Genomic DNA, 54,782 nt, shown 5'->3' with positions numbered 1-54,782 from the left:
GAGCTCCTTGGCGAGGTAGAGCGGGCCGTAGCCGACCCAGACGGTGTGGCCGATGGCGATCTTGCCGGCGGCGGCCGGCTGCGCCGCGGCGGCCGCCAGAACCGCTCCGGTGAGCGCGCCGGCGAGGCACCGGCGGAAGCGTTTGGTCATCATGCTGCGTCTCCCTGCGGTGCCGTCCGGGTAGGGCCGGCCCATCGTGCTGCGTGCCGTCGCCGATCGTTTCCCGCGGGTGGAAACGCGGCGCTCAAGGAGCTGTGCCCCTCTGGAAAGTGTCTATTCTTGGTACCGCGAAATTGCCTTTGTGACAGATAGTTAGCTCCGGTGTCCCGGTGCCTCGTCCCTGTCGGGAGGCGTGAAAAACGCTATACAAATTCGAAATGTCAGGCACGCCTGTTTTTTGAGCAGGTCTCGCCTTTTTCTTGGATCGCGACCGGGTCGCGCCGCGGGGCCGCGGGGTGCTGTCGCGCCTCGCTTTTTCGCCGCGAGGCCATGGCTTGCACGCGCGGCGCCCTCATGGCGGGTGCCCCCATTCCGCGCAGCTTCCGCGGGGCGAGGCCGGCGGACGGATCTCGGCGGCAGCGTCGGGAGGCGAAGCGGCGATCGCGACGCAAGACCCGCGAGGGAGAGATCCGCAGCGTCCCGGCGGCGGGTGCGCGCGGCGCGACATGGCGCCGGCCCTGTGCTTGCATGGGCGCGTCCCCCGGCCCCGGCTGCTGTCGGGCGCCGGTGTCTTCCCGCCTGGAGTGTTCCCCTATGTCCGCCCTCTTCCATATGATCGCCGGTGGCCCGAAGCCGGTGGCGCCCTTCAGCCATGCCGTCGAATGCGACGGCTTCGTCTTCGTCACCGGCCAGATGCCGGATACGCCGGCGGCGCCCGGCGTGCTGCCGGACGGCATCGCCGCGCAGACCCGCAACGTGATGGAGAATCTGCGTCTCGTGCTCGCCGGGCTCGGGCTCGGCTTCGAGCATGTGGTCTGCGCCCGCGCCTTCCTCACCGAATTCCACGCGGACTATCCCGTCTTCAACGAGACCTATCGCCGCTATTTCCCGGAGGGCCGGCTGCCGGCCCGCACCTGTGTCGGCGTCACCGGCCTCGCCTATGGCGCGCGGGTGGAGATCGACTTCATCGCCCATCGCGGCACTTGACCATTCGGTTTTGACGAACGGAACGATCCAAACAATGCGTTGGATCGATTGATTATCGCCTGCGATCAATGGCCATCGCCGGACCGCCCGGCATCGGGGAAATCCGGTCATGGCCGCTCGTTCGCATGCCACCTTCATCGCCCAGCCGGCGCCGCGGTCCGGCCTCGCCGCGCCGCTGCTGGCGCTGTGGCCCGGCCTCGCGCTCACCGCCGCCATCGCCGCCGCCGCCTTCGGCCTGCGCCAGCTTCCCTATCTCGGTGGCTTCAGCCCGATGATCCTCGCCATCGTCATCGGCATGGCCCTGCACAACGTCCTCGGCACGCCGGCGCGCGCCCGGCCCGGCGTCGCCTTCGCGATGCGCCGCATCCTGCGCGCCGCCATCGTGCTGCTCGGCCTGCAGCTCACCGCCGCCCAGGTGGCGGAGGTCGGCGGCACCGGCCTCGCGGTGATCACGCTGACGCTGGTCGCCACTTTCCTCTTCACCGTCTGGCTCGGCCGGCGGCTCGGCGTCGAGCGCGGCCTCGCCGAACTGATCGCTGCCGGCACCTCGATCTGCGGCGCCTCGGCGGTGATCGCCGCCAACACCGTCACCCGCGCACCGGACGAGGACGTCGCCTATGCGGTGGCCTGCGTCACCGTGTTCGGCTCCATCGCCATGCTCGGCTACCCGCTGCTGGTCGGCGCGCTCGACCTCTCGCCGCAGGCCTATGGCCTGTGGGCCGGCGCCTCGATCCACGAGATCGCCCAGGTGGTGGCTGCCGCCTATCAGGACGGCACCGCCGCCGGCGAGTTCGGCACCATCGCCAAGCTGTCGCGGGTGATGCTGCTGGCGCCGGTGATCATGTGCCTCGGCCTCGCCGCCGCCCGGCGTGCCCGCCGGCAGGGCGCCGACGCCGGCGGCGCCCGCCCGCCCATGCCGTGGTTCGTGCTCGGCTTTCTCGCCCTGGTGGGCGTCAACAGCGTCGTGAACATACCGGCCGAGCTGAAGGCGCACCTCGTCGTCGCCACCTCCTTCCTGCTGTCGATGGCGCTGGCGGCGATGGGGCTGGAGACCAGTTTCGCGAAATTGAAGGCCAAGGGGGCACGTCCTTTCGCGCTCGGCTTCGCGGCCTTTGCCTTCATCGCCGGTTTCAGTCTTATGCTGGTGAAGATCACCGCATGAGCCTCGCCGACGGACCGCAATGACCCTCGAACAGCTGCGCATCTTCGTCGCCGTCGCCGCGCGGCAGCATGTCACCAAGGGGGCGGCCGACCTCAACCTCACCCAGTCGGCGACCAGCGCCGCCATCGCGGCGCTGGAGGCGCGCTACGCGACGAAGCTGTTCGATCGCATCGGCCGCCGCATCGAACTCACCGAAGCCGGCCGCCTGTTCCTCGTCGAGGCTAGGGCGGTGCTGGCGCAGGCGGCGGCGGCCGAGAAGGTTCTGGCCGATCTCTCCGGCCTCGCCCATGGCGCGCTCTCTCTCGCCGCCAGCCAGACCATCGCCGGCTACTGGCTGCCGCGGCAGGTGGAGCGGTTCCGCGCCCGTCACCCTGGCATCTCCGTGCGGATCGCCATCGGCAACACCGATTTCGTCGCCGGGCAGGTGCGGCTCGGCGAGGCCGATCTCGGTTTTGCCGAGGGCGAGCTCGACGATCCGGCGCTCGCCGTCTGGCCGGTGGCGCAGGACGAGATGGTGCTGGTGACGCCGGTCACCCATCCCTGGGCCTGGCGCGCGCCCACCGGGCCGGAGCAACTGCTCGCCGGCCCCTGGGTGTTGCGCGAGCCGGGCTCGGGCACCCGCGCCGTGCTGGAAGCCCATCTCGCCGGGCTCGGCCTGCCGCCGGAGCGGCTGAACGTGGCGCTGGAATATCCCTCCAACGAAGCGGTGCGGGCGGCGGTGGAGGCCGGCAGCGGCGTCAGCGTGCTGTCCCGCCGGGTGGCCGCCGCCGCCATCCGCGCCGGCACGCTCGCCGAGATCGCCTTCCCGCTGCCGCCACGCCGTTTCCTCGCGCTACGGCACAAGGAGCGCTACCGCACCCGGGCGGCGCAGGCCTTCCTCGACCTCGTCGCCGAGACCGACGGCGATTAGCACCGCCGCGCCTCATTCCCCGACCGGCAGTCCCTGCGCGTGCTTCACCTGGCCGAGCGCGAAGCTCGATTCGATCGAGGCGACGCCCTCCAGCCTTGTCAGCGTGCGCTTGAGGAAGGCCTCATAGGCCGGCAGGTCCTTCACCACGATGCGCAAGAGGTAGTCGCGCTGCCCGGTCATCAGGTAGCACTCGACGATTTCCGGCCAGCGCATGATCGCCTTGGCGAAGCGGTCGAGCTCCTCCTCGCGCTGGCGCTCCAGCTTGATCGAGGCGAAGACGCTGATCGGCAGGCCGACCTTGTCCTGGTCGAGCACCGCGACATAGCGCCTGATCACCCCTGCGGCCTCCAATTGGCGCACCCGCCGCGCGCAGGGCGAGGGCGACAGCCCGACCCGCGCGCTCAGCTGCTCCATGGTGGCATGCGCGTCTTCCTGCAGCGCCGCGAGTATCCGGCGGTCGATGGTGTCGAGGGCGATCTCGGTCATATCCAGCCACATTCGAGGCAAAAATCAGCACATCCAGCCATTATGGCGTCCCCGCGCGCCAGGGAATAGCTGCAACCGCGTCTTGAGCGGGCGTACTCTCATTCATCGGCATGCCGGAGAGAAAGAATGGCCGCGCGACAGGTGGAAGGCCGGGAGATTCCCGGGGAACGGGCGGAAGCGGAACTCGCGGAGCTGGAGAGGAAGCTGCTGTGGCTGGCGACGTGGACCATCCACAACGCCAACCATGTGCGGCCGAACGTCGACGGGCTGAAGGTGGGCGGCCACCAGGCGTCCTCGGCCTCGCTCGCCACCATCATGGCGGCGCTCTATTTCAGGGCACTCCGGCCGCAGGACCGGGTGGCGGTGAAGCCGCATGCCAGCCCGGTGTTCCACGCCATCCAGTACCTGTTCGGCCATCAGAGCCGCGAGAAGCTGGAGAATTTCCGCGGCTACAAGGGCGCGCAGTCCTATCCCTCGCGCACCAAGGACGTGGACGACGTCGATTTCTCCACCGGCTCGGTCGGCCTCGGCGTCGCCCAGACGCTGTTCGCCTCGCTGGTGCAGGATTTCCTCACCGCCAAGGGCCTCGGCAAGCTGCCGGAGGGCAAGATGGTCGCCCTGGTCGGCGATGCCGAGATGGACGAGGGCAACATCTTCGAGGCCCTGCTCGAGGGCTGGAAGCACGGCCTGCGCAATTGCTGGTGGATCGTCGACTACAACCGCCAGAGCCTCGACGCTGTGGTGCGCGAGGGCTTGTGGGAGCGCGTCGAATCGATCTTCCGCAATTTCGGCTGGGACGTGGTGATCCTGAAATACGGCCGCCTGCTCGAGGCCGCCTTCGCCGAGCCGGGCGGCGAGGCGCTGCGGCGCTTCATCGATACCTGCCCGAACCAGCTCTATGCCGCGCTGACCTTCCAGGGCGGCAAGGCCTGGCGCAAGCGCCTCAACGACGAGATCGGCGACCAGGGCGCCGTCACCGCATTGATCGAGCGCCGCTCCGACGAGGAGCTGGCGCGGCTGATGACCAATCTCGGCGGCCATGACCTGCCCTCGCTCACCGCCGCCTTCGAGGCCGCGCGCCAGCACGACCGGCCGGTCTGCTTCATCGCCTACACCATCAAGGGCTACGGCCTGCCGCTGGCCGGCCACAAGGACAACCATGCCGGGCTGATGACCCCGGCACAGCTGGAGGATCTGCGCCAGCGGCACGCCATCCGCCCCGGCCACGAATGGGAGCCGTTCGAGGGCCTCGTCCTGCCGCCGGAGCGGCTCAGGGCCTTCCTCGACGCCGCCCCCTTCAACGCCAAGGGCACCCGCCGCCATGAGGCGCCGGCGCTGGCGCTGCCGCCGCGCCTCGACGTCGCCCTGCAGCCGGCAATGTCGACGCAGCAGGGCTTCGGCCTGTTGATGCACGAGATCGCCAAGCGCGACGACGCCTTCGCCGACCGCGTCGTCACCACCTCGCCGGATGTGACGGTCTCCACCAATCTCGGCGCCTTCGTGAACCGGCGCGGCCTGTTCGCTCGCGAGGAGATGGCCGACACTTTCCGCAAGGAGCGCATCCCCTCCACCTTCAACTGGGAGTTCTCGCCCAAGGGCCAGCACATGGAGCTTGGCATCGCCGAGATGAACCTGTTCCTCATGCTCTCGGCGCTCGGCCTGTCGCATTCGCTGTTCGGCGAGCGGCTGCTTCCCGTTGGCACGCTCTACGACCCGTTCATCGAGCGCGGCCTCGATGCGCTGAACTATGCCTGCTACCAGGACGCCCGCTTCCTCCTCGCCGCCACGCCGTCGGGGGTGGCGCTGGCGCCGGAGGGCGGCGCGCACCAGTCGATCGCCACGCCGCTGATCGGCATGGCGCAGGACGGGCTCGCCAGCTTCGAACCGGCCTTCGTCGACGAGCTGGCGGTGATCCTGCGCTTCGCCTTCGACTACATGCAGCGCACCGGCCCGGCGACGCCCGAGGCGAACGGCCTCATGGACGCGCAGGGCGGCGCCGCCTATCTGCGCCTGTCCACCCGCACCATCGAGCAGCCGCGCCGCGCCATGGACGAGGCGCTGGCCGCCGACATCGTCGCCGGCGGCTACTGGCTGCGCCGGCCGGGGCCGAACGCGCAGGTGGTCGTCGCCTATGCGGGCGCGCTGGCGCCGGAGGCGATCGAGGCGGTCGGGCTGATCGCCGAGGACCGCCGCGATGTCGGCCTGCTCGCCGTCACCTCCGCCGACCGGCTGCACGCCGCCTGGACCGGCGCCCAGCGCCTGCGCGAGCGCGGCGAAGCGGGGGAGGCGCATGTCGAGCGGCTCCTGGCCGAGGTGCCCGGCCACTGCGCCCTCGTCACCGTCATTGACGGCCACCCGGCGACGCTGGGCTGGCTCGGCGCCGTGCAGGGCCACCGGGTGCGGGCGCTGGGGGTGGAGCGCTTCGGCCAGACCGGCACGCTGGCCGATCTCTACCGCCATTACGGCATCGACGCGCAGGGCATCGTGCGCGCCGCGCAGGCGATGACCCCCGGCCGGCCGATCCGGCATCTGCGGGCGGTGGGCTGAGGCCTCTCAGCGCCGCCGCAGGACGATGGCGATGCTGGCCAGCACCACGGCGAGGCCCGCCAGCGATACCGGCGCGATCTCCTCGCCGAGCAGGATCCAGCCGAGCAGCACGCCGACGATCGGGTTCACATAGGCGAAGGTGGAGGCGATCACCGGGCTGAAGGCGGCGATCACCCTTATGTAGGAGGTCAGCCCGATCACCGAGGCGAACACGATCAGGAAGCCGAAGGCCAGCCATTGCGAGAGGCTCGGCGCGCCCGGCAGCGGCGCGTGCTCGCCGGCCGCGATCACCGACAGCACCAGCGCGGCGGCGAGAAGTTGCAGCGTCGCCGCCCATTCCGGCCGCATGCTCTTCATCAGCGGCCGCTGCACGATGGTGCCGAGCGACCAGCTCAGTCCGGCGCCGACGACGAGCAGCACGGTGAAGCCGGCATAGCCCGGCTCGATGATCGTCGCATGGGTGCCGAGCAGCGTCGGCGCCACCACCAGGAACAGCCCGGCGAGCCCCAGCGCCAGCCCCAGCATCACCTGGCGCGCCGGCAGCGTGCGGGCGATGATCAGCTCGATGAGGCAGCTCCACAGCGGAATGGCGCCCATCGCCATGACGATGAAGCTGGAGGTGGCGTGGCGCGAGGCGAGGGTGGCGAGGCCGTTGCCGCCGACCCACATCAGCACGCCGCTGGCGGCGCAGAGGCCGAGGTCGCGCCAGGTCAGCCGCGGCACCCTCCGGCTGCGGACCAGCGCCACCAGGCCGATCAGCAGCGCCGCCCCCCACATGCGGGTGGATTGCAGCTGCGGCACGGTGATCGCCGCCGGGCCGGAGATGCAGATCTTCACCGCCAGATAGGACGCGCCCCAGACGAGATAGATGGTGAGGAGATGCCCATAGGCGGAGAGCGGGATGGCGGCAGCGTCGGGGCGGCCGGCCGCATTGGAGGCCATGATGCGCAAGGAACCTGTCGAAGGAGGGCACGACGGCCGTCCCGCCCGCCTGCGGCCACCGGCGCAAGCCACCCGCCGGCAGGCGGAGGCCATGCGGGGCGCATCGCGCGGCATGGCGGCTTCGGGACGGTGACGCCAGCCGGGAAGGACTGTCGGACGCACCGAGCCATCCCACACCTTGGCCGCGCCGGCAAATGCGACCTTCGCCGGTCGGAGCGCTTTATCGCCTCGCCCGCACAGGGCCGCGAACCGCCGTGGATTGGCGGCACGACACGGATTCGAGCTGGTGGGGCAATCGCGATCCATCTATTTTGCTGATGACCGACCGGAAAATTATTCGTTTCTATCGCCCGCGACAGGGCTGTAATTTGCGCCTTCCCCTTCATCGCCGGGATGATCGCATGTCCGCCTCCCCGTCTCCCGCTGCCGGCATGACGCATCGCGCGCCGCTCATCATCGTGCTGTGCGGCTGCCTGATCGCCATGCTCACCTTCGGGCCGCGCGCGTCTTCCGGCATCTTCCTGCTGCCGATGACGCATGAATTCGGCTGGGGGCGCGACACGTTCGGCCTCGCCATCGCCATCCAGAACCTGCTCTGGGGCCTCGGCACCCCCTTCGCCGGCGCCATCGCCGACCGCTTCGGCGTCGCCCGCGTGCTGTGCGCCGGCGCGCTGCTCTATGCCGCCGGCCTCGCGCTGATGGCCTATGCCTCGACGCCGGGTCTGCTGCATCTCTCCGCCGGCGTCATCGTCGGCTTCGGCCTGTCGGGCTGCTCCTTCAACATCGTGCTCGCCGCCTTCGGCAAGATGCTGCCGGATCGCTGGCGGCCCATGGCTTTCGGCGCCGGCACGGCGGCGGGCTCCTTCGGCCAGTTCCTGTTCCCGCCGCTCGCCGCCGGGCTGATCGGCAGCGTCGGCTGGCAGGAGACGCTGATCGTCTTCGGCGGCGCCATGCTGATGGTGATGCCGCTGGCCGTGGCGCTGATGAGCCCCGCGCGGGTGGCGGTCGCCAGCGCCGAGCCGAAGCAGACTATTCGAGCCGCGCTCGGCCAGGCCTTCCGCCATCCGAGCTATGTGTTCCTGGTGCTGGGTTTCTTCACCTGCGGCTTCCAGCTCGCCTTCGTCACCACCCATCTGCCGGCCTATCTCACCGATCGCGGCCTCTCCATCACCATCGGCGGCTGGACGCTGGCGGTGATCGGCCTTGCGAACATGGTCGGCTCGCTCTCCTCGGGCTGGCTGTCGGCCCGCGTCTCGCGCCGGCTGCTGCTGGCGTGGATCTATTTCGCCCGCGGCGTCGTCATCATCGCCTTCATCCTGCTGCCGGCGAGCCCCGTCACCTCCATCGGCTTCGGCATCGCCATCGGGCTGTTGTGGCTGTCCACCGTGCCGCCGACCTCCGGCCTCGTCATGCTGATGTTCGGCACCCGCTATCTCGCCATGCTCTATGGCTTCGCCTTCTTCAGCCATCAGGTCGGCGGCTTCCTCGGCGTGTGGCTGGGCGGTCTGCTCTATGAGCGGCTCGGTTCCTACGATCTCGTCTGGTGGCTGTCGGTGGCGCTGTCCTTCGCCTCGGCGGTGATCAACCTGCCCATCGTCGAGCGCCCGGTGGCCGAGCGCCGCCACCCCGCCGCCGCCTGAGACGCGCGCCGCCGGGTGCGCCGGCGGGGTCGCGTTGGCGAGCTGTTAACCATCGCCGGCACATGCTGGCCCGGTGCGTGGCACGGGTGCGGCGAGGTCGGCGACCGGGACGGCGTAGCAATCCTGCAACAGGTCGGACGCTGCGTGACCCCTTGCGGTGCCCGGTTCCGGCCGGGCCCTTGCGGGATCCGGCCCTTGCGACGCATCGTGACGCGACGGTTCTCCCGGGGCTTGGGGGCACCTTATCGGATGGGAAGGCTTCGGATGCGGATCACCACCGTTCTGCTGTCGGCTGCGGCGCTGGCCGCCGGCGCCGCCGGAATGTCGTCGGTCGCTTCGGCCGAGACGCTGTCGCCGCAGGCTGCCGAGCGCTTCGTGATGGGGCGCACCTTTTCCTACAGCTGCTATGAGGGCACGGTCGGTTCCGGCCGGGTGCTGAAGGATGGCTCGGTGGCCGGCACCATCCAGGTGCGCGGCAAGGGCAATGCCCGCTACGTCACCCTGCCGCCCGGCACGGTGCGGGCCACGCCAGAGAAGGTGTGTGCCAAGCTGAAGGGCGTCGCCTATCAGCCCTGTTTCGAGCTCGAGAAGACGGCGGCGGATTCCTTCCGCGGCAATCTCGCCGGCTTCGACCAGATGTGGTGCGAGTTCAAGCGCGGCGGCAGCGGCCGCACCCGCCTGGTCGAGCGTTCGCGCAACGGCTCGGCCGGCAGCACCAAGACGGCGCAGATCGACAGCGTCCACTGAGCGCCCCGGCCACGCCGAGGGTTTCGGCCCCCCGAGGGGTGATGGCCCCTGCGCGCCCCATGTCCGCCGGCCTGCCGCGCCGGCGAGGCCCCGCCGGCGGCGGGCGTCCCGAGCGGGACTCCGCTCCCGACATACTTCCCTCGCCACGTCGCGGCCCGGCGGTCCCCGCCCCGGGGCTGCTTCCGCCTGCCCTTCGCCCTTCCCGACATGATTTCGCCGGCCAGAGGGCTGGCCGGCGAAACATGAGTCTCGGTGAAAACGGCCGCGCCGGGCGGACCGTGCGGGGGAGGGTGGGCCCGATCAGCCGCCCTGGCCGGCCGGCTTCTCGGCGGCCGGCGGAGCGACGGGCTTCTCCGTCGTCGCGTTGTTCTGCGCCGCCTCGGTCTTCTGCGCCTCGTCGAGCCCGACGGCGATCTTGCGCTCGATCTTGGCGAGGTCGGCCGGCTCGGGGTTGAGGTCGCGGGCGTGGTTCCACTTGAACCGCGCCTCCAGGTGCCGCCCGACCTTCCAATAGGCGTCGCCGAGATGATCGTTGATCACCGCCTCGTTCGGCTTCAGCTCGACGGCGCGTTCGAGCTCGCGCACCGCGTCGTCATATTTGCCGATGCGGTAATAGGCCCAGCCGAGGCTGTCGATGAAATAGCCGTCATCCGGCCGGAGCGTCACCGCCTTGCGGATCATCTCCATGCCCTCGTCGAGGTTCACGCCCTGGTCGATCCAGGAATAGCCGAGATAGTTCAGCACATGCGGCTGGTCGGGGCGCAGCTCCAGCGCCTTCTTCAGGTCGGCCTCGGATTTGGCCCACTGCTTGGTGCGCTCGTAGCCGATGCCGCGGAAGTAGAACAGCATCCAGTTCTTGTCGGTCGGCGTGCCGATATGGTCGATCGCCTTGGTGTAGACCTCGACCGACTTCTCGAACTGCTCGTTGGCGCGCAGCACGTCGCCGAGCGCCATCATGGCGCGCAGGTCCTTGGGGTTGCGGGCGAGCGCCTCTTCCAGCGTCTTCTCCGCCTCGTCCTTCTGGCCGGCGGCGTTCAGGTTGATGCCGAGCTGGATGTCGGCATTCAGCTTCAGCGGCGAATCCGCCGGTACGGCGCGGAACAGCGCGATCGCCTCGTCATGCTTGTTGAGGCTCTCGAACAGGTCGGCCAGCGTCACCTCGATCAGCGGATGCGACGGGTCGAGCCAGCGGCCGAGCTGGAGATAGACCATGGCGAGGTCCTCGCCGCCCTGGCGGCCGAGCGCGGCGCCCAGCCCGTACATCACCTCGGCGGCCCCGGCCTGCGGGGTGTCGATGAGCGGCGGCAGGGTCTTGCCGGCGTCGAGTTGCGCCATCGCCCGCGCGACCAGCGGGTCGTCCGGCGCCACCTTGTCATAGGCCTCGTAGGTCTCGACGGCGAGCTTCTTGTTGCCGCTGCGCGAGGCCCAGCGGGCATAGGCGTCGACCACGCGCAGCGAGCGCGGATCCACCTTCAGCGCCTGTTCGAGGCGCTGGCCGGCTTCCTTGCGCTGGCCGGCGGCGTCGAGGATCAGCCCGGCATGCAGCGCCTTGAAGCCCTGATACCATTCCGGCCCCTGCAGCGCGTCGATGGCGGCGACCGCCTGCCGGGCATTGCCGGAGCCGAACTGCGCCCAGGCGCTGAGCAGGGTCGAGTTGAGCTCGGCGATGGCGCCGTCGCCGGCCCGCCGCAGATTGGAGCGGGCGGTGACATATTGCTTGGTCTTGATCGCCTTGACGCCGAGCACCAGCCGGGCGAGCGAATGCTCCGGGTCGATGCGCACGATGCGCTGGGCGAGCTCCACCGCCTCGTCGATCGAGCCGTCGGCGAGCAGGGTGAGGAAGGCGCGTTCCAGGATCTCGCCGTTGCGGGGGAACACCTTCACCAGCGCCCGGTAATAGGCGGCGGCGGCGCCGGTATCGCGCTCGGCGAGGGCGAGGCGGGCGGCGAGATAATTGCCGGCCGGAGAGGAGCGGGCGATCAGCGCCGCCGACGGCGCTTCGGCCTTGGCCGCATGCGCCCCGCCAAGGGCCGTAAGCAGGGCGAGTACGGCCACACCCGGCCGCAGCGACGAGCGACGAAACGTCAAATCCAGAACCTCCAGCGGCGAAGCTTGGTCAGCCGCGACCGAACGGGCAGCCGACAACCCAGATTGCCACCAAATCGTTACCCAACTGGCTACGTGCAAGCCGGCTACCCGCAAAGGGCCGCCTGCAAGATAGCTGCTAACCGACGTGACCCCTTGCCCGGGCGAAGACCCGGGCAGCCCCACATGCCTGCGGGCAGATTGTTCCTTTTTCCCCGGTCCTGCAAGGACAGGCGGGGAGCGGAATCAGCCTGCGACACGCACGAAACCGAGAGTTTCAGATGCGTCGGCCAAGAATAAGGCCGACGATCGCCGCAACTGCGGCGATCCCCACCACCGTCTGGGCGGCGAAGGGCGGGCGGGGCGGCGGAGCCAGCGGGTCCACAGGGCGATTCGCCGCTGCCCGCAGGCCGGCCAGCGGCAGGCCGGGCGTCCGCGCCGGGGCCTTGAGCCGGGCATAGGCGACGATCAGCAGCACGATGCCCGCCAGCAGCGCGAGCGCGGCGATCAGCAGCGCCGCCACCAGCGGGTCATAGGCCTCGGCCAGCGCGATGAACAGCGCCGCCATCAGCGCGAACAGCGCGCCGCAGAGTAGCAGCGCGCCGAGGAGCAGCAGCAGCCCGGTCGTCGCGGCGCGGCGCAGCGCGAAGTTGACCTCGGCGCCGACGAGACCGAACAGCAGCTTGAGCATTACCGGCTCCGCGAGATGAGGCCGAAGACGAATCCGATGCCGAGCGCCGCCACCACGGCGGCGAAGGGATTGCGCTCGATGGCGCCGCTGGCGTCGCGGCAGAGCGCCGAGGCGCAGGCCCTGGCGTCCTCGACGGCGGCCGCTCCCTCGTCCAGCAGGCCGGCCGCGGTGGCTTCCGCCTGCGCCTTGCCGCTGCGCACCTTCTCCCGCACGGTTTCCGCCGCGGCGGCGCCTTCCTGCTTGGCGAGGGTGGCCAGCGATTCGGCGAGCTTGGCGACATCCTCGCGCAGGGCGGCCAGATCGGCGGTGAGCTTGGAGAAGTCTTCCTGCGGATTCGGATCGGCCATCCCTGTCTCCTGTGCCATGCCATTGTGCTGGACGACAACGCCGACGGGCCGTTGCGGTTCCACCTTATGCGGTAATCAGATGCGCCGGAACTCGTAATAGCCGGGCGTGCGCCCCTCGCGCAGCGCCTTGGCCTCGTAGCGGGTGCCCGGCCAGCCGGCGAAGGGGCGCCGCCAGTCGTCGGCGACGCGCGCGGTCCAGTCGAAGCGGGCATCGGCGATGAGATGGCGCAGCGTCCAGGCGGCATAGTCCTCGACATCGGTGGCGAAGCGGAAATGCCCGCCCGGCGCCAGCAGGCGCGCGAAGCGATCGAGGTTGTCGGGCCGCACGAAGCGGCGCTTCCAGTGCCGGCGCTTCGGCCAGGGATCGGGATAGAGCAGGTCGATCTGCTCCAGCGCCCCGGCCGGCAGCCTGTCCAGCAATGGCACCACGTCGTCGCCATGGAGCCGCACATTGGCGAGGCCGGCCTCGACGATGCCGGCCGTGGCCTTGGCGACGCCGTTCACGAAGGCTTCGGCGCCGATAAAGCCGATGCCGGGATGCCGCGCCGCCTCGGCCAGCAGGTGCTCGCCGCCGCCGAAGCCGATCTCCAGCCGGATCGAGGTCACCGGCACCGGGAACAGCGCGTGGAGGTCGTCGCCGAGCGTGGCGAGGTCGAGCTGCAGCCGCGGCAGCTCCTGCGCGAGGTGCTGGCTCTGGAGGGCGCGCAGCGGCTTGCCCTTGCGCCGGCCGTAGAAGCCGGTGCCGGGCGCCGCGGCATCGCGGGCGTGCTCGTCGTCCGCGCTGGTCATGGGGCGTCACCGAAAATGAAGCGGGGCGGACCCGCAGATCCGCCCCGCATTAAGATCAGGAAGCAAAAGGCGCAAGCCGGAAGCCCGCGTGGCCAAGTCCCAGCGGCCAAGTCTCGGCAGCCAAGCCTCGCCGGCTCCGTCCTGCCGGCTCTAGCGGCGCGCCGGCTCAGGCCACGGCGGCGCGGATCGCCGCCGCGAGGTCGGTGCGCTCCCAGGAGAAGCCGCCATCCTCTTCCGGCGCCCGGCCGAAATGGCCGTAGGCGGCGGTGCGGGCATAGATCGGCTTGTTCAGCTCGAGATGCTCGCGAATGCCACGCGGGCGCAGGTTCATCACCTCGCGCAGCACCTTTTCGAGCTTCGCCTCGTCGACTTCGCCGGTGCCGTGCAGGTCGACATAGACCGCGAGCGGATCGGAGACGCCGATGGCGTAGGCGAGCTGGATGGTGCAGCGCTGGGCGAGCTCCGCCGCCACCACGTTCTTGGCGAGGTAGCGCGCGGCATAGGCGGCCGAGCGGTCCACCTTGGTCGGGTCCTTGCCGGAGAAGGCGCCGCCGCCATGCGGGGCCGCGCCGCCATAGGTGTCGACGATGATCTTGCGGCCGGTGAGGCCGCAATCGCCGTCCGGCCCGCCGATGACGAACTTGCCGGTCGGGTTGACGTGCCAGACGGTGCCGTTGGTGATCCAGCTCTCGGGGAGCGCCGCGCGGATATAGGGCTCGACGATGTTGCGCACGTCGTGCGACGACAGGTCGGCGTCGAGATGCTGGGTCGAGAGCACGATCTGCGTCACCTCGACCGGCTTGCCGCCCTCATAGCGCACGCTCACCTGGCTCTTGGCGTCGGGGCCGAGCACCGAGCTCTCGCCGGAATGACGGGCATTGGCCAGCACCTTGAGGATGCGGTGGGCGTAGTAGATCGGCGCCGGCATCAGCTCCGGCGTCTCGCGGCAGGCATAGCCGAACATGATGCCCTGATCGCCGGCGCCTTCATCCTTGTTGCCGGCGGAATCGACGCCCTGGGCGATGTCGACGGACTGGGCGTGCAGCAGCACCTCGATGTCGGCGTCTTCCCAGTGGAAGCCGTCCTGCTCGTAGCCGATGTCCTTGATGGCGAGGCGGGCGATATGGGAGATGAAGTCGCGGGTGAGGGTCGCCGGGCCGCGGGTCTCGCCGGCGATGACCACGCGGTTGGTGGTGGCCAGCGTCTCGCAGGCGACGCGCAGATGCCCCGGATCCCAGCCGAGCTTCGGGCCCTCGCGGAAGAAGGCATCGACCACTTCGTCGGAAATGCGGTCGCAGACCTTGTCGGGATGACCTTCGGAAACGGATTCGCTGGTAAAGATATAGTCTTGTCGGGACACGCCTCGGCTCCTCATCTCACCACCGGCGCGGCGAAGACGTCCGGCTGCCCCTTTCTCGCAACAGCGATCTGGCAGGTCAAGTTTTCCGGTCGGATTTGTTCGGAAAAACGAACAGGGCGGGCCGCCCGCCGATCAGCCTTCGCCCTGGTCGGCGAGGGTTTCCACGAGGTCGACGATCCGCCGGCGCACCTTGGGATCGCTGATGCGGGTGAAGGCGCGGGTGAGGGCGAGGCCTTCGGAGGTGGCGAGAAAATCGGCGACATAGGCCGGCGAGGCTTCCTCGGCGAGGCCGGTCGCGGCGCCGACCGGGTTGGGCGCGCCTTCGAAGAAGAAGGCCACCGGCACGCCGAGCACGCTGGAGATGTGCTGCAGGCGGCTGGCGCCGATGCGGTTGGTGCCCTTCTCGTATTTCTGGATCTGCTGGAAAGTAATGCCCAAGCTTTCCCCCAACCGCTCCTGACTCATGTTGATCATCATCCGGCGCATGCGCACGCGGCTGCCAACATGCTTGTCGATTGGGTTGGGAGACTTCTTGGTCATCGGCTTCCCCGATTGGGACAAAAAAATACCTTCCCAACCTTCGCAGGCAGGGAAAGCGCAACCATCAAGTCAGCTAGTCTAGGCAAACTAGGCGCACGCGTCGATCAATCTCCGCGTGTATATCCTCGCTGCGATGCAAAGGCGAGTAGCAGACACAAGGCGAGGAGGGCATTGGATACAGAATTGCCGATACTTGCATAAATGGTTTGCGGGAGGGCTTGCGGCAGTGCGCCGTCAAGCACGCCGCGCACACCTAGCGGTAGCATGCCGACCACGCGACCGACCGGATCGACGATGGCGGAAATGCCGTTATTGGTGGCGCGCACCAAAGGAAGGCCTTCCTCGATCGCTCGCATCCGGGCCTGCTCGAAATGCTGGAATGGCCCGGGGGTTTCACCAAACCAGGCGTCATTACTGACGTTCAGCAGCAGGCCTTGACGGGGTCGATCATAGGATTTGCTTGCCGATACAATTTCGGATGGGAATATTGCTTCGTAACATATCAACGGCAAAGCCGGGGGCAATCCCGAAATTTCCATCGGCTGGCGGGCCTGCGCCGCCGAAAATCCACCGCGCACCCGGGTGAGCTGCTGCAGGCCGAGCGCCTCCAGCGTTTCCTGGAACGGTAGATATTCGCCGAACGGAACGAGGTGCACCTTGTCGGCGGTGGCGATGGTCCGCGCCTGCGAATCGAGCGCCAGCAGGCTGTTATAGACCGCCGGCGGGCGCCCGCTTGGCCGCTCCTCCAGCCGGCCGGCGCCGGTGACCAGCGTCGTGCCGGCGGGCAGCATGCCGCGCAGCCGCGCCAGCGCCTCCGGCTCGCGTTCGAGGAAGAAGGGAAACGCCGATTCCGGCCAGAACAGATGCGTGATGCCGTCGAGGCCCCCGGCGCTCTCGCTGGTGGCGACGTAAAGGTCCATGACGTCGCGGCGGGCGTCGTAGCGGAACTTCTGGTCCTGCGGCAGGTCGGGCTGCATGAGGCGCAGCTTCACCCCCGGTACCGTGCCGACCTCGACATGGGCGAGGCGCCAGGCGCCGCCGATCCACAGGCCCGCCAGCACCACGGCGGCGGCGAGCGGCGGGCCGAGGCGCCGCCAGGCCGAGCGCGCCGGATCCAGCAGCGCCGCCGGGCTGGCGAGGCAGGCGAGGGTGACGAGGCACAGCCCGGAAATGCCGAGCACCGAGCTCGCCTGCGCGAAATTCAGGTCGCTGCCGAGCGCATAGCCGAAATTGTTCCAGGGGAAGCCGGTCAGCAGCGTGCCGCGCAACCATTCGGCGAGCGTCATGATCGCGGCGAAGCCGAGAAAGCGCGCCGGCCCGCGCGGCCAGACCAGCATGCAGGCGGCGGCGCCGAGCCCGGTATAGAGGGCGAGATAGGCCGGCAGCCCCAGCACCGCGAAGGGCATCAGCCAGGCGAAATCGTCCGCCTGCACCAGGAAGGCGGCGCCGATCCACCACAGGCCGGCGACGAAATAGCCCATGCCGAAGCACCAGCCGAGGCCGAAGGCCGGCCGCAACGCCAGGCGCGCCGGCTTGTGGCGCGCCCGCACCCCGTCGAGCAGCAGCACCAGCACCGGCAGGGTCAGCGCCATCAGCGGCCACAGGTCGAAGGGCGGCATCGCCAGCGCCGAGACGGCGCCGGCGGCCAGCGCGATGAGCGCCCGCCATCCATAGGGGCCGTCCCGCAGCACGGCGGTCAGGCGTCCTGCCGGACCCGGCCGGGCCGCGTCGGCGGCCGGGCGGTCCGTCGGGCCCGCCGAGCCGGCGGGCAGCGGATCACGCCGCATCGGGCCCGCGCAGCGCCGTGCGAGGATCGCCGGGCGGCTGCGCCGGCGGCGGCAGGCTGGCGGAGGCGGTGGCGCGTTCCGCCGGCTCGGCCTCGCGCGGCGGCTGGCCGTTGCCGCGGGCCAGCGAGATGCGCAGCCGCTTGACGCGGCGCGGATCGGCGTCGAGCACCTCGATCTCGAAATGACCGGGGCCGGAGACGATCTCGCCGCGCACCGGCACGCGGCCGGCCAGCGTCACCAGGAGCCCGCCCAGCGTGTCGACCTCCTCGGCCTCCTCGCCGGTGGCGAAGGCGGGATCGACCATCTCGGCCACCTCGTCGAGGCCGGCGCGGGCATCGGCGATATAGCTGCCGTCCGGCTGGCGGGCGATCATCGGCGCCTCGTCGTCGTCGTGCTCGTCCTCGATGTCGCCGACGATCTCCTCGACGAGATCCTCCATCGAGACGATGCCGTCGGTGCCGCCATATTCGTCGATGACGAGGGCGAGATGGATGCGGCTCGCCTGCATGCTGGCGAGCAGCTCGATCGTCGGCATGGACGGGGGCACGAACAGCAGCCGGCGGATCAGCCGCGCGGCGCTGAGCGAAGCGGAAAGATCGATGGCCTTCAGGTTGAAGGCCAGCGCCGGCTTGCCGTCCCCAGTCCTGCCATCCCCCGTCCTGCCGTCGCCCGGCTGGGATGTCGTCTCCCGTGCCCCGCCGAGCGCGGCGGGCGGGCGCGAGGACATGGCCCGCTGGGTCAGGTAGGTGACGAGATCGCGGATGTGCACCATGCCCACCGGATCGTCGAGCGTGTCGTCATAGACCACGAGGCGGGAATGGCCGGCCTCGGCGAACACCGCCAGCAATTCGCCGAGCGAGATGTCCTTCTGCACCGCGACGATGTCCGCGCGCGGCACCATGAGATCGCCCACCCGCCGCTCGCGCAGCTCTAGGATGCTTTTCAGCATCGCCCGCTCGCTCGTGGACAGATCGGCGGTGAAATCGGCGTTGGACGCCAGCGCCTCGACCAGATCGGTGCGCAGCGAGCCGGTGGTGCGCCAGCCGCCGATCAGGTGGCGCAGCCGGTCGAGCAATCCCCCCCGTCCCTCGCCGGCGCGCGGCTCGGCGGGAAGCGGGGCGGGGCTCATACTTGGCCCGGTACTTGGCCCGGTACTTGGCCCATCGCTGGCGTCGGCGGGGGGCGGCGTCTTGGAGGTAGGGTCGGACATGGCCTTCTAGCGGGTTTGATGAACGGGTTCGGTCTCGGCATAGGGATCGGCGATGCCGAGGCCGGACAGGATCCGCCGCTCCATCGCTTCCATCTCCTCGGCCTCGTCCGGCGTCTCGTGGTCGAAGCCGAGCAGATGCAGCATGCCGTGAACGGCGAGATGCGTCAGGTGGTCGTCGAAGCTCTTCTCCTCGGCGGCCGCCTCGCGGGCGACGGTTTCATAGGCGATGGCGATGTCGCCCAGATGGGGTTCGCCGGCCTCCCGCGCCACCTGCGGCGTGGGGAATGATAGCACGTTTGTCGCCTTGTCCTTGGAGCGCCAGTCGCGATTGAGCGTGCGGATGCCGGCGTCGTCGGTCAGCATCACCGCCACCTCGCCGGCCTCGATGCCGAGATCGTAGTCCTGCGTGGCGCCGGCATGGGCGGCGCGGATCGCCTGCGTCACCCGCTCGGCGGCGCCGGGCTGCGCCGACCACGGATCCGCCGTCGCCAGCACGTCGACCTCGATGGGCGAGGCCTCGCTCATCGCGGCGGCTCCGCCGCGGGTGTCGGCGCCACCTCCACGGCCGGCGCCGGCGCGGCGGCCCGGCGAATGGCCGCCGCCTTGCCGTCATAGGCGGCGACGATGCGGCCCACCAGTTCGTGGCGCACCACGTCGGAAGCCTCGAAATGGCACACCTCGACGCCCTCGACGTCCTTCAGCAGCGCCACCGCCTCGCCGAGGCCCGACACCTGGCCGGGCGGCAGGTCGATCTGGCTGGGGTCGCCGGTGACGATCATGTGCGAGTTCTCGCCCAGGCGGGTGAGGAACATCTTCATCTGCATCGAGGTGGTGTTCTGCGCCTCGTCGAGGATGACGCAGGCATTGGCCAGCGTGCGCCCGCGCATGAAGGCCAGCGGCGCGATCTCGATCTCGCCGGAGGTCAGCGCCCGCTCGACGAAGTTGCGGTCCATCAGGTCGTGCAGCGCGTCGTAGATCGGGCGCAGATAGGGGTCGACCTTCTCCTTCATGTCGCCGGGCAGGAAGCCGAGCCGCTCGCCCGCCTCCACCGCCGGGCGCGACAGGATCAGCTTGTCCACCACCCGCCGCTCCAGCAGGTGCACCGCATAGGCCACCGCCAGCCAGGTCTTGCCGGTGCCGGCCGGGCCAACGCCGAACACCAGCGTCTGCCGCTTCAGCGCGCGGATATAGGCGTCCTGCGCCAGCGTGCGGGCGCGCACCGGGCGGCGGCGCAGCTGGATCTCGTCGAAGCTCTGCTTCTTGGTCGCCGGGTCGAAATCGAACAGGAAGCCCTGCGAGGCCGCCTCGCGCAGCACGCCCTCGACATCGCCGGGGGCGATCTCGCCGCCCTTCTTCAGCCGGGCATAGAGCGTCTCCAGCACATGGCGCGCCTGGTCGCAGGCCTCGCGCGGGCCTTCGAGGGTGACATGGTTGCCGCGCTGCTCGGCGACGATGTCGAGCCGCCGCTCGATGGTGGCGAGGTTCTGGCCGTAATGGCCGAACAGCAGGCTCGCCAGCCGGTTGTCGTCGAAGGCAAGCACGATCTGGTTCGACGCCTCGGCGTCGGGGGTCAGCCAGCGGGCCGCCGAGGCGGCCTGTGGTGTCGCCCCGCTCCCGCGCGTCCCCGTACGGGGCGCCACCAGCGTCCGATCCGTGTCCGATCCCCCACGCCGCACCATCACGCCTCCAGCTTTTCGCCCTGCCCCACCTGATTCGCGCCGGTCGGCAGGCCGTCGGGCCAGAATTCGCCCGCGACGATGTCGCCGGAAAGACTCTTGGTGCTGACGTCGCGGATCACCACGCTGGCGAGCGTACCGATGGCCTCGCGCGGGGCCAGCACCACTACGGATTGGAGATAGGGCGAGCGCCCGATCAGCTGGCCGGGCAGCCGGCCGGGCTTCTCCAGCAATATGTCGAAGCGCCGGCCGCGGCAGGCGGCGTCGAAGGCCGCCTTCTGCTTGTCCAGCAGCGCCTGCAGCGCATAGATGCGCTCGTTCATCGCCGCCTCGGGCACCTGCTCGCCCAGGGTCGCCGCCGGCGTGCCGGGGCGCGGCGAATATTTGAACGAGAAGGCGCCGGCGAAGCCGACGCGTTCCACGAGATCGAGCGTGTCGGCGAAATCGGCGTCGGTCTCCCCGGGGAAGCCGACGATGAAGTCGGAGGAGAAGGCGATGTCCGGCCGCGCGGCGCGCACCTTCTCCACCAGCTCGAAATAGCTCGCGCGCCCGTGCTTGCGGTTCATCGCCGCCAGGATGCGGTCGGAGCCGGACTGCACCGGCAGGTGCAGATAGGGCATCAGCGCGGGCATGTCGCGATGGGCGGCGATCAGCTCGTCGTCCATGTCGCGCGGGTGGCTGGTGGTGTAGCGGATGCGGGCGATGCCCGGCACCTCGGCGACGCGGGCCATCAGCTCGGCGAGATTGGCGCTGCGGCCCTGCGCGTCGAGGCCGTGATAGGCGTTGACGTTCTGGCCGATCAGCGTCACCTCGCGTACCCCGCCCTCGGCGAGGCGCTTCACCTCGTCGAGAATCTTGGCGAGCGGGCGCGACACCTCGGCGCCGCGCGTATAGGGCACCACGCAGAAGGTGCAGAACTTGTCGCAGCCTTCCTGCACGGTGACGAAGGCGGTCGGCCCGCGCTTGGCGATCGCCTGCCGGGTCGGCGGGGCGAGGAAGTCGAACTTGTCCTCGACCGGGAACTCGGTCTCGACGATGCCACGCGCATTATGGCCGCGCTTCGGAAGGCCCTGCCTTTCCTGCGCCAGCGCCACCAGCTCCGGCAGCTTGTGGTAACTCTGCGGACCGACCACGAGGTCGACCACGCGGGCGCGCTTGATGATCTCGGCGCCCTCGGCCTGGGCGACGCAGCCGGCCACCGCCACCATCGGCGTGCGGCCGGCCTCTTCCTGCGCCACGCGCAGCCGGCCGAGCTCGGAATACACCTTTTCCGCCGCCTTCTCGCGGATATGGCAGGTGTTGAGGATGATCAGGTCGGCGTCATCCGGCGTGTCGGTCTCGACATAGCCTTCCTTGGCCATGGTGTCCGTCATGCGCTGGGCGTCATAGACGTTCATCTGGCAGCCGAAGGACCGGACATAGATCTTGCGCGCGTCGCCCGGCTCGCGCGTCCCGCGCGGCGTCTGGGTTTCACGCGCTTCCTGCGTATCACTCATGGCGTCTCGATCGACCCGCCCCGCCCGGCCTTTGCCGCTGCGGGATCGCTGAAGGTTGAGGACACGGCGCGCGGCTCATGCGCCCGTGGGAAGGCGCCTCCGTTTACCGCCGCTCGTTCCCTGGTCGAGATCGTACACGTCTCCTCGGTCGACACCTTCGACTTGTTTAGCGGGATTCCCGGCAAAAGGAAATGAGCCGCGGCCCGGTTTCCGCCCGCCTGCCGGCCCGTCACGCCGGCCGGGGATTGAGCGCCTCGGCCACCATGGCGCGGGTCGCGGCTTCGGCGCGGCCGGTCGCCGCCTTGCGGTCGGCACCGGCGATCGGCGCGCCGAAGCTGAGCTCGACCTCGATGCCGCCGCGCCGCAGCACTTCCATCAGATGCGGGGCGAGGTCCATGTCGCCGTACCACGCCACCAGCGGGCGCCGGGCGCGGCCGAGCGGCATCCCGCCCTGCGCCACATAGGCGATGGCCAGCGGCTGCAGGGTGGCCGGCCGGCCCTCGGCGCTCGGCCGCGCCGCGCCGACCAGCGCCGAGCGGAACGGCAGCACCCGGTTGCCGTCGCTCGACGTGCCCTCGGCGAACAGCACCACCGGGTCGCCGTCGCCGAGCCGGGCGGCGATCGCCTCGCTCACCCGGCCGGTGGCGGCCCGCGCCTGCCGGTCGACGAAGATGGTGCGCTGCAGCTTGGCGAGCAGGCCGATGCCCGGCCAGCCGGCGACCTCGCTCTTGGCGACGAAGCACAGCGGGAAGCGCGAGCCCAGCACGCAGATGTCCAGCCAGGAGACGTGGTTGGAAAGGATCATCAGCGGCCGCTCGGCCGCCGGGGCGCCGTTCACCCGCACGGTGACGCCGACCAGCGCCAGCACCGCCCGGTGATACAGCACCGGGATCCAGCGCCGGGCGCCGAGATTCAGCTTCACCGCCAGCCACTGTGCGGGAATGCCGGCGAGCGTGATCAGCACGACGGGCACCAGCACGAGCAGGGGGCGCATGGTCTATTTCTTCGGCTTGGAATCGAGCGGGACGCCGTAGAGCTCCAGCCGGTGGCCGACCAGCCGGAAGCCGAGCTTGCGGGCGATCTCCTCCTGCAGGTGCTCGATTTCCTCGGAGCGGAACTCCACCACCGTGCCGTTGCGCAGGTCGATCAGGTGGTCGTGGTGCTCGTCCGGCACCGGCTCGTAGCGCGAGCGGCCGTCGCGGAAGTCGTGGCGCTCGATGATGCCGGCATCCTCGAACAGCTTCACCGTGCGGTAGACGGTGGAGATGGAGATGCGGTCGTCCACCGCCACGGCGCGGCGATGCAGCTCCTCGACGTCGGGGTGGTCCTGCGCGTCGGCGATGACGCGGGCGATCACCCGGCGCTGGTCCGTCATGCGCAGGCCCAGCGTCACGCAGGCCTCCTCGATGGCGGTCGGCTTGTCGGTCATCCCAGCAACGTCTCCCGGGACCGGCCCCGCACAACCGGAAGGCGTGTGCGGCGAGAGCGGGCCCCAACCTCGCAAGTGTCCCGCTGCTTATGGCGCAACCCGTCGGTGGAGGGCAACCGATTCCTCCGGCGCCGTCCCCGGCCGTCTCTCACGTCAGGTCGCGGCGCATGGCGATGGCCGCCACCGGCCGGCCGGCGGCGTCGCGGTAATAGCCCGGCCGGCGGCCGATCTCCCGGAAGCCGGCATGTTCATAGAGGCGCTGCGCCGCCGCATTGCCGTCCTCCACCTCGAGGAACAGCGCGGCGATACCCTCGGCGGCGAGGCGGGCCATGGCCTTCTCCACCAGGGCGCGGCCGATGCCGCCGCCGCGATGGGTGCGCGCCACCGCGATGGACAGGATCTCCATTTCCGGGGCGACGCCATGGGTGAGGATGAAGCCGGTCACCCGCCCGCCCGGGCCGTCGGTTGCCACCAGCGCCCGGCTCAGCCGGTCGGCGATGAGGCGCTCGAATTCCGCCGCCTCCCAGCCGATGCGGAAACTGGCCGCATGCAGCCCGGCCAGCGCCTCGGCATCGGCGGCGCTGGCGGGCCGGAAGGCCGGCGGCGCCCGCCAGGCGCGGGTGATGTCGGTGATCTTCCAGCTCATCGCCGCTGCCCCATTGGCGCGCCGCCTCCCGCGCTCAGCGGCGGGCGATGCGGGCCGCCGTCTGCGGCTTGGCGTCGGCATCGCGCAGATAGAGCGGGCGCGGTTCGGATTTCGCCGGGTCGGCCACCGAGGCGAGGCGTGCCAGCCACACCGGATCGGGAGTGTTGGTGGCGACCACCTCGACCGGCGGCGGCGCCGAGGAGGGCCAGGCGGCGGCCAGCAGCGGCGCGCCGGAGCCCACCAGCCGCGCCGGGCCGCTGGCGACCGCACGCACCGCGTCCTTCAGCGTCACCTGCCGGGCACCCACCATCACCCGGCCGCCGGGGCCGATCATCTGGATGTAGAGATTGTCGTGCCGGGCATCGATGGCGGCCACCACCGGCACGCCGTCATCCGCGGCGAGCGGCGGCGCGGCGAGGGTGGCGAGGGTGGAGATGCCGATCACCGGCCGGCCGGTGGCGAGGCCGAAGCCGCGCGCCGCCGACAGCCCGACCCGCAGCCCGGTGAAGCTGCCCGGCCCCACGGTGACGGCGAACATGCCGATGTCGCCGAAATGGCTGTTGGCCTCGACCATCACCTGGTCGACCATCGGCACCAGCGCCTCGGCATGGCCACGGCTCATCACCTGCGAGGCCCGCGCCAGCGTCACGTCGCGGGCGGCGTCGTGCAGGGCGACGGAACAGGCTTCCAGCGCGGTATCGAGGGCGAGAATCAGCATGACGGCACTATCCTTCGCCTCACCATGCACATGGGCGGACGGCGAGGCAAAGCCCCGCCGGATCTCCTCTCCACAGGCAGCCGGCGTCCTGCCGCCGGCGACGGGGCGCGCCGGCAGCGGCGCCGGCAGGTCCCGGGGAGGCAATATCGCGACGGCTCAGACCGGCCGGACCTCGACCACGTCCGGCACGAAATGCCGCAGCAGGTTCTCGATGCCGTTCTTCAGCGTCGCGGTGGAGGAGGGGCAGCCGGAGCAGGAGCCCTTCATGGCGAGGAACACCACGCCGTCCTTGTAGCCGCGGAAGGTGATGTCGCCGCCGTCATTGGCCACCGCCGGCCGCACGCGGGTGTCGATCAGCTCGCGGATGGTGTCGACGAGGCCGGCATCCTTCTCTTCCCAGAAGGCGTCGTCGTCCCCTTGCGCGTGCTCTTCCGGCAGCACCGGCTGGCCGGAGACGAAATGCTCCATGATGGCGCCGAGGATCGCCGGCTTGAGATGCGCCCATTCGGCGCTGTCCTTGGTGACGGTCACGAAGTCGGAGCCGAAGAACACGCCGGTGACGCCGGGAATGTCGAACAGCTTGGCGGCCAGCGGCGAGCGGGCGGCCTCCTCGGCGTCGCGCGCCTCGAAGGTGCCGGCACCGAGCACGCTGCGGCCGGGCAGGAACTTCAGCGTGGCGGGATTGGGGGTCGGCTCGGTCTGGATGAACATCGGATGCTCCTGGCCTACCGGGGTTCAAGGCCCCGGCGACATGGGTTTGGTACCGTTATAAATAGGCGCTCACCGCCGCCAAAGGAAGCCTCGCAGCCGATCCCATCGGCTCGGCACCGTCTCCGGCGCCGCCAGCATGCGCCCGAGCGGCGAGGAGGGCGGCACCGCCGAGAGGTCGAGCCGGCGCAGCATCTCGTTGTAGAGATGCAGGCATTGCGTCTGCGGCGTGACGAGATCCTCGATGCCCAGCGCCGGGTCGAGCAGCCGGTGCACCTGCGTGTAGTGCAGGGGATAGAACACCTCCGCCGGCAGCGCCTTGCCGTCGACGCCGCATTCCCTGGCCAGCCAGGTGATCGCCCGCGGGCCCAGCACGCCCCAGGGCATGTCCTCGACGCTGGTGGGGCGACCCTGCCGGGCATTCTCCGCGAGCTCGGCCCGCACGTCCGCCGGCAGCCAGGGCGGCACCGCCGGCGGATCGGTGGCCACCTCGTTGAGCGCGCGCAGCAGCGCCGAATCGCGCGGCAGCCGCAGCACCGCGCCGTTGATGTGGATGTCGTCCTCCCAGGCGAACAGGTAGTCCGCCCTCTCCACCGGCTTCAGGCAATAGACGTCGCAATCGACATAGAGGCAGTCGAGGCGCTCCAGCAGCTTGTAGCGGAACACATTGGCGAACAGCGCATGGCTGCCGGTCTCGCGGTGGCGGATGATCCGTTCCGGCGGCACCAGGCGGGCGGCATCGGCGAAGGCGACGCCGGGCGGCAGGTCGTGCGGGCGCTGGTAGCCGTGCAGGGTGACGCGATGGCCGGCCCGCACGAAGGAGGCGAGGCAGGCCCGTGCCACCGGCCCCAGCGCGGGGCCGATCCAGAGGGCGTGTACGGGCAGCAGGGAGCGGGACGGCATGGGGCTTTCCTCGATCGGGCGGGGCAGGCACGGATCGGGAAAGCGTCAGGCCAGGGCGTCGATCTCGAGGTCCGACAGGCCGCCGGGCACGATGGTCGCCGGGATCGGCAGGCCGGCCAGCAGCCCGCCGGCGAGCCCGGCGATCAGCGGTCCCGGCCCTTCGCTGCCGGTGCCGGCGGCCAGCACCAGTATGGCGATGTCCTCGTCGGCCTCGATGATCTTCAGGATCTCGCCGGCCACCTCGCCCTCGCGCACCGCCAGTTCCGGCTCGACGCCGGACAGGTTGCGGGTGCGGGCGGCGAAATGGTCGAGGCGCCCCTGCGCCTTGTCGGTCGCCTCGGCGCGCATGAGATCGGCGACGCCGAGCCATTGGCTCTGCACGTCGGCGAGCTCCAGCACCGCCAGCATCACCACGCCGCCCTGGGTGCGGGCGGCGCGGCGGGCGGCGTAATAGACCGCCCGGTCGCATTCCGGCGTGTCGTCGACGACCACCAGGAATTTCCGGCGATGGCCGGGCTCATGGCTCTGGCGCCTGCGCGGCATGGATCGGTCGCTCCCCCTGCCGGGACGCGCTCCGCCCCGGCCGTTCCTTCTACCACAGCGCGGGACCAAGCGAAGCCGGCGCCGCCATCGGCCGACGGGCGAGGGGGGCGGGTAAAGGCTTCGCGGCAAGGTCGCGCGGCAAGAACCTCGCGGCAAACGCCGCGCGGCGAGAGTCCCGCGCAAGGGCCGTGCGAATGCGCAAGCCGGGTCGTGATCGTGCAAGCCCTGTCACGCGCTTCTGTCTAGAATGGCTCCATCTTCGGCCGGTTGCGGCCGCATCCTTCGGAAGGGCTTCCCATGGCTCAGCTGCCTCCGCCGACGCCGCGCGCCGCGATCGGCTCGCTCGTCCTCATCGCCGGCATCGTCGCCGTGGGTGCCGGCGCCTTCGCCTATACCGGCGGCTTCCTGTCGCCGGAGCGCCTCAGCCCGCAGAAGCTGGTGGGGGCGCTGGCGCCGCCCGGCGGGCCGGCGCTCGGCCACCGGCGCAACCATGCCAAGGGCATCTGCTTCACCGGCGTCTTCCAGTCGAACGGGCAGGGCGCGGCGCTGTCGCGGGCGCCCCAGCTGGCGAAGGGCGATTTCCCGGTGGTCGGCCGCTTCAATCTCGGCACGCCGGACCCGAACGCCCCGGACGCCACCGTGCGGGTGCGCGGCCTCGGCCTGCAGATCACCGCCGGCGGGCAGGTCTGGCGCGCGGCGATGATCGACCCGCCCTTCTTCCCGGTGGCGACGCCCGATGCCTTCTACGCGCTGCTGGAGGCCAGCCATTCCAAGGATCCCGACGCGATGAAGGGCTTCATCGCCGCCCATCCCGAATTCGCCGCCTTCGGGGCGTGGGCGGGCAGCGCGCCGTTCATGGCGAGCTATGCCGAGGATGCGTTCAACAGCCTCAACGCCTTCCTGTTCACCGATGCCGCAGGCACTACCCATGCGGTGCGCTGGTCGTTCAGGCCGCAGGCGCAGCCGGAGCCGCTGAGCCCGGCCGATTTCGCCAAGCTCGGCCCCAACCATCTGGAAACCGAGATCGCCGAGCGGGTGGCCGGCGCGCCGCAACGCTGGACGCTGGTGCTCACCGTCGCCGATCCCGGCGACCCGACCGCCGATCCCAGCAAGGCCTGGCCGGAGGGACGGCGCACGGTGGAGGCCGGCACGCTGGTGGTCGAGAAGATCGAGGCCGAGGCCGACGGCCCCTGCCGCGACATCAATTTCGATCCCACCCTCCTGCCGGACGGCATGGGCGTCTCCGACGACCCGTTCCCGGCGGCGCGCTCGGCCGCCTATGCGCGCTCCTACAATCTGCGCACCGCCGAGTGGAAGGACTACCCCTACCAGGCGCCGGCCGGCGCCGCCCCGCAGCCGAAACAGCCCTGAACGGTGATCCGATGAGCTCCGATTCCGCGCATTTCACCGTCCTCCAGCGCACGCTGCACTGGCTGATGGCGGTCGGCATCCTCGCCATGCTGTTCATCGGCGTCGGCATGGTCTCCACCGTGGCGCCGAAATACCTGCCGCTGGTCGAAACCCACAAGACGCTCGGCATCGCCATATTGGCGCTGGCGCTCATCCGGCTGGCGGTGCGCTTCGTCTACGGCGCGCCGGCGCTGCCGGCCTCGATGCCGGCGCCGATGAAGCTCGCCGCGCATCTCTCGCATTACGGGCTTTACGCGCTGATGATCGGCATGCCGCTGATCGGCTGGGCGATGCTGTCGGCCGGGGCCTATCCCATCGTGCTCTATGGCGGCCTGCGGCTGCCGGCGATCCTGCCGCAGAACGACCAGCTGCATGCGCTGCTGTGGCAGGCGCATGTGTACCTCGCCTTCGCCTTCTTCGCGCTGATCCTCATGCATCTCGCCGCCGCGCTGTTCCACGCCTTCATCCGCCGCGACGGGGTGTTCGAGAGCATGGCGCCGGTGCCCGCCTCCCGCGAGGGCACGACGCCGGCGGAGTGAGCGGGGCCGTGCCCCTCCGGCATGGCCGGCGGGCCAGGTCGAACGGGCCATGGCCTGCGGCTCTTCCTCAGGCCGGCGTGTTCTCCGGGTCAGGCCACCCCGCTCCGTCCGTAGAGGTCGCGGTGCGCGTTGCTCTCTTGCCCGCATGCCGACAGGAGGGGGCTGCGCGACCGCTTTTCCTGGCGGCGTGGCACCATGGTGCGCCGCGGCTCGCTCCCGGTTTCCCACTGCCCGATTCAGCCCCCACGCAAGGGCGCGCCGCCTGCCGAACACCCCGCGCCCACCCCGACGCGGCATCGACGGGCTCCTTCCGCCCGGCGTCCGGTTGACGGACGGCCCGCCTAGCCGGTGCCTTTCCAGCTATCGGCAGCCCGGTTATCGGGGAGCGTGCCGGGAGGAGGCGAAATCTCGCCAAGCGAGGCCGCCCGCGCCCTGTGCTGTTTGATTCCGATTCCCAGTACGCGGCGGACGGCAGCTCCCGCCCGGGCAAGGTTGAGGCCGGCCCGCCCTCTCCCTTCCAATACGATGGCAGCGCCGCCGGCGTGATATCGCAAAATACGCGACCCACCCCGAATGAGCGCTGGATTATCCCGCCCCACCCGACGGGCCGATGCCGGCGCGGCCGTCGGCGAAGCGGCGCTCTCCTCGCCGCGCGGGCCGGCCGCATGCCCCCTCGGCAATCGCTCCCCTCGGCAATCGCCTCCCCCGTCAGCGTCTCGTCCAGCCATAAGCGGGGCGCAGGAGAGAGACCGATGCTCCGCTCCCGGCATCAAGCGTGCGGCTCGCCGCTGCCCGCGCGTCGCCGTGGAACCAAGCCGTCCGCCCGCTTCCATGGTCGCAACCGGCCGACGCTCCGCATCGCCGCACGACGTCCCAAAAGAAAAGCCCGGCGCGAGGCCGGGCTTTCCATGTTCCTGAAAGGTTGCGACGCGCTCAGGCGGCGGCTTCCTCGGTGTCGGTGTCCTCGACGTCCTCGGCTTCGGCTTCCTCGCCCTTGCCCAGGCGACGCGGGCCCTTCTGCAGGTTCGCCTCGATCGCCTTGATCGCCTCGGTCTCGGTCAGGTTGTCCACCGCCGCGAGCTCGCGGGCCATGCGGTCGAGCGCGGCCTCGTAGAGCTGGCGTTCGCTGTAGGACTGCTCGGGCTGAGCGTCGGAGCGGTAGAGGTCGCGCACCACCTCGGAGATGGCGACGATGTCGCCGGAATTGATCTTGGCTTCGTATTCCTGGGCGCGGCGGCTCCACATGGTGCGCTTCACCCGGGCGCGGCCCTTCAGGGTCTCCAGCGCCTTCTTCATCACCGCCGGCTCGGACAATTTGCGCATGCCCACCGAGGCGATCTTCGGCACCGGGACACGGAGCGTCATCTTGTCCTTTTCGAAGTGGATGACGAACAGTTCGAGCTTGAAGCCCGCCACTTCCTGCTCTTCGATCGACGTGATGCGTCCGACGCCATGCGACGGATAGACGATATGCTCGCCCGTCTTGAACCCCTGACGGACGTTGGTGGACGGCTTCTTCGTCGACATGCTGAGCCTGCTCCTGGGTCTCGGTTCTTCGGCACCCGGCCACCTCGGCCGGCTTGCCATCCCGGATCTCTCCGGGCATAAGACACACCCGGCACCGGTGGATACCGGCGCCGTACCATCAGCCGACAACGGAAAATCGGGGGTCCCCGGCACGCGCCAAAGGCGTGTCAGACCAAGCCCTTCATCAATTCCGGGGAGATCGCTCCAAATCGGGAGCGTTGCGCCATGGCAAACCCAATCGACTGCTCGAAAAGGGTTATAGCACAATTTCGCACAGAATCAAAACACTGCCGCAACGCAGCGCGCGTGCGGCTCGCTGCCGCTCGCGGAGCAGAGGCGTCGGGCCGGCGGTCGAAGCGTGCGCGACGCACGCCGTCCGGTCAGTCCTGCTTAGCGGGTTCCGGCGAGAGATACTGTAGCTTGTCGGCTACACCATCCCATTCCTTCGCATCGGGAAGCGGGTCGCGGCGCTCGGTGATGTTGGGCCACACCTTGGCGTAATCCGCGTTCAGCGTCAGCCACTTCTCCAGCCCCGGCTCGGTGTCGGGCTTGATCGCCTCGGCCGGGCATTCCGGCTCGCACACGCCGCAGTCGATGCATTCGTCCGGGTGGATGACCAGGAAGTTCTCGCCCTCGTAGAAACAGTCGACGGGGCACACCGAGACGCAGTCGGTGTACTTGCACTTGATGCAATTGTCCGTCACGACGTAGGGCATTGATCCTATCTCCGTGCGGGACGCGTGATTTACCCGCGGCCCTTACCTAGCGCATGTCCCGCAAAAACCGAAATGCCTTTTGCGAGGAGAGCATGCTCGCCATCCTCCTGCCCGGCATCTGTGCGAAGGCCCGCGGCAGGACGGAGGGAGCATCCGGTCGACGAGCGCTCTAGCCTACCGCTTGTTCCCGCGCAACCATGGCGGAACCGCGCAGGCCGGCGCAGCCCTGTGCGGGGCGAGGGTCAGTCCTGCCGCCGGCGCAGATCTGCCCCAACGTCAGCATCGCCGGCCCCCGACGCCGCCCCGGGTGGCTCGCTGAGGTCCAGATAGGTCTCGCGGGCCGCCTGCGCATCCCCCCGGCGCTCGGAAAATCCGGTCACCTTCAGCAATCGCACCCGGCCGGTGAGCGCCACGGTGAGCACGTCGCCGAGCCGGACCGGCTGGGCGGGCGCGTTCACCCGCGTGCCGTTCAGCCGCACATGGCCGGCGCGAATCAGCTCGGCGGCCACGCTGCGGGTGCGCACGCAGCGCGCATGCCACAGCCAGACATCGAGGCGATGCCGCTCGCCGGCCATGCCCTGCTCCTCGTCGCGTTCCCTTCGAAGTCCCCGCGCGAAGCGGAGCGCCTCGCGCGGAAAGGGGCGGTCGCTATTTGCCGTCCTTGCTGTCGGCTTCCATCTTCGCCTTCAGCGCCAGCAGCTTGGCGAAGGGGGAATCCGGGTCCACCGGCTTGTCGCGGCGCGGCGGCTCGTTGCGCGGGGTCGCGCGCTGGTCCGGCCGCTGGTCGTGGCGCGGCCCGTCGCGGAACTCGTTGCGGCGCTCGCCGCCGCGGCGTTCCTCGCGGCCGCCGCCGAAACGCTCGCCCCGCTCGGGACGGGGGCCGCGCTCCGGCCGGTCGCCGCGCTCCGGACGCGGACGGCGGTCGTCGCGGCGGTTGTCGTCGCGCCGGGCATTGTCGCGGCCCGCCTCGCCCTCGGGACGCGGCTGGCCCTCGCGGGACTGCCCATCGCGCGGCGCGCCGCGTTCGAAGCGACGGCCGCCCTCGGCGCCCTCGCCCTGACGCGCGCCATTGCGCTGGCCGCCGCGCTGGCCGCCACGGTGGTGCGGCTGGCCCGCCGGACGGCCGGGGCGCCACACCTCGATCATCGCCGGCTCGGCGGGGGCGGCCTCGGCCGCCTCCGTTTCGGCCGTGGCGGTCTCGGCGACCGCCGCGTCAATGGTGGGCTCGCTCGTGGCTTCCGCGACAGCCGACTCGGCGTCCGCCGCCGGCTCGACAGCCGCTTCCAGCGCGGGTTCGGTCGTCTGGTCGAACACCGGATCGGTGAAGACCTCGCCGCTGACAGCGCTTGCGTCCGCCACGGGGGCGTCCGGGGCCGCGGTTTCCGCTTCCGCGCGCTCGATGGCGGATTGGGCGGCGGCTTCCGGCTCCAGCGCCGGCTCGACCGTCTGGTCGAAGGCGACGTCGCCAGTCGCGGGAGCCTCGGCCTGCGTCTCGGCCTCGGCCTGCGCCTCGGCCGGGAGGTCGCTACCCGCAACCGCATCCGGCGCGCTTTCCACGGCCGTCGCGTCCGTCGCGGCGGCTTCGACCGCCGCGGCAGGCGTCGCCGGCTCCACCGGCGCCGGGCGGCGCTCCATGCGGTAGCCGAGCGAGCGCAGGATGGAGGCGAAGTCCTCGCCGGCGCAGCCCGCCAGCGAGGTCATGGCGACGGTGGCGGTGAAGCCGCTGCCGTCGAAGGCGCCGGCCGGCTTCTCGCCGGGCGCACCGGGTCGCCAGGCCAGCGCCGGGCGGATCAGGTCGGCGAGGCGCTCGAGAATGTCGACGCGCACCGCCCGCTCGCCGGCCACCCGGAAGCCCACCGCGCGGTAGAGCCCCTTCTGGATCTCGGGATCGACCGCGATCGAGGTGCGGCCGGAGGCGGCGAGATGCGGCAGCTCGTCGAGCCCCTTCTGCTGCAGGCCGCCATGCTTCAGCGCCCAGAACTGGGCGGCGAGCGCGCGCGGCGCCGGCTTCAAGAGCGCCGGCAGGTAGATGTGATGGGCGCCGAAGCGCACGCCGTGGCCGCGCAGCACCGCGCGCTGCTCCTGCGGCAGGCCCTTCATCTCCTCGGCGACCTTCTGCCGCTCCAGCACGCCGAGCGATTCGACCAGCTGGAAGGCGATGCCGCGGGCGATGCCGGTGACGTCCTCGGCGCGGCCGAGCGCCAGCAGCGGGCCGAGCAGCTTCTCGGTATGCGCCTTCAGCCACAGGTCGATCCGCGCCTGCACCGCGTCGCGGGCGGTGCCGGTGAGGTGCTCGTCGGCGATGATCTTGAGGCGCGGGGCCAGTACCTCCTCGCCGGGGATCAGTTTGGCGACGGGGTCGCCGATCCAGCGCAGCGTGCCGTCGGCGGAGAGCACGAAGGCGTCGTCTCCCGCCTCCGAGAGCCGCGTGGCACGCGCCTCGATCTCGCCGGCCAGCGCCTTCTGGGCGGTGGCGCGCAGGGCCTTGGCCTCCGGCCCGCCGGCGGAAGCGTCCGCCGCGAACTGGAAACCGAGCAGGTGGCCGATCACATGGCCTTCCACGACGACGTCGCCGGTCTTGGTGATTTCTGTATCGAGCATTGCGTTTTCCCGCAGGCGCCGCATCAGGACGCTCGTCCGTCGGTCGACGAAACGGTTTGCCAGCCTCTCATGAAGCGCGTCGGAGAGTCGGTCCTCCACGCGCCGTGTTATCCCCTGCCAGTGCTCCGGGTCGTCGAGCCAGTCGGGACGGTTGGCCGCGAAGGTCCAGGTGCGGATCTGCGCGATGCGTCCCGACAGCGTGTCTATGTCACCTTCCGTCCGGTCCGCCAAGGCCACTTGTTTGGCAAACCAGTCGGTTTCGAGCCTTCCGAGCCGCATCAGGTGGTCATAGACGGTGCCGACGAGGTCGCGATGCGAGGCCGGGGACACCTTGCGGTAGTCCGGCAGGCCGCAGGCTTCCCACAGCCGCTCCACCCCGGCGCGGCCGGTCGCGAACCGCCGGACGTCCTCGTCGCGGGCCAGCACTTCCAATACCTCGACATCGGCGGCGGTGGGGGCGCGCGTCAGCCCTTCCTCGCGCGGCGGCTCGGCGAGACTGCGCTGCAAGGTCGCGATCGAGGCGAAATCCAGCGTGGTGTTGCGCCATTGCAGCACGCGATGGGCGTCGAAGGCGTGGCTTTCCAGCCGCTCGACCAGTTCGGCGTCGAAGGGCGGGCAGCGCCCGGTGGTGCCGAAGGTGCCGTCGCGCTGCGCCCGCCCGGCCCGCCCGGCGATCTGGGCCAGCTCGCCGGGATTGAGCCGGCGGAACTGCCAGCCGTCGAACTTCACGTCGGCGGCGAAGGCGACATGGTCGACGTCGAGGTTCAGCCCCATGCCGATGGCGTCGGTGGCGATGAGGTAATCCACATCGCCGTTCTGGTACATCGCGACCTGGGCGTTGCGGGTGCGCGGGGAGAGCGCGCCCAGCACCACCGCCGCGCCGCCGCGCTGGCGGCGCACCAGTTCGGCGATGGCGTAGACCTCGTCGGCGGAGAAGGCGACGATGGCCGAACGGCGCGGCAGCCGGGTGATCTTCTTCTCGCCGGCGAAGGTCAGCTGCGACAGGCGCGGGCGCACGAGGATATTGGCGCCCGGGATCAGCTTCTCGATCAGCGGGCGCATGGTGGCGGCCCCGAGCAGCAGCGTCTCCTCGCGGCCGCGCCGGTTCAAGAGCCGGTCGGTGAACACATGGCCGCGGTCGAGATCGGCGGCGATCTGGATCTCGTCCAGCGCCACGAAGGCGACGTCGAGGTCGCGCGGCATCGCCTCCACCGTCGCTACCCAGTAGCGGGCATGCGCCGGCTTGATGCGCTCCTCGCCGGTGACGAGGGCGACCTGGTCGGCGCCGGCCCGCTCGACCAGGCGCTGGTAGACCTCGCGGGCCAGCAGGCGCAGCGGCAGCCCGATCAGCCCGGAGGAGTGGCCGAGCATGCGCTCTATGGCGAGATGGGTCTTGCCGGTATTGGTCGGGCCGAGCACGGCGGTGACGCCGCGCGCGCGCAGGCGCGGCGGCAGCGGGTTCAGCGAGGCGGCGTTGGCGGCGCGGGCAATGTCCGGCGGGGCGGCAATGTTCATAAGGCGACGTTCACCAGGTAGCGCTCATGCGGCGACCGTTCCGTCGAGCCGGAAGGGCAGCCGTTCTAGCATGGGATCCGCGCCATCGGCGAATCGGGGCGTGGGGCGGGCGGCCGGAGCCGTCCATGGGGACATCGGCATGGGCACCTCGTCGAAACCGGGCGCCCGATCCGCGCTGGCCGTCACCGGCCTGATGCACCGTCTCGCCGTCTTCGACCCGCGGGTGGTCGGCACGCCGCCGCTCGGGCTCGACCTTGCCGGCAGCGACATCGACATCGCCTGCCACGCGCCCGAGCCCGACGCCCGTGTCATGTGGGATCATTTTCGCGGCGAGCAACATTTTTCCCTGCGCCGCTGGCGAGGGGCCGGTCGGCCGGTCGTCGCCTCCTTCACCTGTGCCGGCTGGCCGCTCGGGATATTCGCCGCGCCGCAGCTGGTGGCCGGGCAGGCGGGCTGGCGGCATTTCCACCTCGAGCGGCGCCTGCCGACGCCGGGCGGCGGCCTGCGCGCGGCGGTGATGGCGCACCGTCAACAGGTAGGGGCTCCCGGGCCGTCGCGATGGGGCTCCCTCCCCATATATCGCCTCCCTCTCCCCGTCGGGGAGAGGGTTGGGGTGAGAGGTCTTCCTGGCTTCCCGATGTTGTCTCCCGCGTGACCCGCGGCACGGGCTGCCTCCGTCGAAACCGGATGTTTCCGGTTTTCACCTTGCCGGAACCGAAACACGGCAGCAGCCGGGTTCGGGCGGAGAGGATGACGAAGAGGGCTGGCCTCGACGTCCTGTCGAACGGGAACTCGCCCGGCCATCCCGGCCACGGCGGATCGGCCCATGGCCGTCCGAAACGACGTCGCAGAAGGAGCCGGCAAGGGAGCGGGATGATCGCGGCCGCACGCGCCGCCGAGATCGACGGCCGCCGCCTTACTGCACGCCCGCCTTGGCCGGTGCGTTGCCGCTGCCCTTGGCGACCATCGGCTCGGTCTGGAACGACACCGCCTCGATCTGCGCCACCCCGATGGCGGTCGCCACCGAGGCGCGGAACGGCGCCAGCACGCGGGTACCGGCGACCGGCGCCAGCCACACATACATGTCCTTGTTACGGCTCATATATTTGACGCTGGTGCGGTTGGCGCGATGGCCGGCCACCGGCTTGTAGGCGATGCGGCACACCAGCGCCGGGCCGGCATAGCCCTTCTCCGCCTTCACCTGGTCGACGCGCTCGAAGCTGAGGTCGAGGTCGTAGCGCTGGCGCCCGTCATAGATCGGCAGCAGCCGCTCGCAATTCTTCGGCGCCATCAGGTCGCCCGAGCCCGGCGCCAGGAACAGCGCCGCCGTCATCGGGTCGAGCACGCCGCGCTTGTCCTTGTCGCCCATCGGCACCCGGTCGTCGGCGGGCGGCACCGGCGGCTCCACCTTGGCGTCGGTGACGTTGCCGCCGGCGAGCGACAGGCGGATCGCCTCGGCCTTCTTCTCGGTTTCCGCTTCCATGGCGAAGGAGCGCGGCACCAGCGCGCCGGGCTGCACCGTGCCGCGCGCGCCGGCCGAGCCCTTGCCGGAGGAGATCGCCTGCACCACGCCGGTGAGGCGGGCGCTGCCGGAGGCGGTATAGGAGCCCTCGTCCACTTCCAGCAGGAAGGCGGCGCGCCCGAGCTCCAGCCCGGCCAGCGACAGCTTGTAGCGCGCTTCCAGCTTGCCGTCGGCGAGGGCGGGAACCGCGCCGCTCACCAGGCCGGCGATCACGCCGGCCACCATGCTGCCGGCGAAGGCCGGCAGGCGTCGCGGCAAGTGTCGCGGCAGATGTCGCGGCAGGCGCGGGAGCGGCAGGAAGCGCGGCACGGGACGCGGCATGAAGGGCAGGCTCCGGCGGCTCCGCAGGGCGGGCCGTGAATCACGATGGGGAATCAGTCTATTATGATTCCCGATGGCGGTCGAAGCCGGCGGAACTGTGACGCCCGCGCGCCGCGCCCATCACCTGTGCGCGAGGCCGCCCGGGCTGCCTCGTTCGCGGCCTCGTTCGCGGCATGGGCCTGCGGTTCGCGCCGCGGCAGGCGTCCCGCGCGACGGTCCTGCCGTGTCACGGCTCTGTCTTGAGCCTTGACGCGCGCGGGCCGCTTGCCTATAGGAGCGCACTCTTTCACGGATGCTGCCTGCAAGATCGCAAGGCTCGATATTCGGGTCCGGCGCGCGGCAGCTGCGAACATTAAGGAAGTCCACGATGTCCCGTCGGTGTGAACTTACCGGGAAGGCGGTTCTGACCGGCAATCTCGTGAGCCACTCGAACCGCAAGACCCGTCGGCGCTACCTGCCGAACCTGGTGAACGTCACGCTCACCAGCGACGTGCTGAAGCGGTCGGTGAAGCTGCGCGTGAGCGCCAATGCCCTGCGTACCGTCGACCACCGCGGTGGCCTCGATGCGTTCCTCCTCAAGGCCCGTGCCGAGGAACTGTCGCAGAAGGCCGTCGAGCTGAAGCGCGCGGTCCAGAAGGCCTCGACCGAGGCCGCGGCTGCGGCCTGATCCGATGCGGATCGCCGGAACGCGGGTTTCGCTGCGGGCGCTGCTGCTGCCCATCGCCGCCATGATGGCGGTGGTGGCGGCGTCGAATGTCGCCGTGCAGTACCCTGTCCAGTTCTGGGGTCTTCAGGAGGCGCTCACCTGGGGCGCCTTCACCTATCCGCTTGCCTTTCTGGTCAATGACCTGACCAACCGCCGCTTCGGCCCGGCGGTGACGCGCCGCGTCGTCTATGCCGGCTTCGCGCTGGCGGTGCTGCTGTCGGTGTGGCTCGCCACGCCGCGCATCGCGCTCGCCTCCGGCAGCGCCTTCCTGGTCGGCCAGCTGCTCGACATCACCGTGTTCAACCGCCTGCGCCGCCTGAGCTGGTGGCAGGCCCCGCTCGCCGGCAGCCTGCTGGGCTCGGCGCTGGACACGCTGCTGTTCTTCTCCCTCGCCTTCGCGGGGGATGCCGACATGTCCTTCCCCGTCACCTATGCCTCCACCGGCATCACCGTGCCGCTGTGGGTGGGCCTCGCCTATTTCGACTTCCTGGTGAAGCTCGGCTGCGCGCTGGTCGCCCTGGTGCCCTATGGCGCGCTGATGGGCTGCCTGAAGCCCTGGACGGCCCCGAATGCGGCGCCGTCCCCCGGTCGTCCGGCCTGATCATCCGATTTTCGCCGTCATCGGCCTGATCGTACACCGCATCGGCCTCACGGCACGAGCGCGAAGCGCAGCAGCACGGTCTTCTGCAGCGGCGAAAAATTGTCGTCGGAGAGCGTGGTGAGGAGGATGTCCCCCGCCGCATCCCGCGTCACCGCCAGCGCTTCCATGTTGTCGATGGCGGCGGCGCGGTGCGCCTCCATGAGCACTTCCCCGGAAAGACGAGCCCCGTCAACGAGTTGCTCGAGATCGAACCGGCGGATGCGCATGGCGACGCCACGTAGCGGGTCGTAGCGCCGTTCCAGCAGATAGGCCTTGCCGTCCGGCCCGAGCGAGAGGTCGGTGGCGCTGAATCCGTCAATCCTTTCAATGGAAAAGCGCCCGACGAGCCGGGGCTTGTCGAGCGGGGCGAACAGGAAGCCCGGCAGGATGGTGCTGTCCTTGGGGTCCTGCTCGGCGAGGGCGATCAGCGCCGCGGGCTTGCCCTTGGCCGGCGCGGCGAGCGCCTCGATGCCCTCATTGGAGCCGAGATCGGCTATCCCCTTGAGGGATATCAGTTGTTTCCCCTTGGAGGCGAGCGGGTCCGGGCCGGGAAAGCTCCAGATCTCGTGGCGACGCTCGATGCCGACCACCACGCCCTCGGGGGTGAGCGTGAGCGATTCGGCGTCGCCGAGGCCCTGCGCCGCCAAGGCCCGCCCGTTCCCGGCCACCATCGGCGCCATGCGGACATCGGCAAGGCCGGTCGGCCGCCCGTCCTGGCTCGTGAGGGTGGCGGACAGCCAATAACCCTTGTCCGTCAATGCGATAAGCTTGTCGCCGCTGGCGTCGAGCGCCATGCCCGACAGGCCGCCGAAATTCTCGTCCGTCGAGGTCAGCACCAGCCCGCCGCGAAATTCCACCGCCCCGATCCGCTGCCGGCCGGACGCGTCGAAGGCCTGGATCGGCGTGGCCTGCACGGCGACCGGCTGCGCCCGGGCTGTCGCCGCACAGGCGAAAATCGACAGGAAACCTAGCAAAATCAAGCGTCTCGAAGAAATCATGGCACGCTCCGGGGCGCTGGGGGCGGACTTCATGTTGCGACGCCGTTTGTTTCCATGTCATGTCAGTCCGGGGCATGGAAGGGAGCATCGGTCATTGGCACGCAGCGCGGTCACGCGGGATCCGCCGGGCGCAGAGGCGCCGCCCGTGGCGAAGAAATCGGGATCGGGCCGACGCTCCGCTCAGGCGAAAACGCCCCGCCGGCTGAAGCAGATCGAAGCCAAGCGCACGGCGATCCTCGATGCCGCCCTCGGCCTGTTTTCCCGGGCCGGCCTGCACGGAACCACGGTGGAGCAGATCGCCGAGGATGCCGGCGTATCGAAGACGAACCTCTTCTATTACTTTGTATCCAAAGAGGAAATTTACGTCGCGGTGCTGAGCCGCCTGCTCGATGAATGGCTGGCGCCGTTGCGCGCCATCGAGCCGGACGCCGATCCCGTCGTGGCGATCGGCGAATATATCCGCCGCAAGATCCTGTTCTCGCGCAGCAGCCCCGCCGCCTCGCGCCTGTTCTGCCTGGAGATCGTGCAGGGAGCGCCGCTGCTGAAGCGCGAACTCGAGACCTCGCTCAAGCAGCTGGTCGATGCCAAGGCGGAGATGATCCGCGGCTGGACGGCGGCCGGCAAGCTGGCGCCGGTCGATCCGCACCATCTCATCTTCGCCATCTGGGCGACGACGCAGCATTACGCCGATTTCGCCAGCCAGATCGACGCGCTGCTCGCCACCGGCCTCGACGACGAGGCCTTCGCCAACGCCGCGGCCGAGAATGTGAGCCGGATCATTCTTGAAGGAATCCGTTCCCAGCCAGCCGCTTAGCGTCCAGCGCCGCCCGTCCGCGCCTTGCCCCTTTGGAGATGCCTGATGCACCGCCGCACTTTCCTGCGCTCCGCCTTGGGCGTCTCGCTCGGTGCCATGGTCACGGCCCCGGTCGTCGGCAAGGATGCGGGAATCGCCCCGCCCCTCGACGTCGAGGCGCTGCTGTTCGACCCGGAAGCACCGGTCGGCGGCAACCCGGCCGGCGACGTCACCATCGTCGCCTTCTTCGATTACAATTGCGGCTACTGCAAAGGCTCCGCCCCGACGCTGGCCCGCCTGCTCAAGACCGACGGCAAGATCCGCCTCGTCTACAAGGACTGGCCGATCCTCGCCAAATCGTCGGTGACGGCCGCCCGTCTCGCGCTCGCCGCCAAGTACCAGCACCGCTACGAGGCCGCCCATCACGCCTTCATGGCCCTGCCGGGCCGTTCCATGAACGAGGAGGGCATGGGGAAGGCGCTGAAGCGCGCCGGCCTCGATGTCGCCCGTCTCAATACCGATGCGCAGAAGCATGCCGAGCCGATCGCGGGCGTACTGAAGCGCAACAATGAGCAGGCCATGGCGCTGCAGCTGCCGGGGACGCCGGTCTATCTCGTCGGGCCGTACAAGGTTGCGGCGGCGCTGGACTATCAGGGCTTGGTGGACGTCGTCGCCGATGCGCGCCGCCGCGCCGCGGAGCGATAGATGCCTGGCGCCCCACATATCGAGGAAGGAACCACCGTGAGCCTCTCGCCGTCCCCGCGCGACCGCATGCCGGCCTTCGGCAGCGACAACATGGCCGGCGTCTCGCCGCAGATCCTGGCGGCGCTCGCCGCCTGCAATGACGGCCCGGCGCGCTCCTACGGCGCCGATGAGGTGAGCGCGCGACTGGAGCGTCGCTTCGCCGAGCTGTTCGAGCGCGACGTCTCGGTGCTGCTGGTATCCACCGGGACCGCCGCCAACACGCTGTGCCTCGCCGCCGCGACCCCGCCATGGGGGGCGGTGCTCTGCCATCCCTTGAGCCATATCGAGAACGACGAATGCGGCGCGCCGGAATTCTTCACCGGCGGCGCCAAGCTGGTGCCGGTCGACGGACCGCTGGCCAAGATCGACCCGGAGGCACTGCGGCGGAAGGCCCGCGAGGGCAAGGGCGACGTGCACGCCGTGCAGCCGGCCTGCGTCAGCATCACCCAGGCGACCGAGCTCGGGACGCTCTACACGCCGGACGAGGTCGCGGCGCTGGGCGCCGTCTGCCGCGAGGCCGGGCTGCTGCTGCACATGGACGGCTCGCGTTTCGCCAATGCGGTGGCGGCGCTCCGGGTTTCGCCGGCGCAGATGAGCTGGAAGGCGGGGGTGGACCTGCTTTCGTTCGGGGCGACCAAGAACGGCGCCATGGGCGTGGAGGCGGTGCTGTGCTTCGATCCGAAGCGGGCGCAGGAACTGGCGTTCCGCCGCAAGCGCGGTGGTCATCTCACCTCCAAGATGCGGTTCCTCGCCGCGCAGATGGAGGCCTACCTGGCCGATGATCTCTGGCTGGCCAATGCCCGCCATGCCAATGCCATGGCGGCGCGGCTCGCGCAGGGGCTGGCAAGCCTCGAGGGCGTGGAGGTGCAGCCCGGGGCCGAGGCCAACATCTTGTTCTGCAAGCTGCCCGATGGCCTGGCGACGGCGCTGCTGGAGGCCGGCTTTTATTTCTATGCCGACCGCTGGGCCCCCAGCGTGGTGCGGCTGGTCACCTCATTCGCGACGACGACGGCGGAAGTGGATCTCTTCGTCGCGGCGGCGCAGCGTTTCGTCCGATCGCCTGCCGCCTGATCCGCGCGGCGGCGGGCGGGTGGGCCGACATTTCCACAGGCTTCGCGAAACCGTAACAAAGGGCGTTGCAATCCGGCGCGGCATGGGGCATAGAGGCGCCGCGTCAGGGACGGCGGCGCTGCCGAGATGTCCCGACGGAGCGGTGCGGGTGTAGCTCAGGGGTAGAGCACAACCTTGCCAAGGTTGGGGTCGTGGGTTCGAATCCCATCGCCCGCTCCAAAAATCTCAGGAAAATCGAGATTGAGACCATGCCCTTCGGGGCATGTCTGCTTGCGCGCTTTTCGGGAAGCAGGGCGGAAGCCGGCGTATCGGATGTCGCCGGCCAGTGCGTGGCATTGCATGTCCCAACGGGAGTTGTCGCGGCCGGCCAGGGCTGCCGCGCTTGCCGGCGCGCCGCCGTTTCCTTCAGCCGCTTCCCGCCTCTCGATCATGGGCCACAGGCGCCGCGATTCGGCGACACGCCGGGCATGTGAGCGTTACGCGCGCGCCGGCCTCGCCCTAGCGGCGGCCTCAAGGCGTGGGCGTTCAGACCGGGGCCACGCGCCAGATGCAGTCGCCGACGTCATCGACCACCAGCAGGCCGCCGCGCCGGTCCACCAGCACGCCCACCGGCCGGCCGCGTGCCTTGCCGTCCACCCGGAAGCCACCCAGGATCTCCTCCGGCGCCCCCGCCGGCGCGCCGTCCGCGAAGGGAATGAAGATCACCCGATAGCCCGAGGGCGGGTTGCGATTCCATGAGCCGTGCTGGCCGATGAACACGCCGTTCCTGAACCGCGCCCCGAAGCGCTCGTCGTCGACGAAGGTGAGGCCGAGCGAGGCGGTGTGCGAGCCGAGCGCATAGTCCGGCTTCAGCGAGGCGGCGACCAGATCGGGCCGCTGCGGCGTCACCCGCTCGTCGACGATCTTGTCGTAGTAGCAATAGGGCCAGCCATAGAAGGCGCCGTCCTTCACCGAGGTCATGTAGTCGGGCACGAGATCGTCGCCGATCTCGTCGCGCTCGTTGACGCTGGTCCAGAGTTCGCCGGTCACCGGGTTCCAGTCCATGCCGACCGGGTTGCGCAGGCCGCCGGCGAAGACGCGCACCGCGCCGGTCGCGATGTCGACCTCCAATATGGCGGCGCGATTCTCTTCCTCGTGCATGCCGAATTCGGCGACGTTGGAATTGGAGCCGACGCCGACATAGAGCTTGGTCCCCGCCTTGTTGGCGACGAGGCTCTTGGTCCAGTGGTGGTTTCGCCCGGCCGGCAGGTCGCAGACCTTCACCGGCGCGGCGTCGATGCGTGTCGCCCCCGGCTCATAGGGGAAGCGCACCACGGCGTCGGCATTGGCGACGTAGAACTGGTCGCCGACCAGCGCCATGCCGAAGGGCGAGTTGAGATTCTCGATGAAGGGCAGCTTGATCTCGGCGATGCCGTCGCCGTCGGCGTCGCGCAGCAGGGTGATGCGGTTGGCGCTCTTCACCCCGGCGCCGGCACGCACCATCACGAAGCCCATCACCCACCAGCGCAGGCTGAAGATGCCGCCCGGCGTCGGCGGAGCGGCGGTTTCGGCGACCAATATGTCGCCGTTCGGCAATTCGTAGACCCAGCGCGGATGGTCGAGATCGGTGGTGAAGGCGCCGACCTTGAAGCCCGGTGCGGGCTTGGGGGCCTGACCCGCGTCCCATCCGACCGCCGGCGCGATCTTGAGGATGGGAATCAAGGTGGGCTTCGGCTTCGGCAGGCTCGGCAGGGTGCCGTAGCCGGCATCCTCGGCGAGGGCGGGAGCTTTGCGCAGATCGGCAAGGAAATGGGCGAGAGCGGTGAGGCAGGCGCCGATGATGCCGCCGATCTTCGGATGGTTGGCCATGCGTCGCTCCGGGGTTGCGATGTGTCCATCTGAGCCCGGAATGGCACTCGCGTGCAATGACCACCGGCGCAAAAACCACCATGGAATACCTGCCGGGCGGCGCGGTGTGCGGGAGGGGCGGGCTGCGGCCGGCCCGGTCTCCCCGATAGGCGACAGGCGCAGCCTCCACCTGACGGGAACCGAACCGCCCGCCGGGCGTTCTGCGCTTGTCACTTCGTCGGGCCGCGCCCCGAAGGGCGCGTGGTCGCGCCTCGTCGCCGAAGCGGTCCGCAGCATCCGGGAGGCGCGCATGGGCGGTCTGGGAGTGGTCGGGCAATCGGCGCTGTCTTCGACGTCGCTCGCAAGGGCCGCCAAGGCCGAGCCGCTGCTCGCCCGCGAAGAGGAGTTCGAACTCGCGCACCGCTGGAGCGAGCACCGGGACGAACGGGCGCTGCACCGCCTGGTTCAGGCGCATATGCGCCTCGCCATCGCCATCGCCCGCCGCTTCCGGCATTACGGCCTGCCGATGGCCGACCTCGTCCAGGAGGGGCATGTCGGCCTCATGGAGGCGGCCGCGCGCTTCGAGGCGGCGCGGGACGTGCGCTTTTCCACCTATGCCACCTGGTGGATCCGGGCCGCCATCCAGGATTACGTATTGCGCAACTGGTCGATCGTGCGCGGCGGCACCTCCTCCGGGCAGAAGGCGCTGTTCTTCAATCTGCGCCGCGTGCGGGCCCGCCTCGAGAAGGTCGAGGGGCTCCGGCACGCGACCCGGGACGAGATGCACGGCGCGGTGGCCGACATGCTGGGCATTCCCGCCGCCGAGGTCGCGCGCATGGATGCCAGGCTGGCGGCGCCCGACCTGTCGCTCAGCGCCCCGATCGCCGGTGGCGAGGAGGAGGGCGCGGCGCGTCTCGACCAGCTGGTGGCGGAAGGTCCGTGGCCCGACGAGCAGGTGGTGCAGGCCATCGATGGCGAGCGCCGGCAGCGCTGGCTTTCGCAGGCGCTGCGCTCGTTGTCCGACCGGGAGATCCGCATCATCCGGGCGCGGCGCCTTGCCGAGGAGAGCGAGACGCTGGAAATGCTGGGCGCGCGGCTCGGCATCTCCAAGGAGCGGGTGCGGCAGATCGAGAATCGTGCCATCGAGAAGCTGCGGGTGACGCTGACCCATGGTGCCGGCGTGCCGGCCGGCGCCTTCGCCTAGCGCGGGTGCAGGCGCGGGGGGGCCGGTGAAGCCTATTCGGAGACGATCTTCACCAGCTCGCCATATTTCAGCTTCGCTCCCTTCTCCAGCCCGTTGAGAATGAGGAAGCGCTCGAGCGGGCGGTCCGGCACGTCCATCTTGGCGGCGAGCGTGTCGGGCGTGTCGGTCAGGCCGACCTTGACGGTGCGGATGCGCAGCGGCCTCACCTTTTCGGCCTCCTCGATGGAGACGCGCCGGAAGGTTTCCGCCGCCTCGCGGAACTGGCGGTCGAGATCGGGGGTCAGGTCGCGGGCGGCGAAGATCAGCCGGTAGACGTCGCTGCCGAAGCGGATGGCGAACATGCGGAACGACCATTGCTCGCCGCGCGCCACCGCCGTCGCGGCGGGGAAGCCGTTCAGCACCAGGCTTTCCACCGAGGAGATCTCCACCCCCTCGATCCAGCCGGATGACAGGTACTGCGCCAGCGACTGGTCGCCGGTGACGCGCACCGCGTCCAGCCGCAGCGCCTCGGCGCCGGAGGCATCGGCACCGAGCACCGCCTGGGAGGTGTTCTCCAGCGCGAAGCCTTCCGGCGCGGTGAAGGTGAAGCCGAGCTTGGGATGGAAGAAGCGGCGGCCGCGAATGAAGCCTTCCTTCGGATCGTCGCCATAGACGAGGCCGTCAATCGCCCCGAGATACTGCTTGGTGTCGCGCTCGCCGGGCTTGTCCGGGGCGGCGTATTCGCGCGCGTTCGCCATGGCGATGGAGATGCGCTCCGGCGTCGAGGGATGGGTGGCGAGAAAGTCGGCGGCGTCGGTGGAGGCGGTGGTGCGGTTCATCGGGCTGGACGAGCGCAACGCCTGCTGGCGGCCCATGGTGGTGAGGAAGCGTTCGGCGCCATAGGGATCGAAGCCGGCGCGGGCGCTGATGCCGACCCCGATGGCGTCGGCTTCCAGTTCCTGCGCGCGCGAGAAGCTCGCCAGCGACATGCGGCTCTTGGCCAGGGCCAGCGCCCCGAGGTCGGGGTCGTTCACCACGTCGGAGATGACGCGGCTGACCAGCACCGCCTGCTTCACCTGGTCCTCGCGGATGGCGGCATGGTTGGCGATGACATGCGCCATCTCATGGGCGAGCACGGAGGCGAGCTCGGCATCGTCGTCGGCCAGCGCCAGCAGCCCGCGCGTCACGTAGATCGAGCCGTTGGGCAGCGCGAACGCATTGATGGCCGGCGAATTGAGAATGGTGACGCGATATTTCTGGTCCGGGCGCTCGGAGGCGGCGACGAGGCGCGTCACCGTCTCCTGGATCATGCCCTGCAGCTTCGGATCGTTATAGGCGCCGCCATAGGACGCGACGAGCCGTTCATGCTCCTTGCGCTGGGTCGGGGTCAGCGTGTCCTCGAAGGAGGGCGGCTGCGGCGTGGAGGCCAGGGGCGGCGGCTCCTGCATGTTGGAGCAGCCGGCCGCCAGCAGGCCCGCACCGAGCAGGAGGGCGAACGCCAGCGCCCGCTGCCGCCAGCCGGCGATGCGGTGCCCCGTCGTCTGCCCCTGCCGGTGCGCTGTCTCGTTCACCGGTCCCACATCCCCGTCACGGTTCCGAAGCCTCCGCAACCTCTTCCATCTGCTCTGCCCAGCGTAGATCGATCACCGGTCCGTCGATCGGGTCGACATTCCCGCGCACCGTGACGTCGCGCCCGGCGAGGGATGTCACGCCCGTCGCACGGGCCTTGAGCGCCTCGCGCGCGGGGCCGCTCACCCTCACCGTCGTGTCCTGCCTCCAGACTGGGCCGAAATTGAGATAATCGAGCCGGCGCGTGCTGCCAACCGTCAGTACGCGGCCTGTAACAACGGAAAAGTGACCGACCGCCTTTTCCAGTGATCCCGGCGGCTGCGCTTCCAGCGGCAGCTCGGCCCACACGCCGAGGCGGCCGGCACGGGCGGGTCGCTCGGCGGCGAGGAGCTCCGGCATGCAGCCGAGATAGCCGGCTTCGGGACGCGCCACGGCGAGACCCGCCTCCAGCACGGCCTGCTGCACCAGCCGTCCGTCGGGAAGCCGGGCGAGGGCGCCGAGCCGGCCATAGCGGTCGGGAGCCGGATCGGCGCTTGCGAGGGCAAGCGCCCGGCCGGTGACGAGCGCGGCCAGCCCGGCGCGCCGGCCCGGATCCGGCGAGGCCGCGATGTCGGCGAGCGCCGCAAGCCGCAGGGTGCGGCCATCGGCCAGCACGACGTCGCCATGCGGGTCGAGCCCTCGCGCCTCGATCGGGGTTCCGAATGTCCGGGGGCAATCGGCGGCCAGCCCGGCCGCGCCCGGGAACAGGACAGCCAGGCAGGCGAGGCCGGCGCCGAGGCGACGGAAACGGCTTCTTGGCGACCGCTGGCTGAGAGCACCATCGGCCGGCATGTTAAAGCTGTTGAGCGACATGGGTGTCCCGGCCATTATCCGTAACCGTGCCCACCATAGCCGAAGGCGACGCGGGAGCCCAGATGAGTCCTGCGGCCGCCGCGGCGATCGGTCGGGTTGTTCCACGGCGTGGCGGCCAGCACACACGGCGTGCCCCCGCCGGTCCGGCGAGGGGGGGCGATGTCGGTCAACGTCGGCTCAGCCGCGGGCGATGGTGCATTCGATCTGGCCATGCGGCTCGTCGGTGGGAGTGAACACCTGCCCGTCGAAGGCGCGGCCGAAGGGCGACAGGTCGATCGGCAGGTAATGCTTGTTGGGGCAGGCGATGGTGATCTCGGCGATTTCCGGCACCGCCGCCAGCACGGCCTCGCCGATCAGGTAGAGCGTGTTCTGCACGCCGGGGCTGTAGGTGGTGGCGAACACCTTCAGCGCTGCGGCCAGCACGGCGGCATTGGCCTGCGGATAGGAGGCGGGCGTGCCGGCCCAGCGCCAGGACGCGTCCATGGCGGTGGCGAACAGGCGGTCGGCGGTCGGCTTCAGCGTGGTCGCCTCGTCGAACCAGTAATCCTCCCAGCCCGATTGCGTGGTCTTGAGGAAGGTGAAGCCGGAAATGCCGGAAACGAGGGTCGCGCCGTCGCGCGAAGCCGAGACCTTCACCAAGGGACGGCCATTGCCGTCAAGCGTGAAGGCGTGGTCGTGCGGGGCGCCGTCGACGGCGATGCGCGTCCACTTCGTCTCGGTCGCGGTGATCTCCACCGTCTCGACATGGTCGTAGCGATCGAGGAAATACTGCGCGAGTGCCCGGCAATAACCTTCATTATCGAGCCCGACATGGTCGCGAGCGACGATATTGGCGATGTTCTTGATGGAATCGGTGGCGATGACGCTGCGGTTGTCGCCTTCGGTATAGGCGGCGTCGAAGGCGCCGGTGAGCATGCACTGGATCGTCAGCTCGCGCACTTCGTGGCGGGGAGCGTCGCGGTGGACGCGCATGACGCGCACGCGGCCCTTGCCGTAGCTGTTGCGGATCAGCGGCATGTCGGTCTCCTCTGCTGGTCTTGGAGGATAGGCGAAGCAATGCACATGCCGATACCCAACGTCGCCGGGCCCGGTTTGCCGGCTGGCCGACCGGAGACTTTGCCGCTACACCGGCTTCAAGCCGGCTTCGGATGACAATTGCAGCCGAGAACGGGTGGCGGCCCCGGAAGAAAGATGCGCAGGAAGCGGGACACCCGCCCGAAGGCGCCCGGCCTTTCCATGGAGACATGCCGCCATGACTGCTGACGTGACCACGAAGACTGCCGGCGAGCCCGCGGCTTCCGCCCCCTCCGCCCCGCTGGCGCCGTTCCGGCTCGACGGCAGGGTGGCGCTGGTCACCGGCTCGGCGCGGGGCCTCGGTTTCGAGATGGCGAAGGCGCTGGCCCGGGCGGGCGCGCGGGTCGCCATAAACGGGCGCGACCCGGGGCGGCTCGCCGCCGCGGCGCAGGCGATCGCGGCGGGCTGCGGCCATGAGGTGGAGACGCTGGCCTTCGACGTCGCCGATCACGCGGCGGCCTCGGCGGCGATGGCGGCGCTGCAGGCGCGGCATGGCCGCCTCGACATCCTCGTCAACAATGTCGGGGCGCGAGACCGCCGCTCCCTGCAGGATTTCACGCCGGCCGAAGCGGAGCGGCTCCTCGCCACCGACCTGCTGGCGCCGATGCTGCTGGCACGTCAGGCCGCCGGCTACATGGCGGCGCAGCGGCACGGGCGGCTCATCACCGTCACCTCCATCGCCGGCCAGGTCGCCAATCGCAACGATCCCGTCTACACCGCCGCCAAGGCCGGGCTGACCGGGCTCATGCGGGCGCTCGCCGTCGACCACGCCCGCGACGGGGTGACGAGCAACGCCATCGCGCCCGGCATGTTCGCCACCGAGACCAATCAGGGCCTGGTGGACGATGCCGCCTTTTCCGCCTTCGTCGACGTACGCGTGCCGATGGGGCGCTGGGGACGTCCGCACGAGATCGGCGCGGCCGCGGTGTTCCTCGCCTCCGACGAGGCGTCCTTCGTCAACGGCCATGTCCTCACGGTCGACGGCGGCCAGACGGTGCGGATGTAGCCGACCACCCGCCTGCGGCCCTCTCGACGCCCTTTGCGCGCCGCTCCATACAGCGGCGAGCAGAAATGGCAGGAGGAGCCGACATGACCGGATTCAGCGAACAGCTTCGCGCCGACAGCCGCGCGGACTGGGACGCCGCGGCGCGACATCGCTTCGTCGACGAGATCTTTCGCGGAGCGGTGGCGGACGATGTCATGCGTCGCTACCTCGTGCAGGACTACCAGTTCATCGATCGCTTCGTGGCGCTGATCGGCGCGGCGATCGCCACGGCCGACCGTTTCGAATCGCGGGTGCGCTTCGCCCAGTTCGCCGCCATGATCACCAGCGACGAGAACACCTATTTCCTGCGCGCCTTCGACAAGCTCGGCGTGCCGCCGGAACAGCGTCTGGCCCCCCGCCTGACCGCTCCCACCCGCGCTTTCCAGGACCTGATGGCGGAAGCCGCCCGCGCGGGCAGCTATGTGGGCTGCCTTGCCGTGCTCGGCGTGGCGGAATGGCTGTATCTCGACTGGGCCGACCGGCCGGACGCCACGCTGCCCGACGATTTCGTGCATGCCGAATGGATTACCTTGCACAACAATGATGGTTTTCGCGCTTTCGTCACCTGGCTGCGCGGCGAACTGGACCGTGCAGGCGCGGCGGCGGACGAGCAAAGCCGGGCGCGCGCCGCCGGGCTTTTCCGCCGTGCGGTGGCTTGCGAGCGCGACTTCTTCGATCATGTCTATGACGATGCTGCGTGATACTCCGCCTTCAATAAAATGAGCTGGGCGGCGGAGCGCCATGACGGAATGTGGCGGCTTTTCGGCAGAAATCCGAAAATATTCCGGAAACCGAAGTGGCGTGATCGTGCAATAATTCCAGCGAGCCCCATGCATCGCCCAGCACCGGAACGTGCCGGGCGGTGCTGCAATCACCGGCGGGTTCTCCGGCTGGAAGGATCAACTGGCGCGCGTGACGTTAGGCTATATCGATAACGGCTGCTCTCGGCGCTTTATTTCAGCGTCGTGAAGGTTTTTCACGATTTTGCTTGTTGACCTTTCCACCAGAGGTGTTAAATCGAATCAAGCCTCAGGTGGAGAAGATAGATGTCTGGAACTGAAGATTCGTCGGTGGATTATCTCGGTCTCACGGCGGATGTGGTTGCCGCTTTCGTTGGTAACAATTCCGTGCCGGCGTCTGAGTTGCCTGATCTGATCGCGAAGGTGCATTCGGCACTGCTTCGCCTGAACACGCCGGCCCCGGTGGTGGTGGAAGAAGTGCTGAAGCCCGCCATTCCGGTGAAGAAGTCGGTGACGCCGGAGTTCATCGTGTGCTTGGAGGACGGGCTGAAGTTCAAGTCCCTCAAGCGTCACCTGCGCACGAAATACAACATGACCCCGGAAGAGTACCGCGCGAAGTGGGGCCTTCCCAACGACTATCCGATGGTCGCGCCGAGCTACGCCGAGGCGCGTTCCAACCTCGCCAAGAAGATGGGCCTCGGCCAGCAGCGCAAGAAGCCGGCTCCGGCGGCGCCCGCCAAGCCCCGTGGCCGCGCCAAGAAGGCGGCCTGAGCCTGCGCGCGATCTTCCGCCGCCGATCTTGAAGATCGGCCGGGCGATATCGCTGAACGAACCGACGACCGGGCCATGGCCCGGTCGTCGTCGTTTCAACTGGCCTTTTCCCACCCGTGTTTCAATCCCGGCCTGTCGGGCGTCGTCGTCGGATAGGCCCGCCTCGTTCCATTGCATCTGTTCCTTTCGGACAGGCATCTTCGATCCGGGCAGGCATCTTCGACCGTACTTCTGCAGGTCCGTCCGTTCGGGAGCGCGTGCACCCTGTGCCTCTCCGCGCCTCGGGCTTCAATCCGGGCGAATATGCTCGGGACGGAAGCCGAGGCCGATCAGGCGGCCGGCGAGATGGGCCAGGACCGGCCAGCGGGCGATGGCCTTCAGGAAGCCGGGCGAGCCGCTGCGCGCCGGCTGGTCCGGCCGGCCGGGGCGGCGGCGCATCATGAGCTGGATCTTCTGCGTCGCCCGGGTAGGAAAACGCCGCCGCGCCTCCACCGCCGCGAGATCGGCATCGGTGAGCCTGCCGGCCTTCAGCGGGCCGGCGAGGCGGTTGGCGGCGGCCACCGCGTCCTGGATGGCGAGGTTCACTCCCACCCCGCCTATCGGCGACATGGCGTGTGCGGCGTCGCCGAGGCAGAGCAGTCCCGGGCGCCACCAGCGGACCAGCCGGTCGATGCGCACGCTGAGCAAATGGAGGTCGTCCCAGGAGGCGATCTCGGCGAGCCGTTCCGGCGGCAAGGGCGAGACCTCGGCCACCGCGGCGCGGAAGGCGTCGAGACCTGCGGCCTTTACATCGCGATAGCTGCCTTTGCGGACCACATAGCCGCATTGCCAGTAATCGCCGCGATCGATCATCACGAAACCCTGCCGTGGGCCGGCATGCGCCATGGTCGCGGCCGGATCGTCGGGATGGTGCGACAGCCTGAACCACAGGACGTCGCTGGGGCTGCCGAACGGCCGGACCTCCAGCCCGGCGAGCGCGCGTATGGTCGAGCCGCGCCCGTCGGCGCCGATGGTCAGCGGCGCGCGGATGGCATGCTCGCCTTCGGCGGTGCGGATCACCAGGCCCGTCACCCGGCCTTCGCTTTCGATCAGCCCCGTCGCCTCGGCGTCCATGATCAGGCGGAAGCCGGGATAACGCGCCGCCTCGCGGGCGAGGAAGGCAAGGAAATCCCATTGCGGCATGAAGGCGATGAAGCGCGAGCGCACCGGCAGCCGGGAGAAGTCGGCGAGGGTGACGTCCGTCCCGCCGATCTCCGCGTGCAGCTTCGGCGCGCGCGTGTGCGGCAATTCGAGCAGCGCCTCGGCGAGGCCGAGCTCGTGCATCACCTCCAGCGTCGAGGGATGGATGGTGTCGCCGCGAAAATCACGCAGGAAATCGCCGTGCTTCTCGACCAGCGTCACCTTCAGCCCGGCGCGCGCCAGCAGCAGCGCCAGCATCAGGCCGGCCGGCCCGGCGCCGGCGATGACGCAGTCGGCCTCGTGGTCGTTCCGGTTGGCGGTGGGCACGGTCGACGATTCCCGCGATCGGACGGTGGAGCGGCGCCCGGGGGCGCTGCGGGGGGAAGCTCGAGCACAAACATCGGCTTGCGCATTGGCAGTTGCCGCGCTCATGTCTACACATATGGGCGAGGGGCCCGCGCGGGCAAGCGCGGCGAGGAGGAGTGGCTGCCGCAGTGTCCGTTTCCGCCAAAAGCATGGCGCCCGCCGAGCCGGTCACGCTGCACCAGCGCATTCGCGCCGATCTGGAGGGGAAGATCCTCTCCGGCGAGTGGAAGCCGGGCCACCGCATTCCCTTCGAACATGAACTGATGGTGCAGTATGGCTGCGCCCGCATGACCGTGAACAAGGTGATCGGCGGTCTGGTGGCGGCCGGCCTCATCGAGCGGCGGCGCCGGGCGGGGTCCTTCGTGATCCAGCCGCGCATCCAGTCGGCGGTGCTGGAGATCCCGGACCTGTCGAGCGAGATCGCCGCGCGCGGCGAGGCCTATGGCTATCGCCTGCTGTCGCGGCGGCTGCGCGTCGCCGCCGGCACCGATCTTGCCGAGAGCGGCATGATCGCCGGCGAGGGGGTGGTGGAGCTGCGCTGCCTGCATCTCGCCGATGGCCGGCCCTTCGCGGTGGAGGACCGGCTGATCGCCCTCGCCGTGGTGCCCGAGGCGGCCTCCGTCGATTTCTCGCAGACGGCGCCGGGCTCCTGGCTGCTGGGCCATGTGCCGTGGACGGCGGCCGAGCATCGCATTTCGGCGCTGGCGGCGGGTGCCCGCGAGGCGCGCGATCTCGACATCGCCAAGGGCGCGCCCTGCCTGTGCCTGGAACGGCGCACCTTCCGCGCCGAGCAGACCATCACCTATGCCCGCCAGCTCTTCCGCGGCGACGCCTACAACCTGGTCGCCCGCTTCTCGCCGAAGGGGTGAGGCGCGGGGCCGGTCGGCAGCCGCTCAGGCGGTCGCCGACCGGAACCGGACCAGGAAGAATTCGGCGGGACCGTCGGGGAGGACGGTCGCTTCCTCGTCGAGAAAGGCGGCGTCGTCGCGATCGAGCACCGTGCGCGCGTCGCCGGCGGCGAGGACGAGGCCGTCGCTGCGGCTGATCACCAGCGTCACCGCTCCTTCAGGCACGATGTCGGGCGTGACGTGCACTGGCTCAGCGGTGGCGAAGCGGGTGAGACGATGGGCGAAGACTTCGCGCCGGCTCATCACGTTGAGGTCGCGCACCGGGCCGCCGAGCAGCCGCGCGGAGGTTGCGGCATCGGCGGGGAAGGCCAGCGGCGGGCCGGCGCGGGTGATCGATTGCTCGCCGTCCATGCCGTCCACGACAAGGCTTACTCCTTCGCCGTCGAGGATCGCCAGCGTGCGGTCGATGCCCTCGAAACGGGAGAACGGCCCGTCCTCGGTGACATCGGCCATGCTGACGCGCCAGTCGAACGCGCCGAGCCCGGCGCCGGGCGGGAACGCCGCGATCTCGGTGGTCGAGCCGGCGCCGTTCTTCCAGCGCATCACGCGGTGATCGGCGGCGCGCAACACCCGGATCATCGGTTCGCTCAGCCGAGGATACCGGGCAGGTCGAGCTGGTGCTCGCGCGCGCAGTCGATGGCGATCTGGTAGCCGGCATCGGCATGGCGCATCACCCCGGTGGCCGGGTCGTTCCACAGCACGCGGGCGAGGCGGGCATCGGCGTCCGCCGTGCCGTCGCAGCAGATCACCATGCCGGCATGCTGCGAGAAGCCCATGCCGACGCCGCCGCCATGGTGCAGCGACACCCAGGTGGCGCCCGAGGCGGTGTTGAGGAGGGCGTTGAGCAGCGGCCAGTCGGAGACGGCGTCGGTGCCGTCCTGCATCGCTTCGGTCTCGCGGTTGGGCGAGGCGACCGAGCCGCTGTCGAGATGGTCGCGGCCGATGACGATCGGTGCCTTCAATTCGCCGGTGCGCACCATCTCGTTGAAGGCGAGGCCGAGCCGGTGGCGGTCGCCGAGGCCGACCCAGCAGATGCGCGCCGGCAGGCCCTGGAACTGGATGCGCTCGGCCGCCATGTCCAGCCAGTTGTGCAGGTGCGGATTGTCGGGGATCAGTTCCTTCACCTTGGCGTCGGTCTTGGCGATGTCCTCCGGGTCGCCCGACAGCGCCGCCCAGCGGAACGGGCCGATGCCGCGACAGAACAGCGGGCGGATATAGGCCGGCACGAAGCCGGGGAAGTCGAAGGCGTTGGCGACGCCCTCTTCCAGCGCCATCTGGCGGATGTTGTTGCCGTAGTCGACGGTGGGGATGCCGGCGTGGAAGAAGTCGAGCATCGCCTTCACATGCACCGCCATCGAGGCCTTGGCGGCCTTGGCGACGCCCTTGGGGTCGGCCTGCTTGCCGTCCTCCCACTGCTCCAGCGTCCAGCCAATCGGCAGATAGCCGTTGACCGGGTCATGGGCGGAGGTCTGGTCGGTGACGATGTCCGGCTTGATGCCGCGCTTCATCAGCTCGGGCAGGATCTCGGCGGTGTTGCCGAGCAGGCCGACCGAGAGCGGCTTGCCCTCGGCGCAGGAGCGCTCGATCATCACCAGCGCCTCGTCGAGGCTGGTGGTCGAGGTATCCAGATAGCCGGTGCGCAGGCGGAAATCGATGG

At 70.0% G+C, this 54,782-nt stretch carries 53 protein-coding genes and 1 tRNA gene (2 of these 54 only partly in view); 20 read left to right on the top strand and 34 right to left on the bottom strand.

The window, feature by feature from the left end; genetic code table 11:
• A protein-coding gene (locus KHC19_RS15350; protein ID WP_213353246.1) for an ABC transporter substrate-binding protein crosses the window boundary here: on the bottom strand, positions 1–153 show its 5' portion. The gene continues 834 nt to the left of window position 1, outside the view; the window shows 153 of its 987 coding nt (coding positions 1–153); the start codon lies at positions 151–153; the stop codon falls past the left edge of the window.
• A 600-nt stretch (positions 154–753) separates the two neighbouring features.
• Between KHC19_RS15350 and KHC19_RS15345 the strand changes: the two genes are divergently transcribed.
• From KHC19_RS15345 to KHC19_RS15335, 3 genes are all read left to right on the top strand, one after another.
• Positions 754–1,146 (top strand): RidA family protein, encoded by a 393-nt coding sequence (locus KHC19_RS15345; protein WP_246548938.1) that lies wholly within the window; start codon positions 754–756, stop codon positions 1,144–1,146.
• 109 nt (positions 1,147–1,255) lie between these two features.
• Positions 1,256–2,308 carry a YeiH family protein gene (locus tag KHC19_RS15340; RefSeq protein WP_213353245.1) on the top strand — a complete coding sequence of 351 codons (1,053 nt, stop codon included), beginning with the start codon at positions 1,256–1,258 and terminating at the stop codon, positions 2,306–2,308.
• 19 nt (positions 2,309–2,327) lie between these two features.
• Positions 2,328–3,218 (top strand): LysR family transcriptional regulator, encoded by an 891-nt coding sequence (locus KHC19_RS15335; protein WP_213353244.1) that lies wholly within the window; start codon positions 2,328–2,330, stop codon positions 3,216–3,218.
• Positions 3,219–3,230: 12 nt separating this feature from the next.
• On the opposite strand, the gene KHC19_RS15330 is transcribed toward KHC19_RS15335, so the two are convergent.
• On the bottom strand, positions 3,231–3,704 hold the full coding sequence (locus KHC19_RS15330; RefSeq protein WP_213353243.1) for an Lrp/AsnC family transcriptional regulator: 474 nt from the start codon (positions 3,702–3,704) through the stop codon (positions 3,231–3,233).
• Positions 3,705–3,830: 126 nt separating this feature from the next.
• Here KHC19_RS15330 and KHC19_RS15325 point away from each other — a divergent pair, with 126 nt between their 5' ends.
• Positions 3,831–6,251 (top strand): transketolase, encoded by a 2,421-nt coding sequence (locus tag KHC19_RS15325; protein WP_213353242.1) that lies wholly within the window; start codon positions 3,831–3,833, stop codon positions 6,249–6,251.
• A gap of 6 nt (positions 6,252–6,257) precedes the next feature.
• Here KHC19_RS15325 and KHC19_RS15320 read toward each other — a convergent pair whose 3' ends face one another.
• Positions 6,258–7,193, bottom strand: coding sequence for a DMT family transporter (locus KHC19_RS15320; protein WP_213353241.1), 936 nt, complete (start codon positions 7,191–7,193; stop codon positions 6,258–6,260).
• 401 nt (positions 7,194–7,594) lie between these two features.
• On the opposite strand from KHC19_RS15320, the gene KHC19_RS15315 reads away from it, so the two are divergent.
• Together KHC19_RS15315 and KHC19_RS15310 are read left to right on the top strand one after the other, a co-directional pair.
• Positions 7,595–8,833, top strand: coding sequence for an MFS transporter (locus tag KHC19_RS15315; protein WP_213353240.1), 1,239 nt, complete (start codon positions 7,595–7,597; stop codon positions 8,831–8,833).
• Positions 8,834–9,097: 264 nt separating this feature from the next.
• Positions 9,098–9,580 (top strand): hypothetical protein, encoded by a 483-nt coding sequence (locus KHC19_RS15310; protein ID WP_213353239.1) that lies wholly within the window; start codon positions 9,098–9,100, stop codon positions 9,578–9,580.
• A gap of 300 nt (positions 9,581–9,880) precedes the next feature.
• Here the strand turns inward: KHC19_RS15310 and KHC19_RS15305 are convergent, their stop codons facing one another.
• From KHC19_RS15305 to KHC19_RS15220, 18 genes are all read right to left on the bottom strand, one after another.
• Positions 9,881–11,668, bottom strand: a complete 1,788-nt coding sequence (locus tag KHC19_RS15305; protein WP_246548937.1) for a tetratricopeptide repeat protein — start codon at positions 11,666–11,668, stop codon at positions 9,881–9,883.
• Positions 11,669–11,942: 274 nt separating this feature from the next.
• Positions 11,943–12,356 carry a phage holin family protein gene (locus KHC19_RS15300; RefSeq protein ID WP_213353238.1) on the bottom strand — a complete coding sequence of 138 codons (414 nt, stop codon included), beginning with the start codon at positions 12,354–12,356 and terminating at the stop codon, positions 11,943–11,945.
• Positions 12,356–12,703: a DUF883 family protein gene (locus KHC19_RS15295; protein WP_213353237.1), complete on the bottom strand. Its 348-nt coding sequence runs from the start codon at positions 12,701–12,703 to the stop codon at positions 12,356–12,358. The genes KHC19_RS15300 and KHC19_RS15295 overlap by 1 nt, the downstream gene beginning before the upstream one ends.
• Positions 12,704–12,778: 75 nt before the next feature.
• The gene (gene trmB, locus KHC19_RS15290; RefSeq protein WP_213353236.1) at positions 12,779–13,492 is read right to left on the bottom strand and encodes a tRNA (guanine(46)-N(7))-methyltransferase TrmB; all 714 of its coding nucleotides are present in this window, start codon (positions 13,490–13,492) and stop codon (positions 12,779–12,781) included.
• Positions 13,493–13,658: 166 nt separating this feature from the next.
• Positions 13,659–14,852, bottom strand: a complete 1,194-nt coding sequence (metK, locus tag KHC19_RS15285; RefSeq protein ID WP_213353235.1) for a methionine adenosyltransferase — start codon at positions 14,850–14,852, stop codon at positions 13,659–13,661.
• 132 nt (positions 14,853–14,984) lie between these two features.
• The gene (locus KHC19_RS15280) at positions 14,985–15,392 is read right to left on the bottom strand and encodes a helix-turn-helix domain-containing protein (protein ID WP_213353234.1); all 408 of its coding nucleotides are present in this window, start codon (positions 15,390–15,392) and stop codon (positions 14,985–14,987) included.
• 104 nt (positions 15,393–15,496) lie between these two features.
• Positions 15,497–17,179, bottom strand: a complete 1,683-nt coding sequence (gene lnt, locus KHC19_RS15275; RefSeq protein WP_213353233.1) for an apolipoprotein N-acyltransferase — start codon at positions 17,177–17,179, stop codon at positions 15,497–15,499.
• A complete protein-coding gene (locus tag KHC19_RS15270; RefSeq protein ID WP_417281959.1) occupies positions 17,169–18,308 on the bottom strand; it encodes a hemolysin family protein in 1,140 nt (379 codons plus the stop codon). The genes lnt and KHC19_RS15270 overlap by 11 nt, the downstream gene beginning before the upstream one ends.
• A gap of 87 nt (positions 18,309–18,395) precedes the next feature.
• Entirely contained in the window at positions 18,396–18,914 is a 519-nt protein-coding gene (gene ybeY / locus KHC19_RS15265) for an rRNA maturation RNase YbeY (RefSeq protein WP_213353231.1), read from the bottom strand.
• Entirely contained in the window at positions 18,911–20,029 is a 1,119-nt protein-coding gene (locus tag KHC19_RS15260; protein WP_378295869.1) for a PhoH family protein, read from the bottom strand. The genes ybeY and KHC19_RS15260 overlap by 4 nt, the downstream gene beginning before the upstream one ends.
• A gap of 38 nt (positions 20,030–20,067) precedes the next feature.
• Positions 20,068–21,561 (bottom strand): tRNA (N6-isopentenyl adenosine(37)-C2)-methylthiotransferase MiaB, encoded by a 1,494-nt coding sequence (gene miaB, locus KHC19_RS15255; protein WP_213353229.1) that lies wholly within the window; start codon positions 21,559–21,561, stop codon positions 20,068–20,070.
• A gap of 229 nt (positions 21,562–21,790) precedes the next feature.
• Positions 21,791–22,555: a lyso-ornithine lipid O-acyltransferase gene (gene olsA / locus KHC19_RS15250; RefSeq protein WP_213353228.1), complete on the bottom strand. Its 765-nt coding sequence runs from the start codon at positions 22,553–22,555 to the stop codon at positions 21,791–21,793.
• 3 nt (positions 22,556–22,558) lie between these two features.
• Entirely contained in the window at positions 22,559–22,990 is a 432-nt protein-coding gene (locus KHC19_RS15245) for a Fur family transcriptional regulator (RefSeq protein WP_213353227.1), read from the bottom strand.
• Between the two features lie 148 nt (positions 22,991–23,138).
• Positions 23,139–23,636, bottom strand: coding sequence for a ribosomal protein S18-alanine N-acetyltransferase (gene rimI / locus KHC19_RS15240; RefSeq protein WP_213353226.1), 498 nt, complete (start codon positions 23,634–23,636; stop codon positions 23,139–23,141).
• A gap of 34 nt (positions 23,637–23,670) precedes the next feature.
• Positions 23,671–24,354, bottom strand: a complete 684-nt coding sequence (tsaB, locus tag KHC19_RS15235; protein ID WP_213353225.1) for a tRNA (adenosine(37)-N6)-threonylcarbamoyltransferase complex dimerization subunit type 1 TsaB — start codon at positions 24,352–24,354, stop codon at positions 23,671–23,673.
• Positions 24,355–24,510: 156 nt separating this feature from the next.
• Positions 24,511–25,065, bottom strand: coding sequence for a NifU family protein (locus KHC19_RS15230; protein ID WP_213353224.1), 555 nt, complete (start codon positions 25,063–25,065; stop codon positions 24,511–24,513).
• Positions 25,066–25,134: 69 nt separating this feature from the next.
• Positions 25,135–25,965, bottom strand: coding sequence for a hypothetical protein (locus tag KHC19_RS15225; RefSeq protein ID WP_213353223.1), 831 nt, complete (start codon positions 25,963–25,965; stop codon positions 25,135–25,137).
• A 45-nt stretch (positions 25,966–26,010) separates the two neighbouring features.
• Positions 26,011–26,508 carry a universal stress protein gene (locus KHC19_RS15220; RefSeq protein WP_213353222.1) on the bottom strand — a complete coding sequence of 166 codons (498 nt, stop codon included), beginning with the start codon at positions 26,506–26,508 and terminating at the stop codon, positions 26,011–26,013.
• 297 nt (positions 26,509–26,805) lie between these two features.
• Between KHC19_RS15220 and KHC19_RS15215 the strand changes: the two genes are divergently transcribed.
• Complete coding sequence (locus KHC19_RS15215; protein ID WP_378295873.1) at positions 26,806–27,879, top strand: catalase family peroxidase; 1,074 nt, start codon at positions 26,806–26,808, stop codon at positions 27,877–27,879.
• Positions 27,880–27,890: 11 nt separating this feature from the next.
• Complete coding sequence (locus KHC19_RS15210) at positions 27,891–28,457, top strand: cytochrome b (protein ID WP_213353221.1); 567 nt, start codon at positions 27,891–27,893, stop codon at positions 28,455–28,457.
• Positions 28,458–29,390: 933 nt separating this feature from the next.
• Here KHC19_RS15210 and KHC19_RS15205 read toward each other — a convergent pair.
• The 4 genes from KHC19_RS15205 to KHC19_RS15190 form a co-directional block, all read right to left on the bottom strand.
• Positions 29,391–30,113 (bottom strand): CarD family transcriptional regulator, encoded by a 723-nt coding sequence (locus KHC19_RS15205; RefSeq protein ID WP_378295875.1) that lies wholly within the window; start codon positions 30,111–30,113, stop codon positions 29,391–29,393.
• Positions 30,114–30,364: 251 nt separating this feature from the next.
• A complete protein-coding gene (gene fdxA / locus KHC19_RS15200) occupies positions 30,365–30,700 on the bottom strand; it encodes a ferredoxin FdxA (RefSeq protein WP_213353219.1) in 336 nt (111 codons plus the stop codon).
• A gap of 242 nt (positions 30,701–30,942) precedes the next feature.
• The gene (locus tag KHC19_RS15195) at positions 30,943–31,275 is read right to left on the bottom strand and encodes an RNA-binding S4 domain-containing protein (protein WP_213353218.1); all 333 of its coding nucleotides are present in this window, start codon (positions 31,273–31,275) and stop codon (positions 30,943–30,945) included.
• A 73-nt stretch (positions 31,276–31,348) separates the two neighbouring features.
• Positions 31,349–34,816: a helicase-related protein gene (locus tag KHC19_RS15190; protein WP_213353217.1), complete on the bottom strand. Its 3,468-nt coding sequence runs from the start codon at positions 34,814–34,816 to the stop codon at positions 31,349–31,351.
• Between the two features lie 139 nt (positions 34,817–34,955).
• Here KHC19_RS15190 and KHC19_RS15185 point away from each other — a divergent pair, with 139 nt between their 5' ends.
• A complete protein-coding gene (locus KHC19_RS15185) occupies positions 34,956–35,471 on the top strand; it encodes a DUF4269 domain-containing protein (protein WP_213353216.1) in 516 nt (171 codons plus the stop codon).
• A gap of 261 nt (positions 35,472–35,732) precedes the next feature.
• Here KHC19_RS15185 and KHC19_RS15180 read toward each other — a convergent pair whose 3' ends face one another.
• Positions 35,733–36,659, bottom strand: coding sequence for a DUF3108 domain-containing protein (locus KHC19_RS15180; protein WP_246548933.1), 927 nt, complete (start codon positions 36,657–36,659; stop codon positions 35,733–35,735).
• A gap of 367 nt (positions 36,660–37,026) precedes the next feature.
• Here KHC19_RS15180 and rpmB point away from each other — a divergent pair, with 367 nt between their 5' ends.
• Both rpmB and KHC19_RS15170 read left to right on the top strand, forming a co-directional pair.
• Positions 37,027–37,326, top strand: coding sequence for a 50S ribosomal protein L28 (rpmB, locus tag KHC19_RS15175; protein ID WP_213353215.1), 300 nt, complete (start codon positions 37,027–37,029; stop codon positions 37,324–37,326).
• A gap of 4 nt (positions 37,327–37,330) precedes the next feature.
• The gene (locus tag KHC19_RS15170) at positions 37,331–37,966 is read left to right on the top strand and encodes a queuosine precursor transporter (protein WP_213353214.1); all 636 of its coding nucleotides are present in this window, start codon (positions 37,331–37,333) and stop codon (positions 37,964–37,966) included.
• Positions 37,967–38,013: 47 nt separating this feature from the next.
• Here the strand turns inward: KHC19_RS15170 and KHC19_RS15165 are convergent, their stop codons facing one another.
• A complete protein-coding gene (locus KHC19_RS15165; protein ID WP_343207734.1) occupies positions 38,014–38,919 on the bottom strand; it encodes an esterase-like activity of phytase family protein in 906 nt (301 codons plus the stop codon).
• Between KHC19_RS15165 and rutR the strand changes: the two genes are divergently transcribed.
• From rutR to KHC19_RS15145, 4 genes are all read left to right on the top strand, one after another.
• A complete protein-coding gene (gene rutR, locus KHC19_RS15160; RefSeq protein ID WP_425514519.1) occupies positions 38,909–39,817 on the top strand; it encodes an HTH-type transcriptional regulator RutR in 909 nt (302 codons plus the stop codon). The two genes, KHC19_RS15165 and rutR, sit on opposite strands and share 11 nt — an antisense overlap.
• Positions 39,818–39,862: 45 nt before the next feature.
• Complete coding sequence (locus KHC19_RS15155; RefSeq protein WP_213353212.1) at positions 39,863–40,501, top strand: DsbA family protein; 639 nt, start codon at positions 39,863–39,865, stop codon at positions 40,499–40,501.
• 66 nt (positions 40,502–40,567) lie between these two features.
• Complete coding sequence (locus tag KHC19_RS15150) at positions 40,568–41,611, top strand: threonine aldolase family protein (protein WP_213353438.1); 1,044 nt, start codon at positions 40,568–40,570, stop codon at positions 41,609–41,611.
• Positions 41,612–41,755: 144 nt separating this feature from the next.
• Positions 41,756–41,830 (top strand) — tRNA-Gly (locus KHC19_RS15145).
• A 306-nt stretch (positions 41,831–42,136) separates the two neighbouring features.
• Here KHC19_RS15145 and KHC19_RS15140 read toward each other — a convergent pair.
• Entirely contained in the window at positions 42,137–43,459 is a 1,323-nt protein-coding gene (locus KHC19_RS15140) for a PQQ-dependent sugar dehydrogenase (RefSeq protein WP_213353211.1), read from the bottom strand.
• 289 nt (positions 43,460–43,748) lie between these two features.
• Here KHC19_RS15140 and KHC19_RS15135 point away from each other — a divergent pair, with 289 nt between their 5' ends.
• Positions 43,749–44,642, top strand: a complete 894-nt coding sequence (locus KHC19_RS15135) for an RNA polymerase factor sigma-32 (protein ID WP_213353210.1) — start codon at positions 43,749–43,751, stop codon at positions 44,640–44,642.
• 32 nt (positions 44,643–44,674) lie between these two features.
• Here KHC19_RS15135 and KHC19_RS15130 read toward each other — a convergent pair whose 3' ends face one another.
• From KHC19_RS15130 to pucL, 3 genes are all read right to left on the bottom strand, one after another.
• On the bottom strand, positions 44,675–46,192 hold the full coding sequence (locus KHC19_RS15130) for a M48 family metalloprotease (RefSeq protein ID WP_343207733.1): 1,518 nt from the start codon (positions 46,190–46,192) through the stop codon (positions 44,675–44,677).
• A gap of 16 nt (positions 46,193–46,208) precedes the next feature.
• The gene (locus tag KHC19_RS15125; protein ID WP_213353209.1) at positions 46,209–47,057 is read right to left on the bottom strand and encodes a thermonuclease family protein; all 849 of its coding nucleotides are present in this window, start codon (positions 47,055–47,057) and stop codon (positions 46,209–46,211) included.
• Positions 47,058–47,219: 162 nt separating this feature from the next.
• Positions 47,220–48,059 (bottom strand): factor-independent urate hydroxylase, encoded by an 840-nt coding sequence (pucL, locus tag KHC19_RS15120; protein ID WP_213353208.1) that lies wholly within the window; start codon positions 48,057–48,059, stop codon positions 47,220–47,222.
• Between the two features lie 235 nt (positions 48,060–48,294).
• Between pucL and KHC19_RS15115 the strand changes: the two genes are divergently transcribed.
• The 3 genes from KHC19_RS15115 (at position 48,295) to KHC19_RS15105 (ending at position 50,672) form a co-directional block, all read left to right on the top strand.
• Complete coding sequence (locus KHC19_RS15115; protein ID WP_213353207.1) at positions 48,295–49,122, top strand: SDR family oxidoreductase; 828 nt, start codon at positions 48,295–48,297, stop codon at positions 49,120–49,122.
• A gap of 83 nt (positions 49,123–49,205) precedes the next feature.
• Positions 49,206–49,862 carry a TenA family protein gene (locus KHC19_RS15110; protein ID WP_213353206.1) on the top strand — a complete coding sequence of 219 codons (657 nt, stop codon included), beginning with the start codon at positions 49,206–49,208 and terminating at the stop codon, positions 49,860–49,862.
• Positions 49,863–50,207: 345 nt separating this feature from the next.
• Positions 50,208–50,672 carry a Ros/MucR family transcriptional regulator gene (locus tag KHC19_RS15105; protein ID WP_213353205.1) on the top strand — a complete coding sequence of 155 codons (465 nt, stop codon included), beginning with the start codon at positions 50,208–50,210 and terminating at the stop codon, positions 50,670–50,672.
• A 288-nt stretch (positions 50,673–50,960) separates the two neighbouring features.
• Here KHC19_RS15105 and KHC19_RS15100 read toward each other — a convergent pair whose 3' ends face one another.
• Positions 50,961–52,109 (bottom strand): FAD-dependent oxidoreductase, encoded by a 1,149-nt coding sequence (locus KHC19_RS15100; protein ID WP_246548979.1) that lies wholly within the window; start codon positions 52,107–52,109, stop codon positions 50,961–50,963.
• A 257-nt stretch (positions 52,110–52,366) separates the two neighbouring features.
• On the opposite strand from KHC19_RS15100, the gene hutC reads away from it, so the two are divergent.
• Entirely contained in the window at positions 52,367–53,086 is a 720-nt protein-coding gene (gene hutC, locus KHC19_RS15095; RefSeq protein ID WP_213353436.1) for a histidine utilization transcriptional repressor HutC, read from the top strand.
• Positions 53,087–53,110: 24 nt separating this feature from the next.
• Here hutC and KHC19_RS15090 read toward each other — a convergent pair whose 3' ends face one another.
• Positions 53,111–53,704 carry a HutD/Ves family protein gene (locus KHC19_RS15090; RefSeq protein ID WP_246548932.1) on the bottom strand — a complete coding sequence of 198 codons (594 nt, stop codon included), beginning with the start codon at positions 53,702–53,704 and terminating at the stop codon, positions 53,111–53,113.
• Between the two features lie 8 nt (positions 53,705–53,712).
• A protein-coding gene (gene hutU / locus KHC19_RS15085; RefSeq protein ID WP_213353203.1) for a urocanate hydratase crosses the window boundary here: on the bottom strand, positions 53,713–54,782 show its 3' portion. The gene runs 598 nt beyond the window's last position; only the last 1,070 of its 1,668 coding nucleotides appear in the window; its start codon lies beyond the right edge, outside the window; the stop codon is at positions 53,713–53,715.

Origin of the sequence: Ancylobacter oerskovii (assembly GCF_018390555.1) — a bacterium.
GTDB lineage: Bacteria > Pseudomonadota > Alphaproteobacteria > Rhizobiales > Xanthobacteraceae > Ancylobacter > Ancylobacter oerskovii.
Note: the sequence above shows the minus strand (reverse complement) of the source record. Positions and strands in the feature narration are given on the sequence as shown.

Excerpts from the sequence above, each read along its gene's own strand:
- tsaB (WP_213353225.1), bottom strand. The coding sequence starts at position 24,354 with ATGCTGATTCTCGCCCTCGATACCGCGCTGGAAGCCTGTTCCGTCGCC.
- miaB (WP_213353229.1), bottom strand. The coding sequence starts at position 21,561 with ATGAGTGATACGCAGGAAGCGCGTGAAACCCAGACGCCGCGCGGGACG.
- KHC19_RS15315 (WP_213353240.1), top strand. The coding sequence starts at position 7,595 with ATGTCCGCCTCCCCGTCTCCCGCTGCCGGCATGACGCATCGCGCGCCG.
- KHC19_RS15215 (WP_378295873.1), top strand. The coding sequence starts at position 26,806 with ATGGCTCAGCTGCCTCCGCCGACGCCGCGCGCCGCGATCGGCTCGCTC.
- KHC19_RS15270 (WP_417281959.1), bottom strand. The coding sequence starts at position 18,308 with ATGAGCCCCGCCCCGCTTCCCGCCGAGCCGCGCGCCGGCGAGGGACGG.
- KHC19_RS15295 (WP_213353237.1), bottom strand. The coding sequence starts at position 12,703 with ATGGCCGATCCGAATCCGCAGGAAGACTTCTCCAAGCTCACCGCCGAT.
- KHC19_RS15105 (WP_213353205.1), top strand. The coding sequence starts at position 50,208 with ATGTCTGGAACTGAAGATTCGTCGGTGGATTATCTCGGTCTCACGGCG.
- KHC19_RS15225 (WP_213353223.1), bottom strand. The coding sequence starts at position 25,965 with ATGCCGTCCCGCTCCCTGCTGCCCGTACACGCCCTCTGGATCGGCCCC.
- KHC19_RS15110 (WP_213353206.1), top strand. The coding sequence starts at position 49,206 with ATGACCGGATTCAGCGAACAGCTTCGCGCCGACAGCCGCGCGGACTGG.
- KHC19_RS15245 (WP_213353227.1), bottom strand. The coding sequence starts at position 22,990 with ATGACCGACAAGCCGACCGCCATCGAGGAGGCCTGCGTGACGCTGGGC.
- rpmB (WP_213353215.1), top strand. The coding sequence starts at position 37,027 with ATGTCCCGTCGGTGTGAACTTACCGGGAAGGCGGTTCTGACCGGCAAT.
- olsA (WP_213353228.1), bottom strand. The coding sequence starts at position 22,555 with ATGCGCCCCCTGCTCGTGCTGGTGCCCGTCGTGCTGATCACGCTCGCC.
- lnt (WP_213353233.1), bottom strand. The coding sequence starts at position 17,179 with ATGCGGCGTGATCCGCTGCCCGCCGGCTCGGCGGGCCCGACGGACCGC.
- KHC19_RS15335 (WP_213353244.1), top strand. The coding sequence starts at position 2,328 with ATGACCCTCGAACAGCTGCGCATCTTCGTCGCCGTCGCCGCGCGGCAG.
- rimI (WP_213353226.1), bottom strand. The coding sequence starts at position 23,636 with ATGAGCTGGAAGATCACCGACATCACCCGCGCCTGGCGGGCGCCGCCG.
- KHC19_RS15190 (WP_213353217.1), bottom strand. The coding sequence starts at position 34,816 with ATGAACATTGCCGCCCCGCCGGACATTGCCCGCGCCGCCAACGCCGCC.
- KHC19_RS15280 (WP_213353234.1), bottom strand. The coding sequence starts at position 15,392 with ATGACCAAGAAGTCTCCCAACCCAATCGACAAGCATGTTGGCAGCCGC.
- KHC19_RS15320 (WP_213353241.1), bottom strand. The coding sequence starts at position 7,193 with ATGGCCTCCAATGCGGCCGGCCGCCCCGACGCTGCCGCCATCCCGCTC.
- KHC19_RS15140 (WP_213353211.1), bottom strand. The coding sequence starts at position 43,459 with ATGGCCAACCATCCGAAGATCGGCGGCATCATCGGCGCCTGCCTCACC.
- KHC19_RS15150 (WP_213353438.1), top strand. The coding sequence starts at position 40,568 with ATGCCGGCCTTCGGCAGCGACAACATGGCCGGCGTCTCGCCGCAGATC.
- KHC19_RS15345 (WP_246548938.1), top strand. The coding sequence starts at position 754 with ATGTCCGCCCTCTTCCATATGATCGCCGGTGGCCCGAAGCCGGTGGCG.
- KHC19_RS15210 (WP_213353221.1), top strand. The coding sequence starts at position 27,891 with ATGAGCTCCGATTCCGCGCATTTCACCGTCCTCCAGCGCACGCTGCAC.
- hutC (WP_213353436.1), top strand. The coding sequence starts at position 52,367 with ATGGCGCCCGCCGAGCCGGTCACGCTGCACCAGCGCATTCGCGCCGAT.
- KHC19_RS15195 (WP_213353218.1), bottom strand. The coding sequence starts at position 31,275 with ATGGCCGGCGAGCGGCATCGCCTCGATGTCTGGCTGTGGCATGCGCGC.
- KHC19_RS15300 (WP_213353238.1), bottom strand. The coding sequence starts at position 12,356 with ATGCTCAAGCTGCTGTTCGGTCTCGTCGGCGCCGAGGTCAACTTCGCG.
- KHC19_RS15170 (WP_213353214.1), top strand. The coding sequence starts at position 37,331 with ATGCGGATCGCCGGAACGCGGGTTTCGCTGCGGGCGCTGCTGCTGCCC.
- ybeY (WP_213353231.1), bottom strand. The coding sequence starts at position 18,914 with ATGAGCGAGGCCTCGCCCATCGAGGTCGACGTGCTGGCGACGGCGGAT.
- KHC19_RS15340 (WP_213353245.1), top strand. The coding sequence starts at position 1,256 with ATGGCCGCTCGTTCGCATGCCACCTTCATCGCCCAGCCGGCGCCGCGG.
- KHC19_RS15155 (WP_213353212.1), top strand. The coding sequence starts at position 39,863 with ATGCACCGCCGCACTTTCCTGCGCTCCGCCTTGGGCGTCTCGCTCGGT.
- KHC19_RS15125 (WP_213353209.1), bottom strand. The coding sequence starts at position 47,057 with ATGGCCGGGACACCCATGTCGCTCAACAGCTTTAACATGCCGGCCGAT.
- KHC19_RS15330 (WP_213353243.1), bottom strand. The coding sequence starts at position 3,704 with ATGACCGAGATCGCCCTCGACACCATCGACCGCCGGATACTCGCGGCG.
- pucL (WP_213353208.1), bottom strand. The coding sequence starts at position 48,059 with ATGCCGCTGATCCGCAACAGCTACGGCAAGGGCCGCGTGCGCGTCATG.
- KHC19_RS15135 (WP_213353210.1), top strand. The coding sequence starts at position 43,749 with ATGGGCGGTCTGGGAGTGGTCGGGCAATCGGCGCTGTCTTCGACGTCG.
- KHC19_RS15100 (WP_246548979.1), bottom strand. The coding sequence starts at position 52,109 with ATGCTGGCGCTGCTGCTGGCGCGCGCCGGGCTGAAGGTGACGCTGGTC.
- KHC19_RS15220 (WP_213353222.1), bottom strand. The coding sequence starts at position 26,508 with ATGCCGCGCAGGCGCCAGAGCCATGAGCCCGGCCATCGCCGGAAATTC.
- KHC19_RS15185 (WP_213353216.1), top strand. The coding sequence starts at position 34,956 with ATGGGCACCTCGTCGAAACCGGGCGCCCGATCCGCGCTGGCCGTCACC.
- fdxA (WP_213353219.1), bottom strand. The coding sequence starts at position 30,700 with ATGCCCTACGTCGTGACGGACAATTGCATCAAGTGCAAGTACACCGAC.
- KHC19_RS15090 (WP_246548932.1), bottom strand. The coding sequence starts at position 53,704 with ATGATCCGGGTGTTGCGCGCCGCCGATCACCGCGTGATGCGCTGGAAG.
- KHC19_RS15325 (WP_213353242.1), top strand. The coding sequence starts at position 3,831 with ATGGCCGCGCGACAGGTGGAAGGCCGGGAGATTCCCGGGGAACGGGCG.
- trmB (WP_213353236.1), bottom strand. The coding sequence starts at position 13,492 with ATGACCAGCGCGGACGACGAGCACGCCCGCGATGCCGCGGCGCCCGGC.
- KHC19_RS15310 (WP_213353239.1), top strand. The coding sequence starts at position 9,098 with ATGCGGATCACCACCGTTCTGCTGTCGGCTGCGGCGCTGGCCGCCGGC.
- KHC19_RS15180 (WP_246548933.1), bottom strand. The coding sequence starts at position 36,659 with ATGCCGCGTCCCGTGCCGCGCTTCCTGCCGCTCCCGCGCCTGCCGCGA.
- KHC19_RS15115 (WP_213353207.1), top strand. The coding sequence starts at position 48,295 with ATGACTGCTGACGTGACCACGAAGACTGCCGGCGAGCCCGCGGCTTCC.
- KHC19_RS15230 (WP_213353224.1), bottom strand. The coding sequence starts at position 25,065 with ATGTTCATCCAGACCGAGCCGACCCCCAATCCCGCCACGCTGAAGTTC.